Annotated in this window: 60 protein-coding genes and 2 tRNA genes (2 of these 62 cut by a window edge); 27 read left to right on the top strand and 35 right to left on the bottom strand. The window is 70.7% G+C overall.

The features are described 5' to 3' along the window. Window positions 1-897, bottom strand: the 5' portion of a protein-coding gene (locus ACIHFD_RS08915; protein WP_397366222.1) for an FAD-dependent monooxygenase. 687 nt of this gene lie to the left of the window's left edge; only the first 897 of its 1,584 coding nucleotides appear in the window; the start codon lies at window positions 895-897; its stop codon lies beyond the left edge, outside the window. A gap of 87 nt (window positions 898-984) precedes the next feature. Here ACIHFD_RS08915 and ACIHFD_RS08910 point away from each other — a divergent pair, with 87 nt between their 5' ends. Then, on the top strand, window positions 985-1,638 hold the full coding sequence (locus tag ACIHFD_RS08910; protein ID WP_364246927.1) for a TetR/AcrR family transcriptional regulator C-terminal domain-containing protein: 654 nt from the start codon (window positions 985-987) through the stop codon (window positions 1,636-1,638). A gap of 55 nt (window positions 1,639-1,693) precedes the next feature. Then, window positions 1,694-2,296 (top strand): TIGR03086 family metal-binding protein, encoded by a 603-nt coding sequence (locus tag ACIHFD_RS08905; RefSeq protein ID WP_397366221.1) that lies wholly within the window; start codon window positions 1,694-1,696, stop codon window positions 2,294-2,296. 10 nt (window positions 2,297-2,306) lie between these two features. Here ACIHFD_RS08905 and ACIHFD_RS08900 read toward each other — a convergent pair whose 3' ends face one another. From ACIHFD_RS08900 to ACIHFD_RS08890, 3 genes are all read right to left on the bottom strand, one after another. Continuing rightward, complete coding sequence (locus tag ACIHFD_RS08900; RefSeq protein WP_350726602.1) at window positions 2,307-3,050, bottom strand: DUF427 domain-containing protein; 744 nt, start codon at window positions 3,048-3,050, stop codon at window positions 2,307-2,309. A 60-nt stretch (window positions 3,051-3,110) separates the two neighbouring features. Then, window positions 3,111-3,698, bottom strand: a complete 588-nt coding sequence (locus tag ACIHFD_RS08895) for a hypothetical protein (RefSeq protein ID WP_397366220.1) — start codon at window positions 3,696-3,698, stop codon at window positions 3,111-3,113. Window positions 3,699-3,934: 236 nt separating this feature from the next. Further along, a complete protein-coding gene (locus ACIHFD_RS08890) occupies window positions 3,935-4,402 on the bottom strand; it encodes an adenylyltransferase/cytidyltransferase family protein (RefSeq protein ID WP_350726598.1) in 468 nt (155 codons plus the stop codon). A 226-nt stretch (window positions 4,403-4,628) separates the two neighbouring features. Between ACIHFD_RS08890 and ACIHFD_RS08885 the strand changes: the two genes are divergently transcribed. Next, window positions 4,629-5,021 carry an ATP-binding protein gene (locus tag ACIHFD_RS08885; RefSeq protein WP_397366219.1) on the top strand — a complete coding sequence of 131 codons (393 nt, stop codon included), beginning with the start codon at window positions 4,629-4,631 and terminating at the stop codon, window positions 5,019-5,021. Here the strand turns inward: ACIHFD_RS08885 and ACIHFD_RS08880 are convergent, their stop codons facing one another. Continuing rightward, on the bottom strand, window positions 5,022-5,993 hold the full coding sequence (locus tag ACIHFD_RS08880) for a response regulator transcription factor (protein WP_397366218.1): 972 nt from the start codon (window positions 5,991-5,993) through the stop codon (window positions 5,022-5,024). 246 nt (window positions 5,994-6,239) lie between these two features. Between ACIHFD_RS08880 and ACIHFD_RS08875 the strand changes: the two genes are divergently transcribed. From ACIHFD_RS08875 to ACIHFD_RS08865, 3 genes are read left to right on the top strand one after another with little or no spacing between them, the layout of a single operon-like run. Then, the gene (locus ACIHFD_RS08875) at window positions 6,240-8,246 is read left to right on the top strand and encodes a TRAP transporter permease (protein WP_397366217.1); all 2,007 of its coding nucleotides are present in this window, start codon (window positions 6,240-6,242) and stop codon (window positions 8,244-8,246) included. Further along, window positions 8,243-9,190, top strand: a complete 948-nt coding sequence (locus ACIHFD_RS08870; RefSeq protein WP_397366216.1) for a TAXI family TRAP transporter solute-binding subunit — start codon at window positions 8,243-8,245, stop codon at window positions 9,188-9,190. The genes ACIHFD_RS08875 and ACIHFD_RS08870 overlap by 4 nt, the downstream gene beginning before the upstream one ends. Window positions 9,191-9,216: 26 nt before the next feature. After that, window positions 9,217-9,696 (top strand): DUF1850 domain-containing protein, encoded by a 480-nt coding sequence (locus ACIHFD_RS08865; protein WP_397366215.1) that lies wholly within the window; start codon window positions 9,217-9,219, stop codon window positions 9,694-9,696. Here the strand turns inward: ACIHFD_RS08865 and ACIHFD_RS08860 are convergent. After that, window positions 9,674-10,510, bottom strand: coding sequence for a magnesium transporter CorA family protein (locus ACIHFD_RS08860; RefSeq protein ID WP_397366299.1), 837 nt, complete (start codon window positions 10,508-10,510; stop codon window positions 9,674-9,676). The genes ACIHFD_RS08865 and ACIHFD_RS08860 overlap by 23 nt on opposite strands. A gap of 134 nt (window positions 10,511-10,644) precedes the next feature. Then, window positions 10,645-11,352 (bottom strand): DUF72 domain-containing protein, encoded by a 708-nt coding sequence (locus tag ACIHFD_RS08855; protein WP_355192073.1) that lies wholly within the window; start codon window positions 11,350-11,352, stop codon window positions 10,645-10,647. A 47-nt stretch (window positions 11,353-11,399) separates the two neighbouring features. On the opposite strand from ACIHFD_RS08855, the gene ACIHFD_RS08850 reads away from it, so the two are divergent. Beyond that, a complete protein-coding gene (locus ACIHFD_RS08850; protein ID WP_397366214.1) occupies window positions 11,400-12,671 on the top strand; it encodes a YibE/F family protein in 1,272 nt (423 codons plus the stop codon). A gap of 13 nt (window positions 12,672-12,684) precedes the next feature. On the opposite strand, the gene ACIHFD_RS08845 is transcribed toward ACIHFD_RS08850, so the two are convergent. The 4 genes from ACIHFD_RS08845 to ACIHFD_RS08830 form a co-directional block, all read right to left on the bottom strand. Next, complete coding sequence (locus ACIHFD_RS08845) at window positions 12,685-13,542, bottom strand: NAD(+)/NADH kinase (protein WP_355192069.1); 858 nt, start codon at window positions 13,540-13,542, stop codon at window positions 12,685-12,687. Between the two features lie 56 nt (window positions 13,543-13,598). Continuing rightward, entirely contained in the window at window positions 13,599-14,921 is a 1,323-nt protein-coding gene (locus ACIHFD_RS08840; RefSeq protein ID WP_397366213.1) for an enolase C-terminal domain-like protein, read from the bottom strand. A 6-nt stretch (window positions 14,922-14,927) separates the two neighbouring features. Further along, the gene (gene kdgD / locus ACIHFD_RS08835; protein ID WP_355192065.1) at window positions 14,928-15,842 is read right to left on the bottom strand and encodes a 5-dehydro-4-deoxyglucarate dehydratase; all 915 of its coding nucleotides are present in this window, start codon (window positions 15,840-15,842) and stop codon (window positions 14,928-14,930) included. A 63-nt stretch (window positions 15,843-15,905) separates the two neighbouring features. Next, window positions 15,906-16,904 carry a LysR substrate-binding domain-containing protein gene (locus ACIHFD_RS08830; RefSeq protein ID WP_397366212.1) on the bottom strand — a complete coding sequence of 333 codons (999 nt, stop codon included), beginning with the start codon at window positions 16,902-16,904 and terminating at the stop codon, window positions 15,906-15,908. A 135-nt stretch (window positions 16,905-17,039) separates the two neighbouring features. Between ACIHFD_RS08830 and ACIHFD_RS08825 the strand changes: the two genes are divergently transcribed. Genes ACIHFD_RS08825 through ACIHFD_RS08805 form a run of 5 tightly spaced genes read left to right on the top strand, consistent with a single transcriptional unit; the run spans window position 17,040 to window position 21,766 of the window. Then, on the top strand, window positions 17,040-18,047 hold the full coding sequence (locus ACIHFD_RS08825) for a tripartite tricarboxylate transporter substrate binding protein (protein ID WP_397366211.1): 1,008 nt from the start codon (window positions 17,040-17,042) through the stop codon (window positions 18,045-18,047). Window positions 18,048-18,069: 22 nt separating this feature from the next. Then, window positions 18,070-18,576: a tripartite tricarboxylate transporter TctB family protein gene (locus ACIHFD_RS08820; protein ID WP_397366210.1), complete on the top strand. Its 507-nt coding sequence runs from the start codon at window positions 18,070-18,072 to the stop codon at window positions 18,574-18,576. Window positions 18,577-18,585: 9 nt separating this feature from the next. Then, window positions 18,586-20,106 carry a tripartite tricarboxylate transporter permease gene (locus tag ACIHFD_RS08815; protein ID WP_397366209.1) on the top strand — a complete coding sequence of 507 codons (1,521 nt, stop codon included), beginning with the start codon at window positions 18,586-18,588 and terminating at the stop codon, window positions 20,104-20,106. After that, window positions 20,103-20,498, top strand: coding sequence for a universal stress protein (locus ACIHFD_RS08810; RefSeq protein ID WP_350726569.1), 396 nt, complete (start codon window positions 20,103-20,105; stop codon window positions 20,496-20,498). Before ACIHFD_RS08815 ends, ACIHFD_RS08810 begins: the two co-directional genes overlap by 4 nt. Then, window positions 20,495-21,766 carry a glucarate dehydratase family protein gene (locus tag ACIHFD_RS08805; RefSeq protein ID WP_397366208.1) on the top strand — a complete coding sequence of 424 codons (1,272 nt, stop codon included), beginning with the start codon at window positions 20,495-20,497 and terminating at the stop codon, window positions 21,764-21,766. Before ACIHFD_RS08810 ends, ACIHFD_RS08805 begins: the two co-directional genes overlap by 4 nt. Window positions 21,767-21,943: 177 nt before the next feature. On the opposite strand, the gene ACIHFD_RS08800 is transcribed toward ACIHFD_RS08805, so the two are convergent. Genes ACIHFD_RS08800 through ACIHFD_RS08790 form a run of 3 tightly spaced genes read right to left on the bottom strand, consistent with a single transcriptional unit; the run spans window position 21,944 to window position 25,051 of the window. Beyond that, window positions 21,944-22,660, bottom strand: a complete 717-nt coding sequence (locus ACIHFD_RS08800; RefSeq protein WP_192792423.1) for a FadR/GntR family transcriptional regulator — start codon at window positions 22,658-22,660, stop codon at window positions 21,944-21,946. A gap of 10 nt (window positions 22,661-22,670) precedes the next feature. Then, window positions 22,671-23,918 (bottom strand): mandelate racemase/muconate lactonizing enzyme family protein, encoded by a 1,248-nt coding sequence (locus ACIHFD_RS08795; RefSeq protein WP_397366207.1) that lies wholly within the window; start codon window positions 23,916-23,918, stop codon window positions 22,671-22,673. A gap of 5 nt (window positions 23,919-23,923) precedes the next feature. Next, the gene (locus ACIHFD_RS08790; protein ID WP_364247460.1) at window positions 23,924-25,051 is read right to left on the bottom strand and encodes a mandelate racemase/muconate lactonizing enzyme family protein; all 1,128 of its coding nucleotides are present in this window, start codon (window positions 25,049-25,051) and stop codon (window positions 23,924-23,926) included. Between the two features lie 355 nt (window positions 25,052-25,406). Between ACIHFD_RS08790 and ACIHFD_RS08785 the strand changes: the two genes are divergently transcribed. After that, complete coding sequence (locus ACIHFD_RS08785; protein ID WP_397366206.1) at window positions 25,407-25,583, top strand: hypothetical protein; 177 nt, start codon at window positions 25,407-25,409, stop codon at window positions 25,581-25,583. 209 nt (window positions 25,584-25,792) lie between these two features. On the opposite strand, the gene ACIHFD_RS08780 is transcribed toward ACIHFD_RS08785, so the two are convergent. Then, window positions 25,793-26,545, bottom strand: a complete 753-nt coding sequence (locus ACIHFD_RS08780) for an endonuclease/exonuclease/phosphatase family protein (protein ID WP_397366205.1) — start codon at window positions 26,543-26,545, stop codon at window positions 25,793-25,795. A gap of 70 nt (window positions 26,546-26,615) precedes the next feature. Here ACIHFD_RS08780 and ACIHFD_RS08775 point away from each other — a divergent pair, with 70 nt between their 5' ends. Together ACIHFD_RS08775 and ACIHFD_RS08770 are read left to right on the top strand one after the other, a co-directional pair. Next, entirely contained in the window at window positions 26,616-27,467 is an 852-nt protein-coding gene (locus ACIHFD_RS08775) for a DUF72 domain-containing protein (RefSeq protein ID WP_397366204.1), read from the top strand. A gap of 35 nt (window positions 27,468-27,502) precedes the next feature. Next, on the top strand, window positions 27,503-28,066 hold the full coding sequence (locus tag ACIHFD_RS08770; RefSeq protein ID WP_350726560.1) for a hypothetical protein: 564 nt from the start codon (window positions 27,503-27,505) through the stop codon (window positions 28,064-28,066). A gap of 63 nt (window positions 28,067-28,129) precedes the next feature. On the opposite strand, the gene ACIHFD_RS08765 is transcribed toward ACIHFD_RS08770, so the two are convergent. Next, complete coding sequence (locus ACIHFD_RS08765) at window positions 28,130-28,933, bottom strand: hypothetical protein (protein ID WP_397366203.1); 804 nt, start codon at window positions 28,931-28,933, stop codon at window positions 28,130-28,132. 198 nt (window positions 28,934-29,131) lie between these two features. Between ACIHFD_RS08765 and ACIHFD_RS08760 the strand changes: the two genes are divergently transcribed. Then, window positions 29,132-30,331, top strand: coding sequence for a sensor histidine kinase (locus ACIHFD_RS08760; protein ID WP_397366202.1), 1,200 nt, complete (start codon window positions 29,132-29,134; stop codon window positions 30,329-30,331). Next, a complete protein-coding gene (locus ACIHFD_RS08755) occupies window positions 30,328-31,017 on the top strand; it encodes a response regulator (protein WP_397366201.1) in 690 nt (229 codons plus the stop codon). Before ACIHFD_RS08760 ends, ACIHFD_RS08755 begins: the two co-directional genes overlap by 4 nt. 193 nt (window positions 31,018-31,210) lie before the next feature. Here ACIHFD_RS08755 and ACIHFD_RS08750 read toward each other — a convergent pair whose 3' ends face one another. The 4 genes from ACIHFD_RS08750 to ACIHFD_RS08735 form a co-directional block, all read right to left on the bottom strand. Further along, window positions 31,211-31,708: a peptidase inhibitor family I36 protein gene (locus ACIHFD_RS08750; RefSeq protein ID WP_397366200.1), complete on the bottom strand. Its 498-nt coding sequence runs from the start codon at window positions 31,706-31,708 to the stop codon at window positions 31,211-31,213. A 49-nt stretch (window positions 31,709-31,757) separates the two neighbouring features. Continuing rightward, window positions 31,758-31,961 (bottom strand): hypothetical protein, encoded by a 204-nt coding sequence (locus ACIHFD_RS08745; RefSeq protein WP_397366199.1) that lies wholly within the window; start codon window positions 31,959-31,961, stop codon window positions 31,758-31,760. An 86-nt stretch (window positions 31,962-32,047) separates the two neighbouring features. Beyond that, entirely contained in the window at window positions 32,048-32,332 is a 285-nt protein-coding gene (locus tag ACIHFD_RS08740; protein ID WP_397366198.1) for a hypothetical protein, read from the bottom strand. A 476-nt stretch (window positions 32,333-32,808) separates the two neighbouring features. Continuing rightward, a tRNA-Pro gene (locus ACIHFD_RS08735) sits at window positions 32,809-32,885 on the bottom strand. A 519-nt stretch (window positions 32,886-33,404) separates the two neighbouring features. On the opposite strand from ACIHFD_RS08735, the gene ACIHFD_RS08730 reads away from it, so the two are divergent. Further along, window positions 33,405-34,286 carry a hypothetical protein gene (locus tag ACIHFD_RS08730; protein ID WP_397366197.1) on the top strand — a complete coding sequence of 294 codons (882 nt, stop codon included), beginning with the start codon at window positions 33,405-33,407 and terminating at the stop codon, window positions 34,284-34,286. Here ACIHFD_RS08730 and ACIHFD_RS08725 read toward each other — a convergent pair whose 3' ends face one another. Then, window positions 34,287-35,093 carry a serine/threonine-protein kinase gene (locus ACIHFD_RS08725; RefSeq protein WP_350726540.1) on the bottom strand — a complete coding sequence of 269 codons (807 nt, stop codon included), beginning with the start codon at window positions 35,091-35,093 and terminating at the stop codon, window positions 34,287-34,289. It abuts the gene before it with no gap. A gap of 56 nt (window positions 35,094-35,149) precedes the next feature. Then, window positions 35,150-36,370, bottom strand: coding sequence for an MFS transporter (locus tag ACIHFD_RS08720; protein ID WP_397366196.1), 1,221 nt, complete (start codon window positions 36,368-36,370; stop codon window positions 35,150-35,152). Between the two features lie 91 nt (window positions 36,371-36,461). Between ACIHFD_RS08720 and ACIHFD_RS08715 the strand changes: the two genes are divergently transcribed. Both ACIHFD_RS08715 and ACIHFD_RS08710 read left to right on the top strand, forming a co-directional pair. Continuing rightward, a complete protein-coding gene (locus ACIHFD_RS08715; RefSeq protein WP_397366195.1) occupies window positions 36,462-37,109 on the top strand; it encodes an ArsR/SmtB family transcription factor in 648 nt (215 codons plus the stop codon). A gap of 371 nt (window positions 37,110-37,480) precedes the next feature. Beyond that, window positions 37,481-37,732 carry a hypothetical protein gene (locus ACIHFD_RS08710; RefSeq protein ID WP_397366194.1) on the top strand — a complete coding sequence of 84 codons (252 nt, stop codon included), beginning with the start codon at window positions 37,481-37,483 and terminating at the stop codon, window positions 37,730-37,732. A gap of 4 nt (window positions 37,733-37,736) precedes the next feature. Here ACIHFD_RS08710 and ACIHFD_RS08705 read toward each other — a convergent pair whose 3' ends face one another. The 4 genes from ACIHFD_RS08705 to ACIHFD_RS08690 form a co-directional block, all read right to left on the bottom strand. After that, window positions 37,737-38,360, bottom strand: coding sequence for a DJ-1/PfpI family protein (locus ACIHFD_RS08705; protein ID WP_397366193.1), 624 nt, complete (start codon window positions 38,358-38,360; stop codon window positions 37,737-37,739). A gap of 3 nt (window positions 38,361-38,363) precedes the next feature. Beyond that, window positions 38,364-39,326 (bottom strand): GlxA family transcriptional regulator, encoded by a 963-nt coding sequence (locus ACIHFD_RS08700; RefSeq protein ID WP_363963995.1) that lies wholly within the window; start codon window positions 39,324-39,326, stop codon window positions 38,364-38,366. 114 nt (window positions 39,327-39,440) lie between these two features. Next, window positions 39,441-41,066 carry an L-glutamate gamma-semialdehyde dehydrogenase gene (gene pruA / locus ACIHFD_RS08695; protein WP_397366192.1) on the bottom strand — a complete coding sequence of 542 codons (1,626 nt, stop codon included), beginning with the start codon at window positions 41,064-41,066 and terminating at the stop codon, window positions 39,441-39,443. Then, window positions 41,066-41,983, bottom strand: a complete 918-nt coding sequence (locus tag ACIHFD_RS08690) for a proline dehydrogenase family protein (protein ID WP_350726527.1) — start codon at window positions 41,981-41,983, stop codon at window positions 41,066-41,068. The genes pruA and ACIHFD_RS08690 overlap by 1 nt, the downstream gene beginning before the upstream one ends. A gap of 75 nt (window positions 41,984-42,058) precedes the next feature. Between ACIHFD_RS08690 and ACIHFD_RS08685 the strand changes: the two genes are divergently transcribed. Beyond that, window positions 42,059-43,111: a PucR family transcriptional regulator gene (locus ACIHFD_RS08685; RefSeq protein ID WP_397366191.1), complete on the top strand. Its 1,053-nt coding sequence runs from the start codon at window positions 42,059-42,061 to the stop codon at window positions 43,109-43,111. A 92-nt stretch (window positions 43,112-43,203) separates the two neighbouring features. Here ACIHFD_RS08685 and ACIHFD_RS08680 read toward each other — a convergent pair whose 3' ends face one another. Together ACIHFD_RS08680 and ACIHFD_RS08675 are read right to left on the bottom strand one after the other, a co-directional pair. Then, window positions 43,204-44,307: a glycosyltransferase gene (locus tag ACIHFD_RS08680; protein WP_397366190.1), complete on the bottom strand. Its 1,104-nt coding sequence runs from the start codon at window positions 44,305-44,307 to the stop codon at window positions 43,204-43,206. A 126-nt stretch (window positions 44,308-44,433) separates the two neighbouring features. Next, complete coding sequence (locus tag ACIHFD_RS08675; RefSeq protein ID WP_397366298.1) at window positions 44,434-46,260, bottom strand: SpoIIE family protein phosphatase; 1,827 nt, start codon at window positions 46,258-46,260, stop codon at window positions 44,434-44,436. A gap of 79 nt (window positions 46,261-46,339) precedes the next feature. Between ACIHFD_RS08675 and ACIHFD_RS08670 the strand changes: the two genes are divergently transcribed. Then, window positions 46,340-47,041: a GAF and ANTAR domain-containing protein gene (locus ACIHFD_RS08670; protein ID WP_350726521.1), complete on the top strand. Its 702-nt coding sequence runs from the start codon at window positions 46,340-46,342 to the stop codon at window positions 47,039-47,041. Window positions 47,042-47,076: 35 nt separating this feature from the next. Here the strand turns inward: ACIHFD_RS08670 and ACIHFD_RS08665 are convergent, their stop codons facing one another. Next, window positions 47,077-47,433, bottom strand: a complete 357-nt coding sequence (locus tag ACIHFD_RS08665; protein WP_350726908.1) for an STAS domain-containing protein — start codon at window positions 47,431-47,433, stop codon at window positions 47,077-47,079. A gap of 173 nt (window positions 47,434-47,606) precedes the next feature. On the opposite strand from ACIHFD_RS08665, the gene ACIHFD_RS08660 reads away from it, so the two are divergent. Together ACIHFD_RS08660 and ACIHFD_RS08655 are read left to right on the top strand one after the other, a co-directional pair. Continuing rightward, the gene (locus ACIHFD_RS08660) at window positions 47,607-48,377 is read left to right on the top strand and encodes a SigB/SigF/SigG family RNA polymerase sigma factor (RefSeq protein WP_350726519.1); all 771 of its coding nucleotides are present in this window, start codon (window positions 47,607-47,609) and stop codon (window positions 48,375-48,377) included. A gap of 15 nt (window positions 48,378-48,392) precedes the next feature. Beyond that, the gene (locus ACIHFD_RS08655; protein WP_350726518.1) at window positions 48,393-48,806 is read left to right on the top strand and encodes an ATP-binding protein; all 414 of its coding nucleotides are present in this window, start codon (window positions 48,393-48,395) and stop codon (window positions 48,804-48,806) included. Window positions 48,807-48,889: 83 nt separating this feature from the next. On the opposite strand, the gene ACIHFD_RS08650 is transcribed toward ACIHFD_RS08655, so the two are convergent. From ACIHFD_RS08650 to ACIHFD_RS08635, 4 genes are all read right to left on the bottom strand, one after another. Beyond that, entirely contained in the window at window positions 48,890-49,087 is a 198-nt protein-coding gene (locus tag ACIHFD_RS08650) for a hypothetical protein (protein WP_185073178.1), read from the bottom strand. Window positions 49,088-49,093: 6 nt separating this feature from the next. Beyond that, window positions 49,094-49,867: a hypothetical protein gene (locus tag ACIHFD_RS08645; RefSeq protein ID WP_397366188.1), complete on the bottom strand. Its 774-nt coding sequence runs from the start codon at window positions 49,865-49,867 to the stop codon at window positions 49,094-49,096. An 8-nt stretch (window positions 49,868-49,875) separates the two neighbouring features. Next, complete coding sequence (locus ACIHFD_RS08640) at window positions 49,876-50,421, bottom strand: hypothetical protein (protein WP_397366186.1); 546 nt, start codon at window positions 50,419-50,421, stop codon at window positions 49,876-49,878. Window positions 50,422-50,491: 70 nt separating this feature from the next. Further along, on the bottom strand, window positions 50,492-50,917 hold the full coding sequence (locus tag ACIHFD_RS08635) for a hypothetical protein (RefSeq protein WP_350726512.1): 426 nt from the start codon (window positions 50,915-50,917) through the stop codon (window positions 50,492-50,494). Between the two features lie 95 nt (window positions 50,918-51,012). Here ACIHFD_RS08635 and ACIHFD_RS08630 point away from each other — a divergent pair. After that, a tRNA-Pro gene (locus ACIHFD_RS08630) sits at window positions 51,013-51,089 on the top strand. 48 nt (window positions 51,090-51,137) lie between these two features. Here the strand turns inward: ACIHFD_RS08630 and ACIHFD_RS08625 are convergent. Next, window positions 51,138-51,905 carry a phosphatase PAP2 family protein gene (locus ACIHFD_RS08625; RefSeq protein WP_397366185.1) on the bottom strand — a complete coding sequence of 256 codons (768 nt, stop codon included), beginning with the start codon at window positions 51,903-51,905 and terminating at the stop codon, window positions 51,138-51,140. A 77-nt stretch (window positions 51,906-51,982) separates the two neighbouring features. Between ACIHFD_RS08625 and ACIHFD_RS08620 the strand changes: the two genes are divergently transcribed. Both ACIHFD_RS08620 and ACIHFD_RS08615 read left to right on the top strand, forming a co-directional pair. After that, window positions 51,983-52,168, top strand: coding sequence for a hypothetical protein (locus tag ACIHFD_RS08620; protein WP_355192012.1), 186 nt, complete (start codon window positions 51,983-51,985; stop codon window positions 52,166-52,168). A 54-nt stretch (window positions 52,169-52,222) separates the two neighbouring features. Next, the gene (locus ACIHFD_RS08615) at window positions 52,223-53,497 is read left to right on the top strand and encodes an ABC transporter substrate-binding protein (RefSeq protein ID WP_397366184.1); all 1,275 of its coding nucleotides are present in this window, start codon (window positions 52,223-52,225) and stop codon (window positions 53,495-53,497) included. Here ACIHFD_RS08615 and ACIHFD_RS08610 read toward each other — a convergent pair. Then, on the bottom strand, window positions 53,494-53,713 hold the final stretch of the coding sequence (locus ACIHFD_RS08610) for a DUF418 domain-containing protein (protein WP_397366183.1). Its footprint extends 812 nt past the window's final position; only the last 220 of its 1,032 coding nucleotides appear in the window; the start codon falls outside the window, past its right edge; it ends in the stop codon at window positions 53,494-53,496. The genes ACIHFD_RS08615 and ACIHFD_RS08610 overlap by 4 nt on opposite strands.

The following is a 53,713-nucleotide window of genomic DNA, read 5'->3' as shown; positions in this document are numbered from 1 at the left end:
GTGCGCCGCGTCCCCCGCCAGCAGCACCCGCCCCTGGCGGTACGTCCCCGCGTGCCGGGTGTTGTCGCTGTAGCGGATGCCGGTCTCCAGCCGCTTGACCACCACGTCGTGCCCCGTCACCCGCCGCAGGCTGTCCTCCAGCTCCTCGGCCGTCATCGGCGCGTCCCGGTCGCCGGGCCCGCCGTCGAACTCGACGGTGGCGATCTCCCCCGGCACCAGCGACAGGTTCACCAGCCCGCCGGGGTGGCGCAGGGACGACGTCACGGCCTCGGCGGAGGCGAGTTCGGCCACGGCGGTCCGCCCCGTCATGGTCGCCGGCGTCCCCTCGAACGCGAACCCCGACCGCTTGCGCACCAGGCTCCGCCCGCCGTCGCACCCCACGAGGTACGCGGCCCGTACCGACCGCCCGTCGGCGAGCGTGGCGACGGCGGCGGACTCGTCCTGCGCGACGTCGCTCACCGCGCACCCCTGCCAGATCCGCACCCCCATGCCGGCGGCCCGCTCGGCCAGGACGGCCTCCAGCCGGTCCTGCTTGAGCATGAGGTATTCGGCGTCTCCGGCCTCGCTCAGCAGCGGCAGCCCGCCGAAGTGCCCCCTGATCAGGCCCTCCTGGAGCAGCTCCACCATCATGGCGACCAGGTCGGCCCCGGCGGGCTCGCGGCGCGCGGCCAGCTCGTCGAGCATCGCCCACTGCTCCCCCGCCACCGGCTCGACCAGGTCGCGCAGGGCCAGCGACTGCACGGTGCGCGCGTTGAGCGAGCGCAGGCCGAGGCTGCGCGTCCGGCGCTCCTCGCCCGTGGCCGCCTCCAGGACCAGCGGGTCGGCCCCGCCCAGCTTGAGCTCGCACGCCAGCAGCAGCCCGACCGGCCCGCCGCCGACGATGATCACGTCGGTCATCTCCGCTCCTCCACTTACGCAGTAAGCTTACGTAGTAAGTAGAACACATACACCGTAAGCTTTGTCAATCCGGGAAAGGAGCACCGAATGGCACGACGGGAGCCGCTGAACAGAGAGAGGGTCTTGGACGCGGCCCTGGAACTGGCCGACAAGGAGGGCCTGGAGGGCCTGACCATGCGGCGGCTGGCCAAGGCGCTCGGCGTCGAGGCGATGTCCCTCTACAACCATGTCTCGAACAAGGCCGACATCCTCGACGGCGTGGCCGAGCGGGTGTTCGAGCAGGTCGAGCGGCCGGACCCGGCGCTGCCGTGGCAGGAGCAGGTGCGCGAGGTGGCGCTGAGCATGTACCGGGTGTTCAGCCGCCATCCGGCGGTGCCGCTCGCGCTGGTCACCGACCAGTCCAACCCGACCTCCGTACGGGCGCTGGAGCCGCTCGACGCGCTGGTGGGGGCGCTGTTCCAGGCGGGGTTCGACGACCTGGGCGCGTGGCGGGCGCTGACCGCCGTGAACAGTCTGGTGTTCGGCTCGCTGGTACTGTCGACGGGCGGGTTCACCGGCGATCCCGGCGTGCACGCGGGCGAGCAGGGGGTCAGCGCGTACGTACGCGAGATGGATCCGGCACGGCTGCCGCATTTCAGCAGGCTGCTGCGGAGCACCCGGGAGGGCGTGGACCCCCTGGCGGACTTCGAGCAGGCCCTGAACATGCTGATCCACGGCCTGGCGGCCGAGGCCCCCAAATAGTGGAACAAAGCATTCCGTTCTGCTATGCTGAAAGCACCACGAAAGGGGCTCACCAATGAGCGACACCACTGTCAGCGGCTGGGACATCCTCGACGGCTCGCACGAGGCGCTGCGCCGGGTCGTCGGCGCCGTGCCTGCCGGGGCCTGGCAGCTGCCGACGCCCTGCGCGGCCTGGAACGTCACCCAGGTCCTCCAGCACGCGGTCGGCGACCAGATCGGCTTCGCCGCCGCACTGACCGGCGAGCCCGGCCCCACGTTCAACCCGTTCGAGCCGTCGGGCGCGCCGGAGACGGACCCGACGGCCTTCACCGAGGACGCGCTGGTCCGCTCGGCCCGGGCATGGGCGGGCGTCGACCGGAGCGCCGTGGAGGTGCCGACGCCGGTGCCACCGCACAAGATGTCGCCGTGGTCCGGCTCGACGGCGTGCGCGCTGGACGCCGCCGTGCACGCCTGGGACATCGCGGTCGCGACCGGCCAGGCCTCGCCGCTCACGCCGGAGCTGGCCAGGCCCCTGCTGAAGGTGGCCATGGAGATCGTCGAGCCGCTGCGCGCCTGGGGCGCGTACGCCCCGGCGCTGGAGGCGGAGCCGGGCGACGACGACGTGGCGGCGCTCCTGCGCTACCTCGGCCGCGACCCGCGCTGGACCCCCTCCTCCTGACCGCGGCGGATCAGGAGAACTTCGACTTCGGGCGCTCCTGGAGCTCGCCGTCCACGTAGATGTCGAGTTTCTCGTTGTAGAACGCGATCAGCCCGGCGACCTTCGCGCTCTCCGGCAGCGGCGTGCGGTACGACCAGGCCAGGTCCTTCTGGCCGTTGACCGTCCAGTATTCCGCCGTGCCCTTGTAGGGGCAGTGGGTGGCGGTGTCGGTGTGTTCCAGCAGGTCGAGCCGTACGTCCGTCTTCGGCAGGTAGTAGCGGGCGGGCAGGCCCGTCTCGAAGAGGATGCGCGGGCTGCGGGAGTCGGCCACGGTCACGCCGTCCACCTCGACCCGCACGTGGCGCGAGCTCGCCAGGATGTCCACCCGCGTGTACGGGTCGCGCGGGTGGAAGTAGACCTCCTCGTCCTCCTCGAACCAGGCGTCCATGGCGTCCCACTCGAAGCGGACGTGGCCGCGGATCTGCTCCAGCGGCGAGTCGGGATAGACGAGCGCGGCGTCGGCCGCCTCCGCCGTGCCCGAGGTGACGGTGTGGACCAGGCCGTCTCCCCTGCTCGGGGAGTGCTTGGTCGCGCCGGTGGCCTTGAGCGCGGACTCGTCCACGTCTGCCGCCGGGAAATAGTAGGTGGGGTAGTACGGGACCTCCCACACCAGGAGGGCGGAGGTTGAGTCGGCCACCACCCGGCCGCCGAGATAGGTCCTCACACGCTTGGCCGTGGGCTCGACGCGTACCCGGCCGCGGTTCGTGACATCCATGTCACCGCCAACCCCGGACGCGGCACCGCTATTCCGGTCCCGCGTGCGGGCGGCCGGGGCTCAGCTCAGTCCGAACGCGGCCAGCGTCGCCCACGTCGCGGCCATGCCGACCACCGCTCCGACGATGACCTGGGGCCAGGTGTGGTGCGTGAGGCGTACGCGTGCCCAGCACACCAGCGCGACCACGGCGGCTCCGGCGATCGCGGCCGGCCAGGCGGGCAGGACGTGCGCGAACACGACGACCGTGCCCGCCGAGACGGCGGCGTGGAAGGAGATCTTCCAGCGCAGCGTCACCGGCACGGTGACGGCCAGCGCGACCAGCATCGCGGTCACGGTGGCGACGAGCAGGGTCGGGGCGCCCATCACCACCAGCAGCGCCAGCGCGACCAGCACGGCCGCCACGGCGGCGACCAGGGGGCCGGTACGGCGGGCGCGGTCCACGATGTGGTGGGAGTCGAGGCGGCCTGTGCGCACGCCGGCCGCGATCACCGCCGCCGGCACGCCGCCGCAGATCGCCGAGGCCACCAGACCCCATGCCGCGCCGCCCCATCCCTGGGCCAGCAGGCCGACGACGGGCGGCATGGCGATCACCAGCACCTGGGGTGCCAGCAGGTTCGTCACGCGCTTCGCCACGAGGTCGGCTGTCATGTCACGAAAGAGTACGCGATCATGCCCGCCCACCCCACCCACCCCTTCCACCCCACCCGCGGCCCCTTCGAGGGGCCGGTGGCGTGACGGATCCGTCGCCCCTCAGGCGCGGCTCTCTCACGGGCGCGGCACCGTCCCGGCACGCGGGTCGCATCCGGACGCGGCCCGTGAAGGACGGTGCGCTTGGTGGCGTGGGCAGCGGTGGTGGGACCGGTGGGCGTGAAGGAGTCCGGTTGTCAGCCCTTGCCGGCCGCGTTCACGATCCGGGTGGTGGAGCGGCCGGGGATGGAGGCCATCTCCCAGCACTCGGTCCCCAGGATCGCCGCCGCCGCCGCGCGTGCGCCCGCGTGCGGGTCGCCGGCCGTGTGCGCGAGCGCCCCCGGCCGCATCGGGGCCAGGAGGTCGATGTAGTCCTCCGGCCCGTGCGCCTCGGGCGGCCCCGTCACGATGAAGACGCCGGTCACGAAGCGGAGCGCGGCCAGCACCTCGGCCCGCTCCTCCGCCGGGTTGAGCGGGCGGCTCGGCCCCTTCCAGGCCCGCACCCGGGGATCGTCCTCCACGCCGACGACCAGCGGCAGGCCGCGGTCGGCCACCGCGCCCAGGTAGCGCACGTGGCCGACGTGCAGGATGTCGAAGACGCCGGTCACGACCGCCGCCCCCACCCGGTCGTACGGTTGCACCCAGACGGCCTCCAGGCTGCTCACGCGACCTCCCACGCTCTCCCCTATAGGCCTAGACGACTCGTCGATCGCAGCGTACTCGGTCGGCGTCCGCGGTCGTGCAGCCGACCTCGGGCAAGGTCATTCCTACCTTTTCGCGATAATCTCCGGCCCCCTGTCAGCGCGTCTCATAACGTCACCGGATTTGGGGGAGGTCGCCGTGGCACCGCCGGACTTTCACAGCGTCGACGGAGGAGACTCCCGTGATCTCGTGGCCCGGCTCCCGGGCGTGCCGTCGCAGGTGGCCAGGGCCCGGGGGCTCGTGACGGCCGCGCTCGGCCGCGACCATCCCCTGTACGACGACGCCGCACTGCTCACCAGCGAACTGGCCACGAACGCGATCCTGCACACCAGGTCCGGGGCGGGCGGTTCGTTCACGGTGACCGTGAGCAGCTCGGAGACGGCGGTGCGGGTGCTCGTGTCGGACGCCGGGTCCGACGGGCCGCCGTGCGTGTGCCGTACGAGCGCGCAGTCCACCAGCGGGCGCGGCCTGCCGCTGATCGAGGCGCTCAGCCACCGCTGGGGCTTCACCCGCGAGGACGGCACGACGACGGTCTGGTTCGAGCTCCTGTGGTCCCACCTCTCGGCCGGGATGGCCGTCTGACTAGACGTCCAGGCGGCACAGGCCCTCGGCGAGGGCCTTGGTGGTCAGGCGGGTACGGCTGTCGCAGCCGAGCTTGGCGAAGATGTGCTCCAGATGGGTCGTCACCGTGCGGACGCTGAGCACCAGCGCGGCGGCGATCTGCGGGTTGGAGTCGCCGGCCGCCACCCGGGTGAGCACGTCCACCTCGCGCCCCGTCAGGTCGTACGGCAGCGGACACGGCCGCTCGGCCACCACCGCGCCCTGGAGCGCCCCCTGGAACCCGACCCCGGCCCTGAGCAGCCGCAGCTCGTGCCATCGCCCCTTGCGGTCGAGCCAGAGCCCGTGCCTGCTCAGCTCCCGCGAGTCGATGAACGCCCGGGCGAACGCCGCCATCGCCGGATCCTCCCGCAGCACGGCCGACGCCTCGTGGCCCGGCACCTGGCGCCGCGTCCCCACCCGGTCGAAGGCCACCGCCCGGAAGTCCGGCGGCAGCCCGACCGGGTCGATGACGCACCTGGTCAGGTCGGTGACGTGGGCGAGCATCGGGCTGATCGCGACGACCAGCGCGCCCGTGAGCCGGGGGAAGGAGTCCTTGGTGGCCAGGTGGAGCAGCCCCGTGTAGCGGCCCTCGCTCAGGAACAGCGGCGCCGTCAGCCCCGCCCGCCAGCCGTAGGGGGCGAGGTGACGCCGGAAGTAGCGTGCGGTGCCCGGCTCCGGCATGATCACCGGCGCGCGGGTGGCGATGGCCCTGCGGCACGCCTCCAGCCCCGCGTATTCCTCGGCCGCGTCGTGGTCGATGCGGTGGTGGCCGTCGGACACGACGCTGTGGTGCCGCCCCGTGGCCGGATCGAACGCGACGAACTCGTAGGCGTCCACCGGGACCACCCGGCGCAGCGCCGCCATCGCCGCGTGGGCGCCGCCGCTGGCCGCGACCTGGTAGCCGACCTCGGCGAACGCCTGGAGCTGGCGGACGTCAAGGGTGATCTCGGCCACCGAGCCTTTATATCATTTGCCAAACCTTGAGGTCTTCTTGAAACTTTTTTTCACGAGCACCCGGACGCCCCGGTGAGAGGCCCACCGCCGCCGGGATCGGGGCGCCCCCAGGCTCGCCGCAGGGCGGCGAGCGGATTCGCGACCTTTGTTCCGGAGCTTGGAGATCGAATAGATAACGGCCCCTTCCCTCCGCGCATAACCGGCTCGTAAAGTCCGCTGCAACGCCGTGTCGGGGGAGGATGTGTCTTGACCGAGCTGAGCGACCGTGAGGCCGAGCTTGTTTCCGCGCACGAACAGGAACGCCCGGCGCGGCAACTCGGCGGGCCGTTGCGGCTCGGCGTGTGGATCGTGGGCGGGCTGCTGTCGGTTTATTCGCTGGTGGTGGTGTTCCGGCCGGTGGAGGCGTTGGAACACCGGATGACGTTCCTGGCGGTGGCGCTGCCGCTGGTCTTCCTCTGCTACCGGTCGGGCTGGTCGTCATTCCTGCCGCGGCTGTTCCGGCGCGGCACTGCCGCGAGCCCGCCCCCTGAAACACCGGCGGACGGCGAGCCGGAGGGGACGCGGCGGTCCGAGCGGCCGTCCGTGGCCGACTGGCTGCTCGCCGCCGCCTCGCTGGCCGTGCTGGTCTATCCGCTGCTCGACATCGACGGGTTCCGCGATCGGGGCTCCGGCGCCGCGCTGACGGACCTCGACGTCGTGGCGGGCCTGGCGCTGACGGTGCTGCTCCTGGAGGCGGTACGGCGCACCGTCGGCTGGTCCCTGACCATCATCTGCATAGTTTTCCTGATTTATGCCTATTACGGCGCATATTTGCCGATTGACTGGACTATCGGGCACCGCGGCTTCGACCTCGGCCAAATCGTGTCCCAGCTCTACACCGGCACCGAGGGCTTCTTCGGCGTCCCCATGCAAGTGGCCGCCAGTTACATCATCCTTTTCACGATTTACGGCGCCGTGCTCGACTATTCGGGCGCGAGCAAGTTCTTCATCGACCTGAGCTTCGCCGCCTTCCGCAAGTCCCGCGCCGCCCCCGGCCGTACCGTCACCACGGCCGGCTTCCTGCTCGGCACCGTGTCGGGCTCCGGCGTGGCCACCACGGTCAGCCTGGGCAGCGTCGCCTGGCCGGTGCTGCGGCGGGCCGGCTACCCGAAGGAGCCGGCGGGCGGCATCCTCGCGGCCGGCGGTATCGGCGCCATCCTGTCGCCGCCCACGCTGGGCGCGGCGGCGTTCATCATCGCGGAGTACCTGAGGGTCAGCTACCTCGAGGTGCTCCTGTACGCGACGATCCCCACGCTCCTGTACTACCTGGGCATCTTCCTGGCCATCGAGATCGACTCGCGCCGCTTCAGCACCCACGCCGTGCAGGTGGACGCGCCCAAGGCGGGCAAGCTGCTGCTGCGCTTCGGCTACCACTTCAGCTCGCTCATCCTCATCATCGTACTGATGGCGCTGGACCGCTCGGCGTTCCAGTCCGTGGTGATCGCCACCGCCATCGCGTTCGCACTGTCGTTCCTCGACCCGCAGCACCGCATGGGCCCCAAGCGCGTCGGGCAGGCGCTGGCCAAGGGCACGCTGGAGGTGCTGCCGGTGACCGCGGTGTGCGCCGCGGCGGGCATCATCGTCGGCGTCATCACGCAGACCGGCCTCGGCCTCAACCTCAGCGCGATCATCGTGGACTTCGCCGCGGGCAACCTCGTGCTGACCACGCTCATGTCCGGCATCGCGGTCATGCTGCTGGGCCTGGCCGTGCCGGTGACCGCGAGCTTCATCATCGCCGCGGTGATCATCGGCCCGGCGCTCACGACGCTCGGGGTGACGCAGGCCGAGGCGTACATGTTCGTCTTCTACTACGCGGTCCTGTCGGAGGTGAGCCCGCCCACGGCGCTGTCCGCGGTCGCGGCGGCGGCGATCACCGGCGGCAACACGTACAAGACGATGATGATGACCTGGCGCTACACGCTGCCGGCGTTCCTGGTGCCGTTCGCCTTCGTGCTGACGCCCAACGGGCAGGCGCTGCTCGGGCAGGGGCCGATCGGCACCGTGCTGCTGATGACGGCCGTCTCGGCCGTCGCCGTGGCGGCCCTCGCGCTGGCGACCGGCGGCATGAGCGGATGGCCCGAGCGCGCGCTCGCGGCGATCGCCGCGGTGCTGCTGCTCTTCCTCGAACCCGTTCCCATCGTCGCCGGTCTGGCCGTCCTGGCCGTGGCCGTAGCCGTGCACCTCGTCAGAAGCAGGAGAAGGGACCCAGCGTGAAGCGGATCTTTGCGATAGTGGCCGTCGCCGTCCTGACCGCGGCCGGCTGCGGCGGAGGTGGCGCGGGCGGATCCGGCAACCGGCTGTCGATCGCCACGGGCGGCACGACGGGCGTCTATTACGTGTACGGCGGCGGCCTGGCCAAGCTGCTGTCGGCCAACATCCCCAACACCCAGGCCACGGCGTCGGTCACCTCGGCCTCCGTCGAGAACATCAAGCTACTCGCCTCCGGCAAGGCCGACATCGGCTTCTCCCAGTCCGACACGGCGGCCGACGCGGTCAACGGCAAGGACACCTTCACCGCGAAGCAGCCCATCAAGGCCATCGCCCGCATCTACGACAACTACACGCAGCTCGTCGTCGCGCCCGGCGTCCGGGCCGCCAAGGTGGCCGACCTGAGGGGCAAGCGCGTCTCGCTCGGCCCGGCCAACTCCGGCACCCAGGTCGTGGCCAGGCGGGTCCTACAGGCGGCCGGGATCAACCCGGACAACGACATCACCAAGCAGCAGCTGTCGATCAACGAGTCGGTGCAGGCCGTCAAGGACGGCACGATCGACGCGTTCTTCTGGGTCGGCGGCCTGCCCACGGCCGGCATCACCGACCTGGCCACGAGCAAGCCGGACGTGAAGGTGCTCGACACGAGCGACGTGCTGACGACCATGCAGTCGACGTACGGCCAGCAGTACGTCGGCCTCGACGTGGACCTGTCCCTCTACAAGCTGTCCGGCTCGATCAAGACCGTCGGCATCGCGAACGTGCTGCTGGTGCCCGACAAGATGAGCGACCAGCTCGCCTACGACATCACCAAGACCCTGTTCGAGAAGAAGGCCGAGCTGGCGGCCGTACATCCGGAGGCCAAGAAGCTCGACGTCATGCTGGGCCAGCAGGTGGCGCCGGTCGAGCTGCACCCGGGCGCGGCCCGCTACTACAAGGAAAAGGCCTGACGAGACTGCTCGCGGCGCTCACGGTGGTGGCGGCGCTCTGCTCCGGCGGGAGCGCCGGCCTCCTCACCGTGAACGGCCTGCCCGTCGTCGCGGGCGCCTTCTCGATCGGGTACGTGCACTCGATCTACCGGGCGCCCTCCGCGGAGGTGTTCACCGTGGACGGCCGCCGGTTCACCATGCGGGCGGTCGTCTCGACCAACGAGAGCGTGCTGGAGTACTACGCGCTCGACGGGACGCGGGTGCGGACCCCGGAGGGCATGTGGGTGCTGCGCCTGGCCGTGCCCGCCACGTACGAGGAGCTGTCCCTGCTCACCACGTCGATCGGCCGCCGTACCCTCATCTCGGGCGGCCGCTGCCTGCCCCTGTTTCCGGCGGCCGGCGCCGCGCGGGTGCGGCTGGCCGTGGAGGAGCGGCCGGACGCGCGGAGCGGGCCCTGCGGCCCGCCCTACGACCTGGCCGCGCTGCGATGGGCTCCGCGGGCGCTCACAGCCAGTCCTTCTTCTTGAACACCACGTACAGCATCACCGACAGGCCGGCCACCAGCATCGTGGAGATCCAGAACCCCCACGGCTGCCCTTCGCCGGGGTAGGGCACGTTCTGCCCGTAGTAGCCGGTGATCGCGGTGGGCACGGCGATGATCGCGGCCCAGCTGGTGAGCCGCTTCATGATCTCGTTCAGCCGGAAGCCCTGCTGGGCGAGGCGGGTCTCGCGGGCGTTCGCGAGCATGTCGCGGATGGTCTCCACCCATTCCGCCACGCGCTGCACGTGGTCGTTGACGTCCTGGTAGTAGGGGACCATGGCGGGCTCGGCGACGAAGTCCTGGTCGCGGTGGAGCAGGGTGCCGACCACCTCGCGCATCGGCATCGAGATCTTGCGGAGCCGGGCGGTGACCTTGCGCAGCTCGTACATCCTGCGCTGCAGCGCCCTGCCGTCATGGGGGCCGTCCTCGTCGAACAGCGACTCCTCCAGCGCCTCCGCCTGCGCGTCGAGGTCCTGCACCAGGTCGAACTGGCTGTCGACCACGTAGTCGAGCAGCCCGTGCAGCAGGAACGACACGCCGTGGTCGGCCAGCCGGGTGTTGGCGTCCCAGCGCTTGACCACGTCGCGGATGTCGAAGTGGTCGTTCTCGCGGACGGTGACCAGGGCGTTCCTGGTGACGAAGATGTTCACCTCGACGGGGTCGAGCTGCCCGTCGTCGAAGTGCACTCCGTAAACGGTGATGAACAAGTGATTGTCGTATATATCGACCTTCGGCCGCTGATGGTCGGACAGCACGTCCTCGACCGCCAGCTCGTGCAACCCCAGCTCCTCACTGATCACGCCGAGGTCGGCGGGCGAGGGGCAGCACAGGTCGAACCAGACCGTGTTGCCGGGATCCTCCACATAGTCGGAGACCTCCTCGATCGGGAAGCCTTCCTTCTCGAGGGCGCCGTTCCTGTACAGACGTGTGTGCACTAGCCGAGTCTGGCAAATCGTCTCGCGTTACGCACAGCCGCTCCCCCGGGATCGTTGTTGAAATAGACGTAGACGTCCCGCCAGCCCGCCTCATGCAGGCGCTTCGCCCACGTCTTCAACGCGGTGTCGCCGTACGACCAGCCGGACGGCCCCTCGTGCAGGCGCACGTAACCCCAGTCCGCCGTGCGCCAGAGCGGGCTCTGCGGCTTTCCCAGCCGGTCGGCCCAGCACAGCGCGGCCTCGTGCGCGCTCAGCAGCTCCCGGATGTCCTCCGTCCACCACGACTCGTGCCGCGGCTCCACGGCCACCCGGACGCCCGCCGGGAAGCAGCGCAGGCATCGGTCGAGCCGGTCCGCGTCGGCCTTAAGCGTGGGCGGCAGCTGCAGCAGGACCGGCCCGAGCTTGTCCTTCAGCTCCGATGCGCGGCTCATCAGGCGCCCCACGGGCTCCTCGGGGTCGGCCAGCCGCTTGATGTGGGTCAGGAACCTGCTGGCCTTGACCGCCATCACGAACCCGTCCGGCGTGCGGTCCCGCCAGGCCGCGAACGTCTCGGGGCTCGGCAGCCGGTAGAACGCGTTGTTGCTCTCGACGGTCGGGAACTCGGCCGCGTACTCCTCCAGCCAGAGCCGCTGCGGGACGTCCTGCGGATAGAGCACCCCGCGCCAGTCCTTGTACTGCCACCCCGACGTGCCCACCAGCCACGACATGCTTTTACGCCTACCCAGGGGACCGGGGTGCAGTACTGTCGTCAGCCATGGGCGCCAATCACGCGCATCCCCCCAGCTCCCGGCGTACGGTGATGGCCGGTCTGGCCGTGCTCGTGCCGCTGGCGATCATCACCCTCGCCGGCCTGCTGTGGCTCTGGCCGGACGGGAAGGTGCCCACCGGCACCGCCCAGTCCAGCGTGCAGCGGGTCACCGGGACGATCACCGGTGTCACGCTCAAGAAGTGCCCCGCCGCCTCCGAAGGCGCGCCCCAGCCCGACCCGGCCACCTGCGGCAACGCCGACGTCCGCGTCGAGGGCGGCCAGAGCGTCACGCTCCGGCTGCCCAGCGGGCCCGGCGCCCAGCACTTCGCCGCGGGCGACGACGTGATCCTGCTGCGCGGCGCGGACGGGAAGCACCAGATCTCCGACCACGACCGGTCGACGCCGCTGTGGCTGTTCGGGGCGGCCTTCGCGCTGGCGGTCATCGCCTTCGGCCGCTGGCGCGGGGTGACGGCGCTGGTGGGGCTGGCGGTGACGTTCGTGCTGCTGCTGACGTTCGTCATCCCCGGCATCCTGGAGGGCGAGCCGCCCCTGCTGGTGGCCATCGTGGGGGCCTCGGCGATCATGCTGCTGGTCCTCTACCTCACGCACGGCTTCTCACTGGCCACGTCGATGGCCGTGCTGGGCACGCTGGCCAGCCTGGCGCTGACGGGCCTGCTGTCGTACGGGGCGCTGGGGTTCGCCCGGCTCAACGGCATCACCGACGACAGCGCGCTGGCGCTGGACATGAGCCTGAAGATCGACACCCAGGGCCTGCTGCTGGCCAGCATCATCATCGGTGCGCTGGGGGTGCTCGACGACGTCACGGTCACCCAGGCGGTCACGGTGGCCGAGCTTGCGCACGCCAACCCCTCGTACGGCTTCGCCCGCCTCTACCGGGCGGCCGGCCGCATCGGCCGGGCGCACATCGCGTCGGTGATCAACACGATCATCCTGGCGTACGCGGGGGCGTCGCTGCCGTTGCTGCTGCTGTTCAGCATCGGGCAGCAGCCACTGGGTGACGTGCTGACGACGCCGGTCATCGCCCAGGAGATCGTCCGCAGCATCGTCGGCACGCTGGGGCTCATCGCCGCCGTGCCCATCACCACGGCGCTGGCGGCCCTGACGGCCTCCCGCCACCACCCGGAGGAAGACGCCCAGGAGCCTCCCGCCCGGCGGGACGCGCAGGAGAGCTTCTTCACGCCGCACGCCCACCAGCACGACCCCGCCCAACACCCGGGCGAGCGCCCGGCCCGGCACCGCCGCCGGACAAGCACCTGAGCGCAGCCGGTCGTCAGAGGGCTTCGGCGCTGCCGTCCACCCGCAGCTTCCGCCGGGCCCGCTCGTAGAACGTGGTCCCCAGCCGCACGACCTTCGCCGCCCCCGGCCACGCGGCCACGGTGACGGTGTCGCCGGGGCACAGGTGGGTCACCACGGCCCCGTCGACCTCCACCGCCAGCCGCCCGCTGGTGGGCAGCACCTCCAGCGTGACCTCCTCGTCGGCGGGCAGCACCAGCGCCCGGTTGAACGACGAGTGGGCGGCGGCGGGCACCACCAGCACCGCCTCCACCCGGGGCGACACGATGGGACCGCCGGCCGAGAAGCTGTAGGCGGTCGAGCCCGTGGAGGTCGCCACGATCACCGCGTCGGCCGCGAAACGCACGAAGTCGCTGCCCGCCGGGGTGACGGCGATCGCGGCCAGCCCTTCCCCGGGGATCCGGACCAGCGCGATGTCGTTGAACGCGGTCACGTCCGCGCCGCCGAGCCGGCTCTTGATCGCCATGCGCGGCTCGATCGTGTAGCGGTGGGCGTCGATGGCCGACAGCGTGTCCGCCAGCTCGTCCACATCGATCTCGGCCAGGAAGCCGAGTTTGCCGAGGTTGACCCCCAAGATGGGGGTGGGCCGACCGGCCAGCAACCGCATGGTCCGCAGCATCGTGCCGTCGCCGCCCAGCCCGACCAGCAGGTCGGCCCGCTCGACGAGGGCCTCGGCGTCCACGGCCACGGCGGAGCAGTCGATCCGCCCCACCTCCTCGGGCAGCCCGAGCACGGTGGCGCCCTTGTCACCGGCCCAGCGCAGGATGGTGTCTATCGCCTTCTTCGAGTCGCGCCGTGGGTGCAACACCAGCCCGACCGTACCGACCATGCCCATGAGGCCAACACTAGGCCAGCCGCCATGGGCCTGTCGGCAGGGACCTGCCGAAGTCGTCAGCGGACGAGGCAGGGGCGCTTCGGGTCGAAGACCCAGTCCTTCACCAGATACTGCATGGCCACGGCATCGTCGCGGGCGCCGAGGCCGTGGCGCAGGTAGAGCTCGTGGGCCTCGGCCAGGGCCGCGCGGTCGAGCTCGACGCCGAGCCCGGGGGTCGTCGGCACCTCGATCGCACCGTCCATGATCCGGAACGGGCCGGTCGTCAGGGCCTGACCGTCCTGCCAGATCCAGTGCGTGTCCAGCGCCGTGATCTCCCCCGGGGCCGCCGCCCCGACATGGGTGAACATCGCCAGCGAGATGTCGAAGTGGTTGTTGGAGTGAGAGCCCCAGGTCAGCCCGAAGTCGTGGCAGAGCTGGGCGACGCGGACCGACCCGGCCATGGTCCAGAAGTGCGGGTCGGCCAGCGGGATGTCCACCGCGCCGGCGCGTACGGCGTGGGCCATCTCCCGCCAGTCGGTGGCGATCATGTTCGTCGCGGTGGGCAGCCCGGTGGCCCGCCTGAACTCGGCCATCGTCTCCCGGCTGGAGAAGCGGCCCTCGGCCCCGCACGGGTCCTCGGCGTAGGCCAGGACGCCGCCCAGCCCGCGGCACAGCCGTACGGCGTCGGCGAGCAGCCAGCCGCCGTTGGGGTCGAGGGTGACGCGCGCCTCGGGGAAGCGGCGGGCCAGCGCCGTGACCGCCTCGATCTCCTCCTCGCCCGTCAGCACCCCGCCCTTGAGCTTGAAGTCGGCGAAGCCGTACCGCTCCTGGGCGGCCTCGGCCAGCGCGACCACCGCGTCGGGTGTGAGCGCCTCCTGGCGGCGCAGCCGCGACCAGCGGTCCTCGCCCGCGTCGTCCACCCGGTAGGGCAGGTCGGTCCTGCCCGGGTCGCCGACGTAGAAGAGATAGCCCAGCATCGGCACCCGGTCCCGCTGACGGCCCTCGCCGAGCAGGTCGGCCACCGGCAGGCCCAGGTACTGGCCGTGCAGGTCGAGCAGGGTGGACTCCAGGCCGGTGACCGCGTGCACCGTGGTGCGCAGGTCGAAGGTCTGGGCGCCGCGCCCGCCCGCGTCCCGGTCGGCGAACCGCTCGGACACCGACCGCAGCAGGCTGCGGTACCGGGCCACGGGCTCGCCCGCCAGCAGCGCGCCCGCCTCCTCGACGGTCCTGCGGATCGCCTCGCCGCCGGGCACCTCACCGAGGCCGGTGCGCCCGTCGGAGTCGGTGGTGATGACGACGTTGCGGGTGAAGAAGGGGCCGTGGGCGCCGCTGAGGTTGAGCAGCATGCTGTCGTACCCGGCCACCGGGACGACCTCGACGCGCTGGATGGTGGGAGACATGGCGCCCTAGCTGATCTTGTTGATGAGGGCGGCCAGTTCGGCGGACTCGCCGTCGGTGAGGTTCTGCAGCGGCGGCCGGACGGGGCCCGCCGGGCGCCCGACGGCGGCCAGGCCCGCCTTGATGATCGAGACGGCGTACCCCTTCTGCCGGTCGCGGATGTCCAGGTACGGGATCACGAACTCCTTGATCCGCCGGTAGACGGCGTCCCGGTTCTGGGCGCGGACGTCGGCGTAGAAGTCGAGCGCGTACTGCGGGACGAAGTTGAAGATCGCCGAGGAGTACGTGCTCATGCCAAGCTGCAGCAGCGGCAGCGCGAACGTCTCGGCCGTGGGCAGGCCGCCGATGTAGGCCAGGCGGTCGCCGACGGTGGCGTAGATGCGGGTGAGGTGCTCGATGCTGCCGACGCCGTCCTTGAACCCGACGAGGTTCGGGTTGCGGTCGGCCAGGGCCTCGACGGAGCGGTCGTTCAGGATCGCGTTGGCCCGGCTGTAGACGATCACACCGAGGTCGGTGGCGCGGCACACCGCGGAGACGTGCTCCACCAGGCCCGCCTGCCCGGCCTCCGTGAGGTAGGGGGGCATGAGCAGCAGCCCGTCGGCCCCGGCGGCCTCGGCGGCCTGGGCCTGCGCGACGGCGTTCGCGGTGCCGCCGGTGGCGGGGGCCACGACCGGCAGCCTGCCGTTCACCTCGCTGACCGCCGCCCGCACCACCCGGTCGATCTCGGCGGGGGTGAGCGAGAAGCCCTCGCCGGTGCCGCCCGCGGCGAACAGCCCGGCCACGGGGTACGCGCTCAACCAGGACAGGTGGTCACGGTAACCCGCCTCGTCGAACTCCAGCTCCTGCGTGAAATGGGTGACAGGGAACGACAGCAGGCCGCTCTTGAGCTGGGCGGCGAGCTCCTGGGGCGAGAAATTCGGCATGACCGTCCTCTGTTGACACGCGGCCCGTGGGATCCCCCGCACCGCCGGTAAAGGTTGATGCCGTCAGGCTAGGAAGGAGGGTGGATTCCTGTCCAAGCCCGATTCTGTATCTGGCGATACCGAACGAGCATCGTCACGCCCGGGGTCGGGCAGCAGCTCCAGGACGCGCCACAGGGCGGGGTTGGTGGAGCCGTGGTCCCAGATGACGTGCAGCTCCACCGGCTTGCCCGCGACGCCTGCCCTTTCTTTGGCCCCCTCGTCGAGCGGGTCGCCGCCGCCCCGTACCAGGTCGCAGAAGACGATGCCGTCGATGCCGAGCGAGCGGGCGCTGGCCGGCGCCAGCGCCACGCCCCGGCCGGCGGCCACGAGCAGGGCGGCGGTGAGGATCTGGTGCACCTGCTGCTCGATCCTGGGGTGGGCGTTGGTGAGGAAGCGGACGGTCAGCTCGTGGAAGTAACGCGACTGCACGGGGTTGTAGCTGATGACCGGCAGGCCGTCGAAGTCGTCGGGCGCGAGCGGCCGGCCCAGGCCGGCCAGCGGATGGCCGAGGGGGACCACGGCGCACAGCGGCTCGCGGAAGACCACGCGGGAGTCGAGCGTGGCGATGTCGAAGGGCGGGCGGGCCAGGCCCAGGTCTAGCTCGCCGCGCAGGATGCCGTCCACCTGCCCGGCGGTCACCCGCTCGTGGAGGATGACGTCGATCTCCGGCAGCTGCTCCGTGAGGCGGCGCAGGATCGTGCCGAGCATGCTGATGGCCGAGACGGCGGTGAAGCCGAGCCGTACGGTGCCCGTGGCGCCCTTGGCGATGCGGCGGGCCCGGTCGCCCGCGGTGTCGACGAGGGAGAGCATGCGCCGCGCGTCCTCCAGGAAGCCGCGCCCGGCGTCGGTGAGCACGACGCGCCGGTTGTCGCGTTCCAGGAGGGTCACGCCGATCGCGCGCTCCAACTTCTGGATGTGGCGGCTGAGCGGCGGCTGCGTCATGCGTAGCCGATCGGCGGCCCGGCCGAAGTGGAGCTCCTCGGCGACCGCCACGAATGCCCGGATCTGATCCAGTGTTAGCATGATGCCCGCAGAGTATCACCTGATACCGAATTGAGCCTGGACAGGCATCGAGGCAGGTCCCTAGTCTCCGGAGACTACAGAGCGGAAACAACCCCGTAACCTCCATAGACGCCGCTCGCACATAAGGAGAAGTCCATGCCGACATCACGGACGACCCGCCGCCGCCTTCTCGCGGGTGTCATCGGCGGCGCCGCCGCGCTCGCGCTGACGGCGTGCGGTGGCGTCAAGACCACGTCCTCCGGCGGCGGTGACGGTAAATATCCGACGGGCAACATCGAGTTCAGCGTGGGCGCGTCCGCGGGCGGCTCGACCGACCTCATCACCCGGGCGCTGGCCCAGGGCATGGGCAAGGACCTCGGCGTCACCGCCCCGGTGCTCAACAAGCCCGGCGCGAACGGCGCGCTCAACGCCAAGGAGCTCCAGGCCGCGAAGGCCGACGGCTACAAGATCGCCGTCCAGAACGCGTCCCTGTTCACCATCACGCCGCTCACGGTCTCCCCCGCCGAGGCCACGAAGATCGACTCGTTCGACGTCATCACCGGCGTCTCGCGTGACGACTACGTCATGGCGACCAACTCCCAGTCCGGCTACAAGTCCATCGAGGACATGAAGAAGGCCGGCAAGACCATCCGCTACGGCACCACCGGCGTCGGCACGGGCGCCCAGCTCGCCTCCGCGCTGACCTTCAAGACCGCCGGCATCGAGGCCACGGCCGTGCCCTTCGACGGCGGCGCCCCCGCGCTGACCGCCCTGCTGGGCAACCAGGTGGACGTCTCCACCATGCAGATCGGCGAGGCCATCGAGAACATCAAGGCCGGCAAGCTCGTCCCGCTCGCGGTCTTCTCCGACCAGCGCATCCCCTTCCTGCCGGACGTGAAGACGGCCAAGGAGCAGGGCTTCGACGTCCTGGTGACGCAGTACCGCTTCCTGACCGCGCCCAAGGGCACGCCCGAGGACGTCAAGACCCGCCTGCTGGAGGCGGCGAAGAAGACGTTCGCCACGCCGGAGTACAAGAAGTTCAACGAGGACAACTCGCTCACCCCGATGGAGGTCTCCCCGCAGGAGGTGCTCTCTTCTCTGCAGAAGGACACCGCCACGTACAAGGAGCAGCTGAGCAAGTACGGCATCAACCTCGCCGGATAGTCCCCTAGGAGCGAGCATGTCCATGTCTGACCCTCTTGAGGCCGGCCCTCTCGAGTCCGGCCCTGAGGTCGCCGACGACACCCGGCCGCCGCACGCCGGCCCTCTCTCGCAGATCTCGGCAGCCCTGGTGGCGCTGGCGGTCGGCGTCGCCGGGGCGATCGGCTCCCTCGCGCTCGGGCTCGGCCGCATGACCCAGCCGGGCCCCGGCCTGTGGCCGTTCGCCATCAGCGTCGTCATCGTCGTGCTGTCGGCGGTGCTCGTCGTCACCGGCCGCAAGCTCGAGGACACCGAGCGGTTCTCCAAGGCGAGCCTGCTCACCGCGGCCGGCCTGGTGACGCTCATCATGCTGGCCTGGCTGCTGCCGCTGATCGGCTTCGAGATCCCCTCCCTGCTGCTGGTGTTCGTCTGGCTGCGCTGGCTGGGCAAAGAGTCGTGGCGCACCTCCATCGTGGTCAGCGTGCTGACGGTGGCGGCGTTCTACCTGCTCTTCGTCGTGCTGCTCCAGGTCCCGCTCCTGCGCCTCATCTGAGAAGACCCCATGGACATCTCCCCCATTCTCAACGGCTTCGGCGTCGTCATGGAGCCGGCCAACCTGCTCTACTGCCTCATCGGTGTGATCATCGGCATGCTCATCGGCGTGCTGCCCGGCCTCGGGCCCGGCGCGACGATCGCCATCCTGCTGCCGATCACGTACGGCATCGGGCCGGTCTCCGCGATCATCATGCTGGCCGGCATCTTCTACGGCGCCCAGTACGGCGGGACCATCACCTCGGTCCTGCTCCGCCTCCCCGGCGAGGCGTCCTCCGTCGTGACCGTCTTCGACGGGTTCGCCCTGGCCAGACAGGGCAAGGCGGGCACCGCGCTCGGCATCGCCGCCATCGGCTCCTTCGTCGGCGGCACCGTCTCGATCATCGGCCTGACGATCCTGGCCCCGGTCGTCGCCGGCTTCGCGCTCGACTTCGGCCCGCCCGAGTACGCGGCGCTGGGCGTGCTCGGCGTGCTGCTGATCTCCTCGGTCGGCAACGGCAACAAGCTCAAGGCGATCATCGCGGCCTGCGTCGGCCTGCTCATCGCGACCGTCGGCCGCGACACCTTCACCGGCGCCGAGCGGTTCACCTTCGACAGCCTGAACCTCGCCGAGGGCATCGACTTCATCCCGATCGCCATGGGTCTGTTCGGCCTCAGCGAGATCCTCTACAACCTCGAGGAGCGGCACAACCAGGTGCACGCGCCGGCCAAGGTCGGCAACGTGTGGCCGTCGCGCCAGGACCTCGGCCAGGCCAAGGGCGCGATCGGGCGCGGCTCGCTCATCGGGTTCGTGCTGGGCGTCCTGCCCGGCGGCGGCGCGGTGCTGTCCTCGCTGGCGGCGTACGCCTTCGAGAAGCGCCGCGCCAAGCAGCCCGAGCGCTTCGGCAAGGGCGCCGTCGAGGGCGTGGCCGCCCCCGAGACCGCCAACAACGCCGCCGCCACGTCGTCGTTCATCCCGCTGCTGACGCTGGGCATCCCGGCGAACGCGACGATGGCGCTGATGTTCGGGGCGCTGCTCATCCAGGGCATCCAGCCGGGGCCGCAGCTCGTCACCGAGCACCCCGACGTCTTCTGGGGCGTCATCAACTCGATGTACATCGGCAACATCCTGCTGCTCATCATGAGCATCCCGATGGTCGGCGTCTTCGTGAAGATCCTGCGGGTGCGTCCCGCCATCCTGGCCCCGATCACGGTGCTCATCACGCTGCTCGGCGCGTACACCGTGAACAACAACGTGTACGACATCTTCCTGGTCATCGCCTTCGGCCTGCTGGGCTACCTGATGAAGAAGTTCGGGTTCGAGCCCGGGCCGCTGGTGCTCGCGTTCGTCCTCGGCTCGATGATCGAGAACTCGTCGCGCCAGGCGCTGCTCATCTTCGGCGGCGACCCGACCGGGTTCCTCACCCGCCCGATCTCCGGCACGGTGCTCGCCCTGGTGGTGCTCGTCGCCGTCCTGCCGCTCATCCGCAAAGCCGTACGCCGCAAGACCGCCGCCGCGGACCGCGTTCCAGTTGAGGAGAAGACGCCATGACGATCCTCGTCGGTTACCTGCCCACCCCCGAGGGCGAGGCCGCGGTCGACGCGGGCCTGCGCGAGGGCGCGCTGCGCTCCGAGCGCGTGATCATCGTGAACTCCCCGCGCCGCGGCGCGCCCGTCGACGAGCACAAGATCGACGACGACGCCTCGACCGCGCTGCTCGCCCGGGCGCGGGCCGCCGGCGTGGACGCCGAGGTACGCCAGCCGCTCCACGACGACGACCTGCCGGAGACGTTCGAGGAGCTCGTCAAGGAGACGGGCGGCACCCTCATCGTCATCGGGCTGCGGCACCGGTCGCTGGTGGGCAAGTTCATCCTGGGCAGCGAGGCGCAGCGCATCCTCATGGAGGCCAGCGTGCCGGTGCTGACGGTGAAGGCGCCCCGATGACTCTTGACGGCGGGCGGATCAGCCGCGTCTCGGTCACGCCGGTCGCCTTCCGCGACCCGCCCCTGCTCAACGTCGTCGGCGTCCACCAGCCGTTCGTGCTGCGCGCGATCGTCCAGGTGCACACCGACTCGGGCCTGGTGGGGCTGGGCGAGACGTACGCCGACCAGGCCCATCTCGACCGGCTCGACGCCGTGGCCGCCGCGCTGCCCGGCCTGGACGTGTTCGACGCCCACGGGCTGCGCCGCGTCGTCGAGGAGACGCTCGGCCGCTCCACCGGCGGCGCGGGCGCGAGCTTCGGCGGCATGCTGGAGATCTCCAGCGCCGTGGACACCGTGGCCGCGCCCTTCGAGGTCGCGCTGCTCGACCTGCAGGGCAGGACGCTCGGCCGCCCGGTCAGCGACCTGCTCGGCGGCGCCGTACGCGACCGGGTGCCGTTCTCCGCGTACCTGTTCTACAAGTGGGCCGGTCACCCGGGCCAGGACGAGGACTCGTGGGGCGAGGGCGTCACGCCCGAGCAGATGGTCGCCCAGGCCCGGCGGATGGTCGACGAGTACGGCTTCACCGCCATCAAGCTCAAGGGCGGTGTCTTCGAGCCCGGCCACGAGGTCGAGACCGTCGAGGCGCTGGCCGCCGCCTTCCCCTCTCATGCTCTGCGCATCGACCCCAACGGCGCCTGGACCGTGGACACCTCGATCAAGGTGGCGCACCGGCTGGCCGGGGTCCTGGAGTACCTCGAGGACCCGACGCCCGGCATCGACGGCATGGCGCGGGTCGCCGAGCACACCGACCTGCCCCTGGCCACGAACATGTGCGTCATCGCCTTCGAGCACCTCAAGCCCGCCGTCGCCGCGGACGCCGTGCAGGTCGTCCTCTCGGACCACCACCTGTGGGGCGGCCTGCGCCGCTCGGCCCTGCTGGGGGGCATCTGCGAGACGTTCGGGATGGGGCTGTCGATGCACTCCAACTCCCACCTCGGCGTGAGCCTCGCCGCGATGACCCACCTGGCCGCCGCGACCCCGAACCTCACCTACGCCTGCGACACCCACTACCCGTGGAAGACCGAGGAGGTCATCAGGCCGGGGGCGCTGGAGTTCCGCGACGGCAGCGTGGCCGTGCCTACCGGGCCGGGGCTCGGCGTGGAGCTGGACGAGGACGCGCTGGGCGCCCTGCACGAGCAGTACGTGCGGTGCGGGCAGCGCGGGCGCGAGGACACGGCGTACATGCGCACGGTCGAGCCCGGCTTCACCCCCAACACGGCCCGCTGGTAACCCGACGACCACTGGGCCTGGAGACGAGCACGCGGGGCAGGACGCACAGCCGCATCCCGCCCCACCTCCAACCGCCCGCCACGAAGCCCGAAGACGGACGCGCGGAACGGGACACACGCAGCCGCAGCACGCCTACCGGTGGTCGCCCACCGCCAGAACCCACCCGCCCCTGACCGGCTACGGAGCCTGGAGGCGGGCGCGGGAGTTGGACAGGTGCAGCCGCATCGCGGCCCGCGCCGCCGCGGCGTCCCGGTCGGCGATGGCGCGGTAGATGTTCTCGTGCTCCAGCGTCACCCGGGTGAGGTGGGTGGCGTTGGAGACGGTGTACGCGTGCTCCAGCCGGGTGCGCGGCAGCATGATCACCATGGGCCCGAAGGACGCCAGCAGGTCGGAGTAGAACCGGTTGCCCGAGGCCAGCGCGATCTTGAGATGGAACTGGAAGTCGGCCTCGACGGCGCTGCTGGGCTGCTCGCCGGAGCGCCCGAGGTCGACCAGGGCCCGCTCGATGGCCTTCAGCTGCAGGTCGGTGCGGCGCTCTGCGGCCAGCCCCGCCGACTCCGACTCGACGCCGATCCGGAAGTCGATCATGTCGAGGACGTCGCGATGGCTGCGGATCTGCGAGGGCTCCACCGAGAAGGCCGTGGAGGCGGGCAGCGCCAGCACGAACGAGCCCCGCCCCTGGAACGTCTCGACCAGCCCGGCCGCCTGGAGCCGAGAGATGGCCTCGCGGACCACCGTACGGCTCACGCCGAACTCCTCGACGAGCGAGGACTCGGTCGGCAGCTTCTGGCCGGGCTCGATCTCGCCGGCGAGGATGCGTTCCTTGAGCCGTTCGACGAGCTCATGCGCGAGCCCGCGCCCGCTGTCGCGGTCGAGCCTCTGATCTGGCGGCACGGCTGACAACCTACCCGGCGTCCGCACGGAACTCGACCCGGCCGGACCGCCCGCCCGCAACCGCACCGAACTCGCCCCGATCGGACCGCCCAGCCGCGACCACGCCGAACTCGACCTGATCGAGCCGCCCAGCCGCGGCCACGCCGAACTCGACCTGATCGAGCCGCCAGGCCGCCGCCCCGTCGGCGAGGCTGAGGCCGAGGCCCGGACGGTCCGGGACGCGCATGCGCCCTCCCTCGATCTCCAGCCGCTCCTCGAACAGCGGCGACAGCCACTCGATGTGCTCCACCCAGGACTCGCGCGGATAGGCCGCGGCCAGGTGGACGTGGATCTCCATCACGAAGTGCGGCGCGACCTGCAGCTGCGCGTGATCGGCCAGCGCGGCGACCTTGAGGTAGGGCGTGATGCCGCCCACCCGCGGCACGTCGGGCTGCAGGAAGCCGACGGCCCGAAGGTCGATGAGCCGCACGAGGTCGGGCACGCTGGAGAGCATCTCACCGGTGGCGATGGGCGTGCCGAGCGCGGTGGCCAGCTGCGCGTGCCCCTCGGCGTCGTACGCGTCCAGCGGCTCCTCGATCCAGACGAGCCCGAGCTCCTCCACCGCCCGCCCGAACCGCAGCGCCGTGGCCCGATCCCACTGCTGGTTGGCGTCCACCATCAGCGGCACGTCGTCACCGAGGTGCTCGCGCACCGCGGCCAGCCGCCGCAGGTCCTCCCGGGTGTCGGGCTGCCCCACCTTGATCTTGATCCCGCCGATGCCGTCGTTCAGCGACTGCCGGGCCCGCTCCTTGACCTCCTCGACCGGAGCCTGCAGATAGCCGCCCGAGGTGTTGTACGTCCGGACCGAGTCGCGATAGGACCCCAGCAGCTTGGCCAGCGGCAACCCCGCCCGCTTCGCCTTCAGGTCCCACAGCGCGACGTCGACCGCCGCCAGCGCCTGCGTGGCCACCCCCGAACGCCCGACCGACGCCCCCGCCCACAGCAGCACGTCGTACAACCTGCCGATGTCGGACGGATCCCGGCCGAGGAGGTTCTCCCCGACCTCCTTCGCGTGGGCGAACTGCGCGCGGCAGCCCGCCCGCGTCGTGTACGAGAACCCGAGCCCCTCGAGCCCGTCGTCCGTCGTGATCTCGCAGGTCAGCACGTCGATCTGGGACAGGGGCCGCTGGCGCCCCGTCGCGACCTTGGCGTCGCTCACCGGATGCGCCAGCGGCACGCCGTAATGCCCGAACCGCACCGACGCGACACGGTCACCCATCGGTCTCAGGCCTTCCCGAACTCGACGCTGTCCACGGTCCACTTGCGGCACTGCTCGCTGAGCGTGAACCCGAGCCCCGGCCGGTCGGGGACGATCATGCGGCCGTCGCGGGTCTCGAGCCGCTCGTTGAACAGCGGGTTGAGCCATTCGAAGTGCTCGACCCAGGGCTCGCGCGGGTAGGCGGCGGCCAGATGGAGGTGGATCTCCATGGCGAAATGCGGCGCCAGCTGCAGCCCCGCGTGGTCGGCGAGGGTGGCCAGGCGCAGGAAGGGCGTGATGCCGCCGACGCGCGGGGCGTCGGGCTGGATGATGTCGGCGGCGCGGGCCTCGATGAGGCGGACGTGCTCGGCGACGCTGGAGAGCATCTCGCCGGTGGCGATGGGCGTGTCGAGGGCGGCGGCGAGCTGCGCGTGCCCCTCGGCGTCGTACGCGTCCAGCGGCTCCTCGATCCAGACCAGCCCGAGCTCCTCCACCGCCCGCCCGAACCGCAGGGCCGTCGGCCGGTCCCACTGCTGGTTGGCGTCCACCATGAGCGGCACGTCGTCGCCGATGTGCTCGCGCACCGCGGCCAGCCGCCGCAGGTCCTCCTTGGTGTCGGGCTGGCCGACCTTGATCTTGATCCCGCCGATGCCGTCCTTGAGCGACTGGGTGGCGCGGGCCTTGACCTCCTCGATCGGCGCGTGCAGGAAGCCGCCCGAGGTGTTGTACGTCCGGACCGAGTCGCGATAGGACCCCAGCAGCTTGGCCAGCGGCAGCCCCGCCCGCTTCGCCTTCAGGTCCCACAGCGCGACGTCGATCGCCGCCAGCGCCTGCGTGGCGACCCCGGACCGGCCGACCGAGGCGCCCGCCCACAGCAGGGTGTCGTACACCTTGCCGATGTCGGAGGGGTCCTGGCCGATCAGGTTGGCCCCGACCTCCTTGGCGTGGGCGTACTGCGCGGGGCCGCCCGCCCTCTTGGAGTAGCTGAACCCGGTGCCCTCGTGACCGTCCTCGGTCGTGATCTCGGCGAAGAGGAAGGCGATCTCGGTCATCGGCTTCTGCCGCCCGGTGAGCACCTTGGCGTCGCTGATGGGGACGTCGAGCGGAAGGGTGACGGAGGAGAGCGAGACGTGGCGGATGCGGTCGGCGGCCATGGGCGGTCCAAGAGGGTAGGCGGCGATGTTGTCAGTCATCATACGAAGCCATCACTCGTATGACAACTTTCGCGTGAACATCGCCGGGCCGAAGGTGCCGGTCTTCGGCACAGCACGAGTTGCCGGTCGTCTGGTGACGGCATGGACGTCGAGGTCCACGCGACCGCTCGGCGATCGGCTCACCCGGGACGGTCTCGACGCGCTGTGCCGGTCCAGGGCTCGGGCCTGGAAAGGCTTTGCCTCTTGCCGGGAGACTCCGCAGGTCACCCCCGCTACCGTGAGAAGTGGTTCATGCGCCGTACCGGCGTTCCCCGGGGAACCCTCCGACAGCCCACATGTCACGGAGTGATCTCTGATGCTCGTACGCCTCCTCACCACCGCCGCCCTGGTGGTGTCCACAGTCATCACCTCGGCCTCGCTCGCCATGCCGTCCGCCGGCGCGGCCGTCGCCCACCAGCTTGGTGCCACGGTGGCGCAGCCGCCCATCCCCATTCCTCCCAAGCCCGTCCCGCCGGACGACGACGAGGGGTAGGACGTTCGACCGGAATCGCCGTCGCCCCGTGAGGTGAGTCCTCGCGGGGCGACGGCGGCTTCACGCACCGGCGAGGAATTCCAGCGCCGCGTCGCGGTCGGCCTGACGCAGGCCCGTCGAGGGAGCCGGCTCGGGCGAGGTGGGCACGTGCGCGCCCCATGCCGTCGAGGGGCGCCCTTCGCCGGGCAGTCCGCCTGCCTAGGTCCGGCTCAGGGCCGGGACAGCACGACGAGCAGGGCGGGGTGGTCGGTGTAGGTCATGCGGGTCACCTCCGTCCGCACGAAGCCCAGGTTGGCCGCGAAGACGTGCTGCACGCTGCCGTCCCCCTTCCTGAAGAAGGGCGCGGCGTTGCAGTCCTGGACATCGGGCCCGATCAGCGGGGCGTACTTGAGGTTGAAGTCCCCCGCCAGGAACGTCTGCCGGCCCGCGACGGCCCGGTCGCGCAGCAGGGCGATCGCCGCCTTGCACTGGGCCATGGCGACGTTCCCGGTGGTCGACAGGTGGGTGCTGCACCCGACGAGGTCCGCGAACTCGGCGCACACGTAGACGCGCTTCTCGCTGCCGCTGTCCTGGGTGGCGTACTGGCCGGAGAAGACGGTCCCGGTGACCGGGAAGCGGAAGATCAGGCCGTTGCCGTACTCGTCCCCGTTGGTGCAGCGCACGGGCGTGCCGTCGGGACGGCGGGCCGGGGCGAACGTGGAGAAACCGCTGCCCATGGCGGGGGCCAGCTGGGGCAGGTCGTTCCTGCAGATCTCGTTGAGGGAGACGACGTGGGGCTGCTTGGCGGCGATGACCGCGCTCGCCTCCTGGAGGGTGGCGGCGCCGTTGAAACAGGAGGTGTTGACGCCGCTGTGGCACAGGTTGAGCTGCAGCACACGGAATTCCTGCGCGGCCGCCGCGGGCGCGGCCACGGCGCTCACCGCGATGAGGACGATCACGAGAAGCAGTCGGACACGAGGCATGGATTGCCCTTCCTTTCGCCCGTCGATGACCAAGACAGCGTCTCAACGGATCTCCGATACCGTCGAGAGCATGCGGCTTCACGTGGGATGCGCGATGTGGACTCATGCGCGCTGGCAAGGTCGATTCCTCCCCGGCCACCTCCCGCCCAGGGAGCGCCTGCGCTCGTACGCGACCTGGTGCGACGCGGTGGAAGGCAACACGACCTTCTACGCGACCCCCACGCGCGCCACGGTGGAGTCGTGGGCCGGCCAGACCGCCCCCGACTTCCGCATGGTCGTCAAGCTCCCCAAGCCCATCACCCACGAGCACCGCCTGATCGGCGCCGACGAGCACCTCCACGCCTTCCTGGACGCGATCGAGCCGCTGGGCCCGCGAGCCCACGCGCTCTGGATCCAGCTGCCCGGCTCCTTCTCCCCCACCGACCTCGGCACCCTCGCGGCCTTCCTGCACCGGCTCCCCCGCTCCCACAGGTACGCCGTCGAGGTCCGCCACCGCGCCTTCTTCGAGGACGAGCGGTCCGAACGGCTCCTGGAGCGCGTCCTGGCGGCCGCGGACGCCGAGTGGGTCCCGTTCGACACCACGACGCTCTTCCAGAGCCCGCCGACCAGTGACGCCGAGCGCGACGCGTGGACCAAGAAGCCCCGCGTGCCCCGCCGCACGCGCGCCCTCACCGGCCACCCGATCGTCCGCTACCTGGGCCGGGACGCCGAGGCCCGCACCGTCGAGGGCTGGCGGCCGTGGCTGGACGTCGTCACGGACTGGCTGCGCGAGGGCCGCTCCCCCACGTTCTTCGTGCACACGCCGGACAACGCGGACGCGCCGAAGCTGGCCCGCGACTTCCACGAGGCGGTACGCGCCCGCCTCCCCGACCTGACCCCGCTCCCCGACCCCGAGCCCGCGGACCCGCTGACCCTCTTCTAGCTGTCCAGGCATCCAGAATGGGACGATCTCTGCTCATGGCGAAGAAGATCCTCGAGGCCCTGACGAGGGCGAGAGATTCCGGCAAGCCGGTACGAGTCAGCCGTGACATCGACGGCGCCGATCGGCTCGACGCGTATGTGGTGGGCATCGGCCGCAAATGGGTGCTTCTGCACACCATCTCCGACGAGTACCGGCTGGACGGCTACTCGGCCGTGCGGCTGCGCGACATCGCCCATGCCACCCGTTCCGGTTGGAAGGGCGCGATGGTGGCCCATCGAGCCCTGGCGCTGCGCGGGGAACGTCCCCGGCTGCCGGCAGGCGCCGACCTGGACTACACCAAGGGCTTGATCCAAACGCTGACCACGGCGTTCCCCCTCATGGCCGTGCACGTCGAGAGAGTCGACCCCCACGTCTGCTACATCGGCCGCGCCCGAGGGATCGACCGGGGGAAACGGCTGCGTCTCCAGGAGATCGGCCCGGCTGCGGACTGGGCGCGTACGCGCTCCACGACCAGGACGGCGGACATCACGCGGTTCGACGTCGGCGGCGGGTACATCGACGCGCTCCACGCCGTGGGCGGACGTCCACCAGAACGCTGACCGGCCGCGGAACCGCCTACGGGTGCGAGGCACGTTTCCGGGCTCGCCACCGGGTCGGGGTCCTCATCCCCTTGGGCCGTAGGCCGTCATGAGGATGTGCACGAGGGTGATGACGACGATCCAGAACATGGCACGTCCGGTCGGCGGAGGGCCGCTGCGCAGCAGGGATATGCCCAGGGGAATGAAGGCGACGCAGAGGCCGCCCACGGCGATGAAGGACTGCGGTTCGGTTCCTTTGAGCGTCCCGAGCGCGAGCGCCGACATCAGGCCGAGCGCGACCGAGCGGCCCAGCCCCAGGGCGCCGGAGCGGTAGGCGCCGACGGCCAGCACGACCCAGCCGAAGAAGGCCGGTCCGGACATGGCCCTGAACGGATTCCAGATCGCGTCCCGCCATGCCAGGTAATAATCGTCGATGCCCTTGAGCATCGTTTGCAGGCCGAGGCTGTCGGTCAGGTAGAAGGCCAGGTGATCGGTGCCGAACTGGAAGGTCCGGGTGAACAGGCCGACGATCACCAGGCAGCCGCCCCACAGGCCCCACAGCGGGCTGGTGGCGGCGATCCTCTGCGCCAGCGTCATGACCGCCGGCCACAGCAGGACGAACCCCGCGGCGAAGCAAGTATAGGCGACCCTGATGAGCGCGGGGTGCTGGGCGTAGGCGGCCAGTTGGTAAGGAACGAAGTAGTAGAACTGGGAGCGCAGGACAGTCCCGGTCATGATGAGGGCGGGGCCGCCGATCAGCGAGACGGCGCTCACCCATCGTCCGGGAAACGGGGGTTGCCGGTCCAGGTTGGCCGCGGCGTTGGCGGCGCGCCGGTCCGCGGTGCCCTGTCGCCATCGTGTGATTCGCCCCCGAAGATCGACGTTCATCGGTTCCCCCCAGATTTGTCGCTCTCGGCCCGGTATGCCGGGTGCACCAGCATGGTGATGGGCTGTGGGGTGCGGGCGCGTCTGGCTCGGGTGGCATCTTGGCCGGCATACATGAGCCGGTGCTACGACCCCAGACCGATGCGGATGTCCGACCGTGGGCAGATGCCGGTTGATCGGGAAAGGCGATAACTTCTGGTCATGGTTCGGGCTCGGCGGCTCGGTGGGCACGGCGTTGCCGACGCTGTGGTGGCGGTCATCGTGGCGCTGACCGTCGGCTATGCCATCGTCGATCCGCCGGGCCCGTCGTCGTGGTGGCCCGCTTGGTCGGCTTGGCCGGTAGCGGCGGTCATGAGTTTTCCGGTCGCGTTCCGGCGGCGCCGGCCGCGGGCCATGCTGGGGCTCGCGTGCGCCGCGGCAGTGCTGGCGACGGTGGCCGGTGCCGTCGCGGCAGGCGCGATCTGGGTGTCGTTCGTGCCGACCGTGCTCGTGCTGTACCTGGTAGCCTCCACCGCCTCGGTCGTGTGGTCGTTGGGCGGCCTGTCGGTGTGCGTGGCCGGCTCGGTGACCGCCATCCTGATCTTCTACGAGCAGGTGCTCCCCGGCCTTCCACCCGCGGCGGCGCCCAGCGAGTTGCCGCCGTACTGGCCGGTCGAGATCGGCGCGATCTGTGTGCTGCTGACGGCCGGATGGGCCATCGGGACGGCCGTCCGCTGGAAGCGGGACACGACCGCTCGCCTCGTCCGCCACCTCGCCGAGGCGGCCGTGGCCGACGAACGCAGGCGCATCGCCCGGGAGCTGCATGACGTCATCGGCCACAGCATGAGCGTGATCGCCGTCAAAGCCACTGTCGCGAACCATGTCGCCGACGCCCGCCCGCACGAGGTACGCGCCGCACTGGCCGTCATCGAGCAGACCAGCCGAAGCACGCTCGCCGAGATCCACCGGGTGCTCGGCCTCCTGCGCTCCGACGACGATCCCCACCAGCCCCACCTGCCCGTTCCCGGCATGGCGGACCTGCCAGAGCTGGCCGCCCATGCCCGCTCGGCCGGGGTGGAGGTGGATCTGACCGTCCGCGAAGAGGCGGTGCTGCCTCCCGCGGTCGCGATGTCGGTGTACCGCATCGTGCAACAGGCCCTGACCAACGTCATCACCCACGCGGCGCCCACCCGCTGCGCTGTCACCGTGGAGATCGACGGACGGGAAGCCATGATCGAGGTCATCGACGACGGCCCCCGCCACGGTCGGCCGCCGCGAGCGGGCCACGGCGGACACGGCCTGATCGGCATGCGCGAACGAGCCAAGATGTACGGAGGCACGTTCAGCGCGGGGCGCCGGCCCGAAGGAGGCTTTCACGTGACCGCTCGCCTGCCCTACGACCCGAACGGCACCAGGACATGACCGCCGACGCCGCCGCACACGATCCGCCGCCGCCCGTCCGGGTCCTGCTGGCCGAGGACCAGATCCTGGTACGCGACAGCCTCAAACTCCTCATCGACACCACACCGGGGCTGGCCACGGTGGGCGAGGCCGGCACCGGCGCCGAAGCCGTGCTCCTGGCCCGCCGGCGGCGACCCGACGTCGTCCTCATGGACGTGCGTATGCCCGACATGGATGGCATCGAGGCGACGCGCCGTATCTGCGCCGCCCCGGACAGCGCCGGCGTCCGCGTGCTGATCCTCACCACGTTCGATCTGGACGAATACGTGTACGCCTCGCTCAGGGCCGGCGCCAGCGGATTCCTCGTCAAGAGCGCGACGGCGAGCGAGCTCCTGGCCGCCATCCGGGTCGTCGCCTCCGGCGAAGCGCTGCTCGCGCCCACCGTGACCCGCCGGCTCATCGCCGATTTCCTGCGAGGCCCGCACTCCGCCCCGGTCCTGCGAGACCTCAACGACATCACTCAACGCGAGCGCGAGGTACTCACCCTCATCGGCAAGGGGATGTCCAACTCCGAGATCGCGGAGCACCTCCACCTCACCGTCGGCACGGTCAAAACCCACATCGGCCGTCTCCTGGCCAAACTGCATGCCCGGGACCGAGCCCAGCTCGTCATCGCCGCCTACGAAGGCGGGCTCATCACCATCTGAGACCTGGTCGTCGTCATTGCGGGGCGGGGTCGGGGTTCAGGCCGGCCCACAACGTACGCCGAGCCTTCCGGAAGATCGTCAGGGCCGCAGGGATCGCTCATCCGACCACCCCAGCACACCCGAACCCCGCCGCGTCCGATCACGCAACGGCATCACGGGCATCAACTCGCGGACCGCCCTCTGATCTGGTTGGTCAGGCGCAGATCTTCACTGCGTCAGTCATGTTGTCCGCCGACTGTGGCATGTCGCCCTTCGCACCGTCGGGCACGTCCACGAGTAGCTGCCATTCGGCACCCGTCCAGTTGTACAGTGCGACGCTCTTGCCAGTCCGGTTCTGATACGAGGTCAGCCGGTCCCCCAAGCCGGCGCTCCCGATGTCATGCATGCTGCAGGTGGCGTCCTTTTGAACGATCATGGCGCCCTCACCTTGAGCGTCATCCCATGCGCAGAACAGTCCACCGGGGCAGCTCCACCCCGCCGCGCCGTTGGTCGGCTTGGATGATTGCTTGGAGGAGTTGTGGCTACTCTTGGGGTTGCCTGCTGAGGCGGAGTGGCTACCGCCGTCCTGGCAGACCCCGACTGCCCGGCATACCGGTTCGCCCCACAGCGGTGAGGTCACGAGGGCCGTGATCAGGCCGATAACGGCGACCACTATGGGTATCAGCGAGCTGCTACTTTCTCTCCCTGTCATGCGGACTCTCCTGGTTTGGGGGGTTGTGGCCCGGTTGGGGCATGGCGTGTTACCGGATGGTGCTGGTGCATCGGGGGTAGTGATCTACCGCGCAGGTGAAGACCGTCTTGGCCGTGCTCGGCGGCGTTTCGGGCAGCAGGAACGTCTCGGCGGCCTTGAGGTCGACCTGGTGGCCGAGGTCCTGCAGGGCAGCGACGGAGCAGCGACGGGGCAGCCGGCTGAGCGGCCGGTTGGCGTCGACGCTCGGCGTCATCAGCTCGATGTCGAAGATTCAGCCGCCAGTCGGTGGCACCGAAGCCCAGCGTGTACCCCCATCTCGTGGGTGATGACGTGGGCGCATCACCAGCGGCCCGGCGGCGCCGAGTATCCCTGGGGGACCGTCGATGCGGATGCCCCCGCCATGACCCTGAGGTCGTCGATCGCTGCGAGGCCGGGCATCCGCATCTCAGGCAGATCTCCCAGGATGATCTGCACCCAGCGATCGGCCGCACCCTTGAACGCCGCCTGCTGCGTCTCCGACAGCCCGCCCAGGAACTCGACCTCGACGAGTGGTGATTCCGTATCTGCGAGCATCTTCACCCGCGTGACGTCGGCGATTGCCCTGTACGTCTCGTTGGTGGCCACGGGCCACTCCCTCCGTTACCTGCTCTGTGAAGGTAAACCGGCAACGATCTGCACGCCTGAGTAACCCATACTCAATTCGGCCGGCGGGAGGAGGCGCGGCGAAGGGCGGCGGGCGAGAAGTGGCAGGATCACGGGCTCGTCTTCGCCTTGCTCGTCGGTACGCCGCTCGACGTCCACAACGTCCGACCTGCCTTCCGAGAGATCATCAAGGACGCGGGGATGCCCGCCTACCACTGGACTTCTCGCGAGACGAGACGCGCCACAGCTTCGTCGCGCCGCTCTCCCACCCCGGCACATCGCCCGGCTCGTCGGCCACAGCGGGACGGCCGTCACCGAAGCCGTCCACCGTAAGCAGATCCGCCCCCGTACTCCTGCAAGGAGCTACGGCGATGGACACCCTCTTCGCCCCGTTAGTCGCCCACCCATGCGAAAGGGTGCCACCCTATTGAGTGACACCCTTACCGACCAGCAAAACCTGGTCGGGACGACAGGATTTGAACCTGCGACCCCTTGACCCCCAGTCAAGTGCGCTACCAAGCTGCGCTACGTCCCGGTCGCGCCGGCCGCCCCCTGCGGAGCGGAACGTCACAACCTTAGCGCACATCCGAGGTGCGGGATCATGGACAGTAACGCTGTAACGCCTCCATCGCGCGCAGTGATGAACACCGTGACGGCGTCGCACGCGAGGAGGGCCCGGCGGAATGTCCTGGCGGAGCTCGCTGGCCGAGATCATCGTCACCGCGTTCCTGCTGGGATCGCTCTGCGCGTGCGGAGACGGACAGGTGGACGCGCCGGCGTCGGGGACGCCGGTCGCGTCGAAGTCGAAGACTCCGACGCGGTCAGTGAAGAAAGGCGTGCGCACCCCCGAACCGACGCGGTCCAGGCGCAGACCATGCCCGACCGGCGGTGGTGAAGCGCCGTTGCCGTGCCCCTCGATCGCGCCGCCCGGCACCCCGTCTCCCACCATCACGGTCCCGCAGCCCACGACTACGGCCCAGCCTCCTCCCGAGGCATCCCCGGAGCCGTCGCCGGAGGCTCTGCCCGCCACCGCCGCTCCGCAGGCTCCGTAGCCGTGCAGGAAAGCGGGCAGGGCGAGTCGCGTCCGCTCGACGCGATCGGGCTGATCACCGCGCTGATCACCGTCAGCGCGGCGGTGCTCATCTACATGGGATGGGCCTACCTGGAGGGTTACCTTCAGTATTTCAGTCTGAGGGCCACCGACCTGGGGTACGGCGCCGACGAGTACGCCATCTACGGCGTCAACCTCTTCGACACCGGTTTCCTGCCGTGGATGGTGGCGATCCCGCTGGCGCTCGCCGTCGCCGCCCACCGGACCCCGCTGGTCCGGTTCGTGCCGCAGTGGCTGCGGGGGGCCGGGGCACGGCTGAAGAGCCGGGTGCCGGTCGTGGCGGACCGCAGGGTCGTGGGAGGCGGGCTCGCGCTCGCCGGGCTCGTCTGCGCCGTCGCCGTGCTCAGCCGATGGTGGCAGGTGGGTACGTACCAGCTGCTCGCGCTGTCGGCCCTCGGCCTGCTGTTGCTGACCTGGCCGTCGCCGGCCCGGAAATCCAGCCGGATCGCCTTCGCCTTCAGCGTGGCCATGGCCGTCTTCTCCCTGCTCTGGGCCGCGTCCCTGTACGCCAACGGGCGGGGGACGAGGACGGCCGAGCAAGCCGTGCGCGATCTGCCCGAGCGGACCCAGGTGGTGATCTGGTCGAAGGACGACCTCTCGATCAACCCCACAGGCGTCGAGCACCAGAAATACAAGACCGGGAAATACCGGCACTCCTACACGGGAATGCGGCTCCTGCTCGTCCGTGACGACCGTTACTATCTCGTGCCGCCGGTGAGCGAGAAGGACTGGCGGGACGGCGGGGGCCGTACGTACGTCCTCCCGCAGAACGACGACATCCGCATGGAGATCCTGCCGGGCAGGCAACCCGGCAGGGGAATCTGATCAGATGGCGGCCTGGAACGAGCTGGCGCGCATGCCGGCCAGCAGGCCCGCCGTCTGGTCCGGCGTGTAGCGGCGTACCGGGTCGTGGTGGAGCAGGCCCTCGATGAGCGGCCGCATCACCCCGGCCCGCCGGGGCGGTGGGTACGGGCCGCTGCGGGCCATGCCGAGCACCGTGGCCGCGTCCTGGCCCGGGTAGGGTGGCTGGCCCTCGACGGCGCTGTAGAGGGTGGCGCCGAAGGACCACATGTCGGCCTCCTTGCTGGCCGGCCCCCCGTGCAGCCGCTCGGGCGCCATGAACGCCGGAGTGCCCCGCAACCGCCGCGACCTGGTCATCCGGATGTCGCCCTCGGCGGTCGCTATGCCGAAGTCGGTCAGCACCACCCGGTCGCCGGTCAGCATCACATTGGCGGGCTTCACGTCGCGATGCAGCACTCCAGCCTGGTGGGCGGTCCGTAGCGCGGCGAGCAGATGCTGCCCGATCGCGGCGACCGACTGGGCCGGTAAGGTGCCCACCTGGGAGAGCAGCTGGTGCAACGAGAGCCCGTCCAGGTATTCCATCACGATCCAGAGCTTGCCGCCCTCTTCGATCAGGTCGTGGACCGTAACGATGTTAGGGTGCGTCAGCCCGGCAGCCATCCTGGCCTCACGCAGCACCCGGCGGCGCACCATCTCGGCCTCACCGGCCAAGGTCAGCTCCTTCAGCGCCACCGTACGGTGGAGGAGCTGATCGAACGCACGCCAGACGACACCCATACCCCCACGACCGGCCTCCTCGTTCAGGAGGTACCGTCCGCCGATCTCCCGCATACCATCCCCTCTTGCTCGGGGATAATCATGTCACTTCAGCACAGGCCGTAGGGTGCCTAACGTGATCCTGATATGTCGGAAAGTGCGGGTGCGCTGGTCAACGGCCTAGAAATTCGATCAGACAACGCGCGCCACACCAGTCCGACGCCCCCCAAACATACTCCAGTGGCGCCCACGAGGACGGCACCAAGCCCCGCAAACTCGGCCACGACGCCTCCCAGCGCCGCCCCGAGTGGCATCCCACCCATGCCGACGAGGCGGTATGCCGAATTGACCCTCCCGAGCAATTCGGCCGGGATCAGCCGCTGCCGGGCCGAGATCACCAGGACGTTGCCCGCCGCGCCCACCACTCCCCACAGCACCGCCGTCGGGTAGAGCGTCCACGGGGAGGGCACGACCACCGGCACGATGAGCAGGAGGCTGGTCGTCAGCCAGCACCCCACGAGCGCGCGGAACTCCCCGAAGCGTCCCGCGACCCACCCCGACAGCAGGGACCCCGGGAGCGCCCCGACGGCGAACGCGGTCGTCATCAGGCCGTATTCGCCCGGCTCCAGCCCGATCCGCGACCCGTCGCCGACGGCCCACAGCACGAAGACGGCGAAGTAGGCGGCGTTGGCGAGGTTGAGCAGCCCGGCCGTGATGGCCAGGCTCCGCAGCACCCGGTGGGACCACAGGTACCGCAGCGCCTCGCCGATGTCCCGCCGCAGCGGCCGCCGCCCCTGCGCGCGAGGGGCGTCCATCCGGTACGTGCCGCGCATGCCCAGCAACAGCAGGCCCGCGGCGCCGTACAGGAGGGCCGGGGCGCCGAAGACGACGGCGGGGAGGGTGACGACGAGCAGGCCCGCCAGCGGCGCCCCGACGAAGTCGTTGCCGATCATCTGGGCGGTGGAGACGCGGCCGTTCGCCCTGGTCAGGTGACCCTGAGGCACGGTCATGGGCAGGATCGACTGCGCCGAGACGTCGGCGAAGACCTCGGCCACCCCGGCCAGGAGCACGGCCGCCAGCAGCACCCAGAGGTCGAGCAGGCCGAGCAGGGCCGCCAGCCCGGCGAGGGAGAGGATCGCGGCCCGGGCGACGTTGGCCACGACCATGATGCGGCGGCGGTCGAGCCGGTCGGCGAGGGCCCCGGCGTGCAGCGCGAGGAGCAGCCACGGCACCGTCGCGGCCGCCCCCGCCAGCGACACCAGCGTGGGCGAACGGGTCATCGACACGGCCAGCAGCGGCGCCCCGACCTTCAGCACGCCGTCGGCCAGGTTCGACAGCGCGGTGGAGGACAAGAGAAATCCGAACGAACGCCCCACGGCTCACTCCGATAGTGTGTAAGGGAAAGTGTGCATAGTTTTCTTTGCAAAGATAGGCTTGCATAGCATGCAGAGCAAGAGCTTCTCCGCCCGCACGCTCGACGCGAACGCCCTGAAGTCGTTCGCCCACCCGCTGCGGCTGCGGATCTACGAGCTGCTGGACGAGCACGGCCCCTCCACGGCCACCAAGCTCGCCGCCCTGCTCGGGCAGAACACCGGCGCCACGAGCTACCACCTGAGGGAGCTGGCCGGGCACGGCATGATCGAGGTCGTGCCGGGGATGGGGCGCGGCAAGGAGAAGTACTGGCGCATCACGCCCGGCGGGTTCTCCTTCGGGGAGCCGGGCTCCGACCCCGAGACGGCCGGCGCGATGGAGTTCCTGCTGGACGACCTGGTGCGCCAGCGCGGCGCGGAGCTGGCCCGGTGGCGCGAGGAGGAGGCGCGGGCGCCCGAGGAGTGGGTGCGCGCGAGCGGCTACGGGCGGCGGTCACTGCGGCTCACGCCGGAGGAGAGCGCGGCGCTGCGGGACGAGGTGTTCGAGGTGCTGGAGCGGTACCGCGCGCTGTCGGACCGCAGGGAGATCGCGCCGCCGGACTCACGCGATCCGTCGACGGGACGCGTGGTCATCCACTTCGACGTGCTGCCGGTGGGAGCCGGTCAGGAGCCGGCGGAGGAGGGCACGCCTCAGGGCCGCCCACAGCCCGGGCGGCCCTGAGGCGGACCAGTAAACTGACCGCCGTGGCGCTCTACGCTCTCTTGAAGCGCTCCCCACGGATGAATCCGGGGGATTCCAGCCGTCCCAACCGTGCGGCTACACGCATGGTCGCGACGCTGTTGCTTGGCGATTCACCTTCCGGCCCCGCTTTCGCGGGTTTCCACGCCCCAACACGCGCACTCGGTCTGAGTTGTGCGTGCTCCGCCCTCCCAGCGGTGAGTAGATCCTTGCCCGGTCCCCCTCGCGAGCTTGGTTATCACTCACGTGTTCGACCGCGACCCACCATACTCACGCCGGGCACGTCACCGCGGTCGATTCCCGTCAATGCACGCTCGCGCCCTGGCGGGCACTCCCGCGCCGGGCTTACCCCCGTGGCTGAAGCCAGGGGTCCGCGCTCGGCATTCTCGATCGAGAAGGTCGGCGAGGACGCCGGCCAGGCCCGGTATCAGTACTCCGAGGGCACGGGATTAGTCCTCGGCCACGTGATCCTCGACAAGGCCGGCGAACGGCTGTGGATCGAGGACGGCGAGGAGACGTACCTCTCCCGGGCCGTGGTGCGGAAGATCGCGGTCCACTGGGCGACCCACGGCGTGGCGCCCGTGAAACTGGCCGTGCAGTCGTAGCGGGTCAGGCGATGAGCTTGAGCGCCAGCTCGGTCAGGCCCTCCGGCGCCGTCCTGGGCGACCCGGCGTCGAACGGCGGGTGCGGGTCGTACTCGATCACGAGCTGCACCGACTGCGCGGTCGTCTCGTCGGTGGCCTGGGCCAGCAGCGTCAGCGCCATGTCGATCCCCGCCGACACCCCCGCCGCGGTCACGATCCGGCCCTGGGTGACGACGCGCTCGCTCACCGGCTCGGCCCCGTACTGCGGAAGCATGTCGAGCAGGGCCCAGTGGCTGGTCGCCGTCAGCCCCTCCAGCAGCCCCGCGGCCGCCAGGACGAACGAGCCGCTGCACACCGAGGTCGTCCATTGGCTGTGCTCGTGGGCCTCCCGCAGCCAGCCCAGCAGCGCCTCGTCGGACATGACGTCGAACGTCCCCGGGCCGCCCGGGACCACGATCACGTCGGGGTGGGGCAGGTCCTCGTAGGAGGCCGTGGCGGTGAGGGTGAGCGTGCCCTGGTCGTCGGTGACCGGCCCGGGCTCGGCCGCGACGAACGTGACCGTCCAGCCGGGCGCGAAGGCCAGCACCGTGTACGGCCCGACCGCGTCGAGTGCGGTGAAACGGGGATAGAGCAGGATCGCCACATGCATCGCTTACTTCTCCTTCGATCGGAACCTGCGACGGTGGTCGCCGGGTGAGATCCGCCAGTGGCGGCGGAAGACGCGGTAGAGGGTCTCCGGCGTGCCGAGCCCCGACTCCCTGGCCACCCGGTCCAGCGGGTGGGCGGTGACCTCCAGGAGCCGTCTGGCGGCCTCGGCGCGGCTGCGTTCGACGTACCGGCCGGGCGACAGGCCGGTCTGCTCGGTGAAGACGCGGGAGAAGTGGCGCTCGCTCATCCCCACCCGGTCGGCGAGCGCGGGGACGCTCAGGTCGGCGGCGGGGTTCGCGTCGATGTAGGCCTGCAACTCCCTGAGCGGCTCGCTGCGCGGCGTCATGGCCCGCATCGGGGTGCTGAACTGGCTCTGCCCGCCCGGCCTGTGCAGGTACACCACGAGGCCGCGGGCGACGTCGCGGGCGAGCGCGTGGCCGTGGTCCCTGGCCACCAGCGCGAGCGCGAGGTCCACGCCGGAGAGCACGCCCGCCGAGGTCCAGACGTTGCCGTCCTCGATGTAGAGGGGGTCGGCGTCCACCTCGACGCACGCGTAGCGGGCGTCCAGCTCGCCGGCGGCCAGCCAGTGCGTGGTGGCCCGCCGGTGGTCCAGCAGCCCGGCCTCGGCCAGCAGGAACGCCCCGTTGCACACGGACGCGACCCGCCGCGCGCCCGCGGCCAGCCGGGCGACGGCCTCGACGAGCTCCCGGTCGCCCAGCTGCTCGGGGACCGACATCCCGCCCACGACCATCAGCGTGTCGACGGGCCCGGTGACCTCGCCGAGGGCGCGGGCCGTGACGGCGATCCCGTTGCCGGAGGGCACGGGACCGGCCCGCACGGCCGCCACCTCGACCTGGTAACCGTCCTGGGGCGCCAGCAGCGCCGCCGTCGCGAACACGTCGGACGGCCCGGCCAGGTCGAGCAGCTGGAAGCCGGGGAAGACCACCATGAGAACCCGTCGCTGCATGTCTTCATGCTGGTGGCGGGCCTGTCAAGGCGTCAACGACACAAATATTGCACATTACGCCATGAGCCCCCCGGGGCAGGACCGGGGGGCTCATGGGCTTGCTGGGCTGAAAAATCAGCCCATGTGCGGATAACGATGGTCGGTGGGCGGGACGAACGTCTCCTTGATCGTGCGGGCGTTCACCCAGCGGATCAGGTTGAAGATCGAGCCCGCCTTGTCGTTGGTGCCCGAGGCGCGGGCGCCGCCGAACGGCTGCTGGCCCACGACCGCGCCCGTCGGCTTGTCGTTGACGTAGAAGTTGCCCGCCGCGAAGCGCAGCCGGTCGGACGCCGACGCGATGGCGTAGCGGTCCTGGGCGATGATCGAGCCGGTCAGCGCGTACGGGGCGATGCCCTCCATCTGGTCGAGCACCGTGTCGAAGTCGCGGTCCTCGTAGACGTGCACGCCCAGGATGGGCCCGAAGTACTCCTTGACGAAGATCTCGTCCGTGGGGTCGGCAGACTCCAGGATGGTCGGCTTGACGAAGTAGCCGACGCTGTCGTCGTACGAGCCGGTGAGGACGTCGATGTTCGCGGCCGCCCGCGCCCGGTCGATGGCCTCCTTGTGCTTGGCGAAGGCCCGGGCGTCGATGACCCCGCCCATGAACGTCGACAGGTCGCCCGACACGTCGCCCACGGTCAGCGACTCGGCGGTGGCCACGAAGTCGTCGCGCATCCGGTTCCAGACCGAGCGCGGCACGTACGCCCGCGAGGCCGCCGAGCACTTCTGTCCCTGGTACTCGAAGGCGCCCCTGACCAGCGCCGTCGAGAGCACGGCCGGGTCGGCGGACGGGTGGGCCAGCACGAAGTCCTTGCCGCCGGTCTCGCCGACGAGGCGCGGGTAGCCGTGGTAGGAGGCGATGTTCTGGCCGATGGTGCTCCACAGGTGCTGGAACGTCGCCGTGGAGCCGGTGAAGTGGATCCCGGCCAGGGCCGGGTGCGCGAGCGCCACCTCGGAGACGGCCTGGCCGTTGCCGGTGACCATGTTGATCACGCCGGGAGGCAGCCCGGCGGCCTCCAGCAGCCGCATCGTGAAGTGGGCGGCGAACTGCTGGGTGGGCGACGGCTTCCAGACGACGACATTCCCCATCAAAGCCGCAGAAGTCGGCAGATTTCCGGCGATGGCGGTGAAGTTGAACGGCGTGATCGCCAGCACGAAGCCTTCGAGCGGCCGGTACTCCATCCGGTTCCACACGCCGGGCGACGAGATCGGCTGGTCGGCGTAGAGCTGGCGCGCGTAGGCGACGTTGAAGCGCAGGAAGTCGATCAGCTCGCAGGCCGAGTCGATCTCCGCCTGCTGCACCGACTTCGACTGGCCCAGCACGGTCGCCGCGTTGAGCGTGGCCCGCCACGGCCCGGCCAGCAGGTCGGCGGCCTTGAGGAAGATCGCCGCCCGCTCGTCGAACGACAGGGCCCGCCACGCCGGCGCCGCCCGCAGCGCCGCGTCCACGGCGTCCTGCACGTCCCGGGCCGTAGCGTCGTTGGTACGGCCCAGGACGGCAGCGTGGTTGTGCGGTTGCACCACGTCGATGGGAGCGCCCGCGCCGAGGCGCTGCTCGCCGTCGATCGTCATGGTCAGGTCGATCGACGACCCGGCCAGCTCCTTGATGCGGTCCTCCAGCGCCGACCGCTCGGCGCTGCCCGGCGCGTATCCGTAGATGCGCTCGTTGGCAGGAACGGGGACGTTGCTGATGGCATCCATTACTTACCCCCAAGGGCGCGAAGGAAGAAGGCGACGTTGGCGGGGCGCTCCGCGAGGCGGCGCATGAAGTAGCCGTACCAGTCGTCGCCATAGGGGACGTAGACGCGGACCGTGTGGCCGGCCCCGGCCAGGGACTCCTGCAGGTCGGTCCGGATTCCGTAGAGCATCTGGAACTCGTGGTCGCCGATCGTCCGCCCGAACCGGTCGGCGAGCACCTCCGTGATCGCGATCATGCGATCGTCGTGCGTCGCCACCATGGGGTACCCCTTCCCCGCCATGAGGATCCGCAGGCATCGCACGTACGCCTTGTCCACGGCGCCGCGGCCCTGGTGCGCGACGGAGGCGGGCTCGCGGTAGGCGCCCTTGACCAGGCGCACCCTGGAGCCCTCGGCGGACAGGTCGCGGCAGTCGGCCTCGCTGCGGAACAGGTACGCCTGGATCGCCACACCGGTCGACGGGTAGTCCTCGCGCAGCTTGCGCAGGATGGTCAGCGTCGAGTCGACGGTGGTGTGATCCTCCATGTCGAGCGTGACGGTCGAGCCGTTGCGCGCCGCCGCGGCGCAGATCTCGCGGGCGTGTTCCAGCGCCATCGCGTCGTCGAGCCGCTGCCCGACGGCCGACAGCTTCACCGACACCTCGCCCCGGACGCCGAGGTCGAGCGGCCTGACGGCGTCGAGCAGCGTGAGGTAGGCGTCCGCGGTGGCCTCGGCGGCCCGCGCGTCGCGCGTCTCCTCGCCGAGGTGGTCGACGGTGACGGCGAGTTTCATGTCGCGCAGGCGCTCGATGGCGTCGCGGGCCTCCTGGACGCTCTCGCCCGCGACGAACCGATCGACCACCTTCCTGGTGAGCGGGAAGGCCGACACGGCACGACGTACGACGCCGCTCCCGGACGCGGCGAGGAGCACTTGACCCAGCATGCCTCAAGTCTAAAAACGCAGCTCAGCGGGGGCCATCGACGTGCGTAACGGCCGATGTGGCAGGCTGTCATACAAATGCACAACACGGCAGACCTGCAAGAGATCGTCGACGAGATCGCCGCCCGGCTGGGGGCGTCCGCGACGCTGGAGGACCGCTCGTTCCGGCTGCTGGCGTACGGGGCGCAGCACGGCGACATCGACACGGTCCGCCAGGAGTCGATCCTGCGCCGGCGCGCCACCGGAGAGGTGCGCGACTACTTCGAGCGCTACGGCATCGCCAAGGCCCCCGGCCCGATCCGGATCCCCGCCGATGCCGAGCTCGGGGTCCTGGCCAGGGTGTGCTGGCCGCTGCGCCACGGCGAGGTCACCTACGGCTATCTCTGGCTGCTCGACTCGGGCTCGCTCACCGCGCTCGAACCCGTCGCGCCGCTGGTGGCCAGGGCCGCCGCCGCCCTCGCCCAGGAGGCCAGGAGCCGGCAGGACCTCGGCCGCGGACTGCTCGCCCTCTTCTCGGCCGACCCGTCCGAGCGGGCGGGCGCGGCCATCGAGGTGCCGGGCCCCGTCGCGGCGATCGCCGTACGCGAGTCGGCCGAGCGCCTCGCCGCCCTCTGGACGCTGCCGCGCGGCGTCCTGGCCCGCCCCGGCTCGCCCGTCGCCCTGCTCGCCCCCGCCCACCTCGCGGGCGAGGTGGCGCAGACCCTGCAGAGCGCGTACGGCACCGCCGCCGGCATCGGCGCGCCCCGGGCGGACCCGGCCGACGCCTGGCTGAGCTGGCGCGAGGCCCGCCACGCCCTGCGCGTCGCCGAGCACTTCCCCCGGTACGTGCCGGTCGCCCGCTGGGAGGATCTGGGCGTGCACCGCCTGCTGGCCAGGCTCGGCCAGGCGGACCTGCGCGAGCTGGCGGCCGAGACCGCGGTCCTGGACGGCGAGCTGGCCGAGACCGTGGAGGCCTACCTCGACCACGGCGGCCACGCCCAGAAGACGGCCGCCGAGCTCGGCATCCACCGCCAGACGCTCTACTACCGGCTGGGCAAGGCCGAGCGCCTCACCCACCGGGATCTTTCGGACGGCGACGACCGCCTGGCCGTGCACCTGGGGCTCAAGGCCGCCCGGCTCTGCGGATCCTGACCATGTCAAGGTGCCGGGTCATGGTGCCGGGTCATGGTGCCGGGTCATGGTGCCGGCAGGCGGCTGCTGCCGCCTGCCGGGGTTTCGGTGCTTCAGGCGCAGGCCGCCTCGTACACCCGTACCAGTTCCTGACTCACCCGCTCCCAGGAGTAGCGCGAGCGCGCCCGGTCGGCGCCGGCGTAGCCCAGCGCGGTCCGCAGGGTGGGGTCCCACAGCAGCTCGCGGGCCAGCCGCGCGGTGCGCGCCGGCCGGTCCGGAGGCACGAGCAGCCCGGTGACGCCGTCGATGACGGAGTCCAGGTGGGCGCCGACGGCCGAGGCGATCACCGGTACGCCGCAGGCCATCGCCTCCAGCGCGACGATGCCCGTCACGGCCTCGCGCGGCACCGATACCACGGCGTCCGCGCTGCGCATGAGCTTCGGCACGGTGGACCGCTTGACCTGGCCCAGCAGCGTCACCTGGTCGGCGACCTCGAGCTGCTCGGCCAGCGCGCGCAGCCGGCGGGCGTCCTGGTCGGTGTCGAGGTCCTCGGGCTCGGGCCCGCCCGCGATGACCAGCTCGACGTCGCCGAGCCCCGGCAGCGCCCGCACGATGGTGTCCGCGCCGCGATCCGCCGTCAGCGGCCCGACGTGCAGGAGCCGCTTGCGCGTGCCCTTCGTGGCCACCGCGCCGCGGCGCTGGAAGCGCTCGGTGTCGACGCCGTACGGGACGACGGCGATGTGGTTGCGCGGCACGCCCAGCCGGATCAGCGCCGACTCCTCGTCCCCGGAGCCCGCGATGACCGCGCTGGCCCGGCGGCCGAGAGCCAGCTCCAGCTCCTTGTGCATGGCGTCGACCGTGTGGAACGTCTGCGTGACCGGCACCCCCAGCCCGTTGGCGCCCGCCACCGCGACCAGCCCACCGGTCCACGAATGCGCGTGGATCACGTCCGGCCGATCCTGGCTCCACCGCCGCATCAGGTGCTCGCCGACGTCGTTCAGGTACGGCACGACGCCGTCGGCCGACAGCTCCTCGGCCGGACCCACGTCGATCTGCTCCAACGTGACCCCCGGGGCCACCCGCGTCTTGGGCTTGCCCTCAATGCTGTCACGACGGGAGTAGACGGTGACGTGGTGTTCGCGGCCGAGCTCGCGGGCGACGGAAAGGATGCGGTCACGCCGGTTACTCTCGGCGGAAGCTACGATCGCGATATTCATGGCACACCTCAGCGAAGAAAGACTGAAAGGTGCGCCTGCGTCTTAGGCACATGTCTACGCTTCTGACCATACCCAGGTTTGACTCGATCGCAAACCCCCAAAAATCAGACATCCTGACTTCGCAGGTCAGACACCCCGGAGCGCGAGGATCACGATCTCGTCCCACACCTGGCCGCCCGAGAACGCGTGCCTGTCGGCCTCCAGCGCCTTGACCACGGTGGACGGCGACTGCCCCGCGCACCGGCCGAGCACGTCGGCCAGCCGCTCCTCGCCGTACGGCTCCCCCTGGTCGCTCCTGGAGGAGATCAGCCCCTCCGAATACAGCACCAGCGTCTCGCCCGCGGCCACCGTCAGCCGCTCCACGGCGGTCTCCGCCTCGGGCGCGAGGCCCAGCGGCACGCCGCCGCCCGCGGCGAAGCGCACACCGCCGTCGGCCTGCAGCAGCGCGGCGGGATGGTGCCCGGCCGACGACAGCCTGATCTCGCGCCCCTTCACGAAACCCGCCACGGCCATCACGAACATGCCGGCGCCCTGCGCGACCAGGGCCTCGTTGACCTTGCGCATCACCAGGTCGGGGTCGGACTCCCAGGTGCCCAGCACCCGCAGGCCGCCGCGTACCATCGCGCTGACCGACGCGGCCTCCTCGCCCTTGCCGACGGCGCCACCCAGCGCGAACCCCCACCCGCAGGACACCGGGAACACGTCGTAGAACTCGGCGCCCACCGACGCCCCGGGATGGTAGACGGCCGCCGCCTCGTAGCCGGGCACGTCGGGCAGCTTGCGGGGCGCGACGCTCGCCGACAGCGCGTCCGCCGCCCGCGAACGATCCTGGAAGCTGGTCTGGGCCCGTACCGCCAGCCCGAGCTGCAGCCCCACCTCCTGCATGACGGCCAGGTCGGCCAGCGCGAACGGGCGCCGGTCGTGCGCGCGCACCAGCGTGAGCACGCCGTCGCCGGAGCCGATCGGCACGCACAGCATCGAGCCCGCGCCCATCGCCGTCAGCAGCGGCCCGTCCGCGCAGAACCCGAGCAGGCCGTCGTCGTCCAGCATCTCCTGCACCACGCCGGAGCCGCGCTCCAGCACCTGCATCACGACCTGGCTGCCCGCCGGATCCGCGGATTCCACCTGCCGGACCAGATCGCCCAGCGGATGGTTCTTCGGCGCCACCACGACCGAGCGGCGCGGCACCCCGCCGCGCACCATGTCCGCGATCACCCAGTCGGCCCACTCGGCCGCCAGCAGCCGCGTCGCCCTCGGCAGCGCGACCGGGCGCAGCAGCGTCTCCTCTTCGAGCAACAGATTGGCCATCTTGACCAGCAGGTCCTGCCGCTTGGCCGCCGCCAGCAGCAGCGCCCCGTCGGACTGCTCGGGCCGCCCCGCGCCCGGCTCGGGCAGCTGCACCTCGGTCGGCAGCGCCACCGCCGCCACCATCTGCTGCGGCTCGCCCGGCATGGTCATCCTGGTCAGCGCCAGCTGGACGGTGTGCGTGCGCCCCTGATGCGCCAGCCGCGTCTCGAACGCCGACGGCTGGCCCGTCTGCAGCACCGCCGTCAGATGCGACCGGAACGCCGCCCGCCGCGACACGTCCACCAGCAGCGGGAACGACCGGCCCACCAGGTAGCCGTCGGGGCTGCCGAGCATCTGCGAGGTCTCGGGGTTGATCCGCCTGACCACGCCACCGCTGTCCAGCACGATGACCGGCACCGGAAAGGCCCGGAACACCTGACGCAGCAGCTTCAGCTCCCGCTGCGTGCCGTCCTTCTTGCCGCCCGCCCGCTTGGGCGCCTTCTGCAGCGCCTCGCGGGCCTCGGCCAGCAGCTCGGCCGCGGTGTCGAGCTCGGCGAGGGCGGCGTCGAGCGTGGGCGCGAGGTCGGCGGGATAGGCGGTCCGCGCCTCGCGAAGCGACGAAACGCGTCCGGCCAGCGCGTCCAGTGCTTGTTCGAGGTCCGGCATGGTCACCCTCTGACGCTACGTCACAAGGGATACGGGAGGCCATATCGGGTAGGGGCTTCCTGCTATGAAATCAACTGCGATGATCACCCCCGGTCTCGCCCGCGACCTCGCCGCACTGGGCCGGCTGGGCGAGGACACCTCCACGGAACGCGTGCTGCGCGACCTCACCACGGCGCTGGCCGCCGGCGTACCGGGCTGCTCGGGAGCCTCGGCCGAGCACTGGCGCGACCACCGGGTGCTGGTGTCCGGCTCCCACAGCGAGCTGATCATGCTCGTCGAGGGCGAACGCGCGCTCGGTGAGGGCCCGTCCGTCGAGGCCCGGCAGAGCGGCGGCCGCGCCGGCGTGACCGACGTGCTCAACGAGCCCCGCTGGCCCCGCTACGACGCGCTGGCCAGCCGCTGGGGCGTGCGCTCCGTGCTGGTCGTCCCCATCGACGTGGCGCCCGCCCTGCTGCTGGTCGGCCTCTATTCGGTACGCCCCGGGGCGTTCTCCCCCCAGAGCGCCCACTCGCTGGCCGACATGCTGACCGAGCAGGTCGGGGTGGCGATGGCCAACATGTGGGAGTTCGAGGAGGTGCGTACGGACGCCGCGCAACTCCAGGAGGCCCTCGCCGGACGGGCGGTGATCGACCAGGCCAAGGGCATCATCATGCAGACCAGCGGATGCACCGCCGAGGCCGCGTTCGAGGAGCTTCGCAAGATCTCCCAGCACCACCAGGTCAAGGTGGCCGACCTCGCCAGGCTCCTGGTCGACGAGCACCAGCGCAAGTCGAGACGCTGACCTCCGCAGCCCTGCCGCCCGCCCTGCCGCCGCCCTCAGCCGATGGCCGCCAGCGCGTCGTCGAGCGTGTCGTAGAGGGGCAGCCGCTGCGCCAGCCCGGTGATCCACATCACCTTGGACTTGGAGTATTCGACCCCGATGAGCGCGAACCTGGCGCCCGACGCCAGGCTCGTCTGCCAGTGGTGGACGATGAGCCCGAGCGCGCGAGAGTCCATGAACGTGACCCCTGCCAGGTCAAGAATCAGGTCCGACCCCGCCAGGGACAGGTAGTCGGCGAACTGCTCGCGGGTCGTGGCATCGAGGACGCCGTCAACCTTGATCACGGTGATCTCGTCCACCGTCGACGACGTCAGGGTCAGGGCCGCCACGGGCCCCTCACCGTTATCCGGCATTGTCACGGAGCAACCTTACTGTCACCGCAAGAGGGAGGAATACTTCCCGCGATACGGGGGACACTTGATGCGGAGTCCAGCAGCGGGCTTTCGTCTCGAGAGTTGAGCGAGGCGTGCCTCTGCCTGGGCTTTTTTGCTGGGAGAGGGCGCCTGCGACCCATAGAGGAGCAGCGATGGCTGTGCAGGAATACGTCCTCGAGGAGATGACAGCGGAAGAGCTCCTGGCCGAAATGGTCAGGGAAGAGACCCCCGACAGTCACAGAGAGCGACTGCGAGAGCGCATCGTCGAGATGCACCGGCCGCTCGCCATGGAGATCGCCCGGCGCTACCGCTACCGCGGCGAGCCTTTGGAGGATCTTCTCCAGGCCGCGTACGTCGGCCTGATGAAAGCCGTCAACGGCTTCGACCCGACCCTCGGCCACGCGTTCCGGGGCTACGCGGTCGTCACGATGACCGGCGAGGTCAAGCGCCACTTCCGCGACCGCACCTGGGCCATCCGGGTGCCGCGGCTTTACCAGGAGCGCCGCTCGGAGCTCAACCGCCTGGTCGCCGACCTCAGCCAGGACCTCGGCAGGTCGCCCACCGTGGCCGAGCTGGCCGCCAAGATGAACATCACCGAGGAGGACGTCCTGCTGACCCTCGACGCCTCCGCCGCCTACAGCACCCTGTCGCTCGACGCGCCGCTCGGCACCGACGACGACGCCGCCTCCCTCGGCGACGTCATCCCCGAGGACGACGACACCCTGAGCACCATGGTCGACCGGGAGGCCGTCAAGCCGCTCATCGACGCGCTGCCCTCCCGCGAGAAGCACATCCTGCTGCTGCGGTTCTTCGGCAACATGACGCAGGCCGAGATCGCCGCCGAGTTCGGGATCTCCCAGATGCACGTCTCACGTATCCTCCGCAAGGTTCTCGACCAGCTGCGCTCCGAGCTGGTCGGCTGAGAAGAAGGTCGCCGGGTGAACGAGGACGGAGAGCCTCAGTCGGGCTACACGAGCCCGCCGCCCGGCGCGCCCGTGAAAGAGCTCCGCTTCCGACTGCCGGACCTGCCGCAGGTCCGGCAGTTCGCTGAGGACGAGGCCCGCGACGCCGGCATGCACGAGGACGTCATCGAGGACTTCGTCATCGCGGTCAACGAGGTCGCCACCAACGCCGTCACCCACGGGGCCGACCGGGCCTCCATGCGTACGTGGACGGTGAACGGCGACCTGATCGTGGAGGTGCACGACGGGGGCGCCTGGAAACCCGGGCCCAGACCGGGCGCGGTGGGCGGGATGGGGCTGTGGGTGGCCCGCCTGGTGTCGGCGGACCTGACCCTGCGGGTCGGGAACGGCGGCAGCACCGTCATCATGCGCTTCCCCGGCAAGGAGTGACGGGAGGCCGCCGTCCTCGGCGACCTCCCGTTTTCGGGGCCTCACCGGCTGGGGCCTTTTACCGGTGGGCCCTTGGCCGGCTCCTACCTGCGCGCCCGGCCACGCCAGTTGCTGTAACCGGTACGGATTCCGGCCGTGCCGACGCCCGCCTGATGCAGGGCCAGCAGCGTCAGGCCGAGCAGGACGAACGTCATGCCGGAGAACCCGCCAGGGATCCGGGCGCCGACCAGGTCGAGCAGGAACCCCAGTCCGAAGATGATCGCTGCGACTACCGCGAGCATGTCAGGTCACCTCTTTCCCCAGGTCTGGAGCTGGGTCCGGGTCGTCTGGGTCTGGGGCTGGTTCTGTTGACCGGAGAGAGCGAGCAGGCGTTCCAGGACGCTCCTGTAGTCGCGCAGCGCCAGGCGCATCTGCTCGGTGTCGGCGGCCTCGGTGTCCTTCCAGCGGTCGCGCAGGCCGCTCGTACGGGTGGCGAGGCTGCTGGTGAGGGCGTCGACGACCTCGCCGACCAGCCCGTCGGCGCGCCGCACGGCCTCGCCGGGGTCGTCGACGAACGACGCCTGCAGGTCGCGCCAGCGAGCCTGCACCTGGTCCGGGTCCTGGTCGAACAGGACGACGTCCTCGGGGGCGGCGTGCGCCGGGATCTCGCCCGGCTCGGTCTCCGGCCCGGCCGGCGTGTCCCCGGCGGTTCTGGCGTAGGGGTCGCGGTACGTGCCGTCGTCGTACTCGGCGTCGTACTCGGCCGTGGGCGGCGTCACGGCGCCGGGCACGGCTGCGGCGTACTCGTCGCCGGCACGCGGACCGTGCCTCTCCGGCTCGCCGTCGCCCGCGACACGGACGTCGCCCGGGACGTCGCCCGGGACGTCGCCCGGGACACGGTCATCGCCCGCGACCCGGACATCGTCCGAGCTGTCGTCGGCGAGCTTGCGATCGTCCGCGTACTCACCGGCGCGGGCCTCCTCATCGGCGCGCTCGCCGGGGTGCTCGTCGGCCCGGAGGTGCTCATCGCGCCGAGCGCGCTCCTCCTCGCTGCCGCTCCTGGGGGTGCTGGGGGTGCTCATGTGCTCGTTCACCGTCCTCGTGTGGTCTCCTGCAGCAGTTCCTCGAACAGCGCGCGATAGTGCACCATGGCCTGCCGCAGGTCCTCCGTGGAGGCCTCCTTCCTGGCCGCGCGCCCGCTGATCTCGTGGGCCGTCCGGTAGTGGTCGAGAGTCTTCGCGTGGCCCACCGAGAGGGTGGACAGCCGCTCCTCGTAGTCCTCCGTCGGGTAACCCCGTTCCGCCATGACCGCGGTGACCAGCTGGTCGGCCTCGGTCACCGCGAACCCGGGTGCGTCGACGAAGCGCTCCTGCACCTCGGTCCACTGGTTCGCGTAGGTGTCGCGCGACTCTTCCGTCAGGGGCTGGATGCCGAGCTCCGCATGCCGGCGCTCCCGGTCGAGCAGCTCCTGCTCGGCCTCGTGGCGGGTGTCGTGCTCGGAGACTATGCGTTCGTACTCCGGGCCGAAACGTTCGCGGAGGTGGTCGCGGCGCCTCTGCTGCAGCACGACATAACCTACTGCGACGAGCGCCACCACCACGACCACGACGACGGCCACCCAGATTAAGGTGGTCATGTTGTTCGCCTCCGGTCTCTGTCTTGAGACCAGCGACTGCCCTCGAACAGGTGGGTCGAAACTCCCCGCCTCAGCGGGCTTCCAGCGCCTCCCTGGCCGCGGCCAGCACGGCTGCGACATGTGAGCCCGTTGGTGCGGCGGGGATCTCGCTGAACCCTTCAGCCGCGTCGTACCGCACGTCGAGCCCCGCGTCGACGAGCCGCTGAGCCCACCGCAGGGCCGTGTTCAGCCGCTCGGCCGCGGGCGGCTTCCCCTGCGCGGCCGCCGACAGATTGCGCAGATTGGTGGCGGGCCCGGACTGGGAGTGCTCGCGGGCCAGCTTCCACGGCACGGCCCGGCTGTGGTCGAGCATCGGCTTGGCCAGCCCGGCGGCCCGCTTGGCCTGCAGCACCCCGGACTCGCTGACCCCGAAGTGCGCGGCCAGCTCCTGCACGTTCATCCCCTCGGCCACCAACCTGGCCAGCTCCCGCCGATCGATGGTCGGTTTCCGCCCCACTCGGCCCCCTCCGCCCCAGCTCTCCGTGTACGCGTGCACCTCCGATGTGCGCTAAGGTTATGACGTCCCGCTCCGCAGGGAGCGGCCGACACGACCGGGACGTAGCGCAGCTTGGTAGCGCACTTGACTGGGGGTCAAGGGGTCGCAGGTTCAAATCCTGTCGTCCCGACCAGATTTCGCTGGTCGATGAGGGTGTCACTCTTCAGGGTGACACCCTTTCTCATGTTTGAGCGGCGTCCGCCGCGGCTGTCCGCCGGCGCTCGGCCAGGCGGCCCCACGCCGATACGACCGCGATGGAGACGATCAGCAGCACGACGCTCCCTGCGATGTCGAGCACGTAGTGGTTGCCCGTGGTGAGCACGACCGCGACCATACCCAGCGGAAAGATCCACGCCAGCAACGCCGGCCGTGGGTGGGAGGCCCGCAGCGCGGACCACACGGCGTACGCGCACCACAACGACCACCCCACGTGCATGCTCGGCATCGCCGTCAGGTTCTGGCCGTTCCCGATCTCGCGTGAAGCGTGGCCGCCCAGGAGGTCGTGCTCGGCGATGATGTCGACGACGCCCGGCAGGGCGAACCGTGGGGGCGACATGGGCACCGCCCAGTAAACGGGCAGCACGAGGACGAGCATCGCGACGAGGGTCCAGCGGACCTTGGCGTAGGCAGCGGCGTGCTGGACGAAGACCCACACCAGCACCCCGATGACCACGAGGTAGTACAGGCGGTAGTAGTACACCGCCGGCTGGCTGAGGGCGGGATGCTCGGTCAGCCACTGGTTCGCGCTCAGTGCGATGTCCAGGTGGAGGGCCCGTTCCATGGACTGCAGAGCCAGAGCGTTGGCGGTGGCGGCCGCGGTGTCGTTCCCGGCGGCGGCGTGAAGCAGTGCGAAGAGCAGGATCACGAGCAGCAGACCGGCCACTTCGACCAGCGGGGCGGGGCGCCCGCCCACCCTCCCGGCGAGTGCGGCCGAGCGGGCGCGCGCCACCAGGCGCGATAATCGGCCGGCGGCCACCTCACGCGGGCTCACGCGAGTCACCCTAGCTCACCGCTCCGGCATGGAACGTGTTACAGAACGACCACCTCGGCCACTTCCGCCACCTCAACAACTTCCGGCGGCCTCACCGCCCCGGTAATCTTGCGGGATTCTCTGACTCCGGTGGAGGGTCGTCGTGGGCTCCGGTGCTCGCCATGCCGATCAGCGCGCTCGGGCTGGGCTTCGACTTCTTCCTGGCCGGACCCGTGGAGTGACCGCCCCAGGGCCGCTGCAGGTCCTGCACCCCTCAACCCCCAGGAGGTAGAGCCGTGGGCTCTGGCAAGAAGACGTGGACGGCAGCGTTGCTGGCCACTGCTGTGCTGGCGATCACTGCGGCCTGCGGCAGCGAAGGCGCCGACGGTGCGATCACGTTACGTTTCTCCTACTGGGGCAGTGACGCGCGGCAGAAGATGACGCAAGAGGCGATCAAGAGGTTCGAGGCGAAGAACCCGGACATCGACATCGAGGAAGAGTTCTCCGGCTTCGGCACCTACTACGACACGCTGGCCACGAAGGTCGCGAGCGACGAGACACCTGACGTCATCACCCTCGAGATCCGCGGCCTGCGGGAGTACGCCGAACGCGGCACCCTCGCCGACCTGTCCAGCGCGGTCGACACCGCCGACATCGACGCCAAGGTGCTGGCCACCGGCGCCATCGACGAGAAGCAGTTCGCCATCCCCACCGGCGTCAACGCCTGGTCCCTGGTCGTGGACCCGAAGGCGATCAAGGACGCGGGGCAGAACCTGCCCGACGACACCACGTGGACCTGGGACGAATACGTCGACCTGGCGGCGAAGATCACCGCGAGCACCGGCGGCAAGGTCTACGGCACGCAGCAGGCTTTCAACCCGGCGTTCCTGCAGATCTTCGCCGCTCAGCGGGGCGAGTCCCTCTACAAGGGCAACAAGATCGGCGTCTCGCCCGGGACGCTCAAGGCGTGGTGGGCGGTCCACCAGAAGCTGATCAGGAGCAAGGGCTCTCCTGACGCCGCCAAGAGCATCGAACTCGCGACCCAGAGCGAGGACCGGTCGCTGTTCGCCACCCGCAACGGCGCGATGGGGATGTGGTGGAGCAACCAGCTCGGCTCGATCAACAAGGCGTCCGGCGGCAAGGAGGTGGACCTGCTGCGGATGCCGAAGGCGCAGGGCGCCACCGCGGGCGGCATGTTCCTGCAGCCCGCGATGTTCTACACCGCCTCGGCGAAGTCCGAGCATCAGGCCGCGGCGGCCAAGTTCATCGACTTCATGATCAACGATCCGGAGGCGGGCGCCATCATCCTCAGCGACCGCGGCCTGCCGGCCAGTTCCAAGGTGCTGGCGGCGGTCAGGGACAAGCTTCCGGAGACCGACAAGAAGACGCTGGCCTTCCTCGACAAGGTCAAGGGCGAGCTCACGGACTCGCCCGCCGCCCCGCCGAAGCGCGCCAGCGCCATCGAGGCCATCCTCACGCGGTATACGAATGAGGTCCTGTTCGGTCGGATGACGCCTGACGAGGCCGCTCAGAAGCTCATCACGGAGGCCAACGCCCTCATCGCGGGCTAGTGGGCCCGGTTCGCGGGGATGCGCAGGGCTGAGCGGTGGGCCCAGGTGACCCAGCGCCAGAGCCACTCGACGGGACCCTGGCGGTGGCGGCGCAGCCAGAGGGTGGCGAACAGCCACTGGGCGGCGAGGATGACTCCCGCGGCCGCGTACGCCGCCGTCAGGGATCGGCCGATCGGCAGGCCGAGGAGGTGACCGGCCGCCAGCACGAGGAGCGTG

This window comes from Nonomuraea sp. NPDC051941 (assembly GCF_044593615.1).
The sequence above is the reverse complement of the archived record's forward strand: the minus strand, read 5'-3'. Positions and strand labels throughout refer to the sequence as shown.

Bases quoted from the DNA above. Each gene is read 5' to 3' on its own strand.
- ACIHFD_RS08910 (WP_364246927.1), top strand. From the start codon at position 985: ATGGCACGACGGGAGCCGCTGAACAGAGAGAGGGTCTTGGACGCGGCC.
- ACIHFD_RS08905 (WP_397366221.1), top strand. From the start codon at position 1,694: ATGAGCGACACCACTGTCAGCGGCTGGGACATCCTCGACGGCTCGCAC.
- ACIHFD_RS08900 (WP_350726602.1), bottom strand. From the start codon at position 3,050: ATGGATGTCACGAACCGCGGCCGGGTACGCGTCGAGCCCACGGCCAAG.
- ACIHFD_RS08895 (WP_397366220.1), bottom strand. From the start codon at position 3,698: ATGACAGCCGACCTCGTGGCGAAGCGCGTGACGAACCTGCTGGCACCC.
- ACIHFD_RS08855 (WP_355192073.1), bottom strand. From the start codon at position 11,352: ATGTCGTGGCTGGTGGGCACGTCGGGGTGGCAGTACAAGGACTGGCGC.
- ACIHFD_RS08850 (WP_397366214.1), top strand. From the start codon at position 11,400: ATGGGCGCCAATCACGCGCATCCCCCCAGCTCCCGGCGTACGGTGATG.
- ACIHFD_RS08845 (WP_355192069.1), bottom strand. From the start codon at position 13,542: ATGGGCATGGTCGGTACGGTCGGGCTGGTGTTGCACCCACGGCGCGAC.
- ACIHFD_RS08840 (WP_397366213.1), bottom strand. From the start codon at position 14,921: ATGTCTCCCACCATCCAGCGCGTCGAGGTCGTCCCGGTGGCCGGGTAC.
- kdgD (WP_355192065.1), bottom strand. From the start codon at position 15,842: ATGCCGAATTTCTCGCCCCAGGAGCTCGCCGCCCAGCTCAAGAGCGGC.
- ACIHFD_RS08830 (WP_397366212.1), bottom strand. From the start codon at position 16,904: ATGCTAACACTGGATCAGATCCGGGCATTCGTGGCGGTCGCCGAGGAG.
- ACIHFD_RS08825 (WP_397366211.1), top strand. From the start codon at position 17,040: ATGCCGACATCACGGACGACCCGCCGCCGCCTTCTCGCGGGTGTCATC.
- ACIHFD_RS08820 (WP_397366210.1), top strand. From the start codon at position 18,070: ATGTCTGACCCTCTTGAGGCCGGCCCTCTCGAGTCCGGCCCTGAGGTC.
- ACIHFD_RS08815 (WP_397366209.1), top strand. From the start codon at position 18,586: ATGGACATCTCCCCCATTCTCAACGGCTTCGGCGTCGTCATGGAGCCG.
- ACIHFD_RS08810 (WP_350726569.1), top strand. From the start codon at position 20,103: ATGACGATCCTCGTCGGTTACCTGCCCACCCCCGAGGGCGAGGCCGCG.
- ACIHFD_RS08805 (WP_397366208.1), top strand. From the start codon at position 20,495: ATGACTCTTGACGGCGGGCGGATCAGCCGCGTCTCGGTCACGCCGGTC.
- ACIHFD_RS08795 (WP_397366207.1), bottom strand. From the start codon at position 23,918: ATGGGTGACCGTGTCGCGTCGGTGCGGTTCGGGCATTACGGCGTGCCG.
- ACIHFD_RS08790 (WP_364247460.1), bottom strand. From the start codon at position 25,051: ATGGCCGCCGACCGCATCCGCCACGTCTCGCTCTCCTCCGTCACCCTT.
- ACIHFD_RS08785 (WP_397366206.1), top strand. From the start codon at position 25,407: ATGCTCGTACGCCTCCTCACCACCGCCGCCCTGGTGGTGTCCACAGTC.
- ACIHFD_RS08780 (WP_397366205.1), bottom strand. From the start codon at position 26,545: ATGCCTCGTGTCCGACTGCTTCTCGTGATCGTCCTCATCGCGGTGAGC.
- ACIHFD_RS08775 (WP_397366204.1), top strand. From the start codon at position 26,616: ATGCGGCTTCACGTGGGATGCGCGATGTGGACTCATGCGCGCTGGCAA.
- ACIHFD_RS08770 (WP_350726560.1), top strand. From the start codon at position 27,503: ATGGCGAAGAAGATCCTCGAGGCCCTGACGAGGGCGAGAGATTCCGGC.
- ACIHFD_RS08765 (WP_397366203.1), bottom strand. From the start codon at position 28,933: ATGAACGTCGATCTTCGGGGGCGAATCACACGATGGCGACAGGGCACC.
- ACIHFD_RS08760 (WP_397366202.1), top strand. From the start codon at position 29,132: ATGGTTCGGGCTCGGCGGCTCGGTGGGCACGGCGTTGCCGACGCTGTG.
- ACIHFD_RS08755 (WP_397366201.1), top strand. From the start codon at position 30,328: ATGACCGCCGACGCCGCCGCACACGATCCGCCGCCGCCCGTCCGGGTC.
- ACIHFD_RS08750 (WP_397366200.1), bottom strand. From the start codon at position 31,708: ATGACAGGGAGAGAAAGTAGCAGCTCGCTGATACCCATAGTGGTCGCC.
- ACIHFD_RS08745 (WP_397366199.1), bottom strand. From the start codon at position 31,961: ATGACGCCGAGCGTCGACGCCAACCGGCCGCTCAGCCGGCTGCCCCGT.
- ACIHFD_RS08725 (WP_350726540.1), bottom strand. From the start codon at position 35,093: ATGCGGGAGATCGGCGGACGGTACCTCCTGAACGAGGAGGCCGGTCGT.
- ACIHFD_RS08715 (WP_397366195.1), top strand. From the start codon at position 36,462: ATGCAGAGCAAGAGCTTCTCCGCCCGCACGCTCGACGCGAACGCCCTG.
- ACIHFD_RS08705 (WP_397366193.1), bottom strand. From the start codon at position 38,360: ATGCATGTGGCGATCCTGCTCTATCCCCGTTTCACCGCACTCGACGCG.
- ACIHFD_RS08700 (WP_363963995.1), bottom strand. From the start codon at position 39,326: ATGCAGCGACGGGTTCTCATGGTGGTCTTCCCCGGCTTCCAGCTGCTC.
- pruA (WP_397366192.1), bottom strand. From the start codon at position 41,066: ATGGATGCCATCAGCAACGTCCCCGTTCCTGCCAACGAGCGCATCTAC.
- ACIHFD_RS08690 (WP_350726527.1), bottom strand. From the start codon at position 41,983: ATGCTGGGTCAAGTGCTCCTCGCCGCGTCCGGGAGCGGCGTCGTACGT.
- ACIHFD_RS08685 (WP_397366191.1), top strand. From the start codon at position 42,059: ATGCACAACACGGCAGACCTGCAAGAGATCGTCGACGAGATCGCCGCC.
- ACIHFD_RS08680 (WP_397366190.1), bottom strand. From the start codon at position 44,307: ATGAATATCGCGATCGTAGCTTCCGCCGAGAGTAACCGGCGTGACCGC.
- ACIHFD_RS08675 (WP_397366298.1), bottom strand. From the start codon at position 46,260: ATGCCGGACCTCGAACAAGCACTGGACGCGCTGGCCGGACGCGTTTCG.
- ACIHFD_RS08670 (WP_350726521.1), top strand. From the start codon at position 46,340: ATGATCACCCCCGGTCTCGCCCGCGACCTCGCCGCACTGGGCCGGCTG.
- ACIHFD_RS08665 (WP_350726908.1), bottom strand. From the start codon at position 47,433: ATGCCGGATAACGGTGAGGGGCCCGTGGCGGCCCTGACCCTGACGTCG.
- ACIHFD_RS08660 (WP_350726519.1), top strand. From the start codon at position 47,607: ATGGCTGTGCAGGAATACGTCCTCGAGGAGATGACAGCGGAAGAGCTC.
- ACIHFD_RS08650 (WP_185073178.1), bottom strand. From the start codon at position 49,087: ATGCTCGCGGTAGTCGCAGCGATCATCTTCGGACTGGGGTTCCTGCTC.
- ACIHFD_RS08645 (WP_397366188.1), bottom strand. From the start codon at position 49,867: ATGAGCACCCCCAGCACCCCCAGGAGCGGCAGCGAGGAGGAGCGCGCT.
- ACIHFD_RS08640 (WP_397366186.1), bottom strand. From the start codon at position 50,421: ATGACCACCTTAATCTGGGTGGCCGTCGTCGTGGTCGTGGTGGTGGCG.